Genomic DNA, 57,523 nt, shown 5'->3' on the forward strand with positions numbered 1-57,523 from the left:
GAACATCCAGTCGCGGTTGGCTTTCCACCACGCCGTGACCTCGGTCAGCACCTCGGCCTCTTCGTCCGTCAGCTCGCGCGGGTCCATCTCGAAGCCCATATGCCGCTGGGCTGCGACCCACGCTCGGAAACGGATATCCAGCACCCGCCCCGATGTGTGGCATTTGCGGGGGCCGACATGGCTGCCGGTAACCGCCAAAGGCAGGAAAATTGCCGCGTTGTGCTGCATCCTCAGCCGCTCCAGCGCGTCGTTGCTGTCGGAGAGCCAGACCCGATGCGTGCGCTTAAGGATGCCGAAGTCGATCCGCCCGCCGCCAGAAGCGCAGCTTTCGATTTCGACATGCGGGAAGTCCTGCCGCAACTGGTCGATCAACATGTAAGAACCGCGTGTCTGCGCGGCATCGGGCATGGGCAGAACGCGGTTGTGGTCCCATTTGATGTAGTCAATCGGGTTGTCGCGCAGCACTTTACTCATGCGGTCCAGCAGAAACGCGCGGACCTCGGGCAGGGCCATGTTGAGGGCTTTCTGGTTGCGGCCCAGAATTTGATCCTCGCCGCCGAACGCCCAGTCAGGATGCGCGCGGTAAATGTCGCTGTCGGGATTGATCATCTCAGGCTCGAACCAGATGCCGAAGGTCATGCCCAGATCGTGGACATGGTCGATCAGCGGCTTCAGCCCGTCGGGGTATTTGCGGGGGTCCACCTCCCAATCGCTAAGCGCACGAGTGTCGTCATCACGCCCGCCGAACCAGCCGTCATCGAGCACAAAGCGCTCGGCGCCAAGGGCGGCGGCGCGGGTGGCGATATCCTTGAGCTTGGGGATGTCGTGATCGAAATAGACCGCCTCCCAGCAATTGAAATGCACGGGACGGGGTCGGTCGGGGTCGGGGAATTGCACGATCTCGTCGCGCAGGTGCCGTTGGAACGCTACCGCGCATCCGTTGATCCCATCGTCCGAGAACATCGCATAGAGAGGCGCAGTCTGGAAGCGCGTCTGTGGCGTGCCCTCGACCCGTGCGGCGTGGCCGAACTGGATCTGGCGGCGACCATCGGGCAACTCTTCGGCCACCATGCGGTGCCCGCCGGACCAGCCGTAGTGAAACGCGTAGGCGTGGCCTTGCCCGTTGGTGGCTCCGCGGCAGGGGACGATCAAGCCGGGGAAATGCTCGTGGCCCGTGCGCCCTGTGCGGTTCTCGCGGTAGCGGATGCCAGCAGACCACGGCGTGCGGTTCAACTGGAATTCGCCACACCAGCGTCCCGCCACGTCGATCATCTCGTCCGACATTTGCGGCGCAGGGAAAACCGGCGCGCTGAGCCAGTGCAGGTGAACCGGGTCGGCCGCTTCCAGCGTTGCCTGCGCCTCGATCATGTGGGTTTGCCCGTTGATCAAGAAGCTGGCGATGTAGGTCAGCCCGTTGGCCTCGTCTTGATAGGTCAGGATCAGGCTGTCCGTATCGGTCTGGGCCTCCGACAGGCAGAACTTCGGCAGCAGCGGCGTGCCGTCCTTGGCGCGTAGGATCAGTCCCGGCTGGCCGGGGAAGGTGCGCGTCGCTTCGGGGCAGAGCGACAGCTCCGGATTGGCGTCGAGCATGCCGCCCGTCACGTCTATTGCGTAGGCGTGATAGAGTGTTGCGAGGTCTTCGTCATCAGGAAGCCTCGGCCCCCAATAGACCACCTCTGCGAGGCGGCCCTTGTGGGACGCGAGGACCAGCGATTGACGTCCGTCATCGAGCCGCCAGCTTTGGATCATTTCACGGCTCCGAGGGTCAGGCCTGCGATGAAGTGCTTTTGCATCAGGAAGAACATCGCCACCGGCGGCAGGGCCGCCACGATCGCGCCCGCGCTCATCAGGTGATATGCCGCGCGATACTGTGCGTTGAACGAGGTGATGCCCGCCGTGACCGGCTGCGATTCCGCGCCTTGGGTCAGCACCACGGCCCAAAAGTAGTCGTTCCAGATGAAGGTGAAGATCAACACCATCAGCGCCGCGATTGCGGGCTTCATCAGGGGCAGCACCACGTACACGAAAATCCGCCATTCGGCCACGCCTTCGACCCGCGCGGCCTCGATCAGCGCGAAGGGCAGGCCCTTGATGAAGTTGCGCATGAACAGCGTGCAGAAGCCCGTCTGGAACGCAATGTGGAACAGCACGAGGCCGGTCTTGGTGTTGTAGAGGCCGAGGTCCAGCGTCAGGTCGCGCACCGGCACCATCAGAATCTGGAACGGCACGAAGTTGCCCGCCACGAACATGAAGAACAGCCACAGGTTCGCCTTGAACTTGTAGATGCCAAGCGCAAAGCCCGCCATGCAGGACAGCGCGACCGCGCCAATGGCCGTGGGCACCGTGATCAGGATCGAGTTCAACAAATAGCGCGGCATATCGGACTCGAAGAACACCTTGCCGTAGTTTTCCCAACCGCCAAATTTTGACGGCAGGTTCCAGTAATCGCCGGTGGAAAAATCGGCCGCAGGCTTGACCGAGAACAGGGCGACCGCGATCAGAGGCAGTAGCCACAGGATCAGGGCGACAGGCAGAAGGGACTGGTAGCCGATCTGGACTGAGCGGGATGATTTCTCAATAGGTTTCGGAAACATCTCAGTGCCCCCTCTCTTCTTTGTACATCGAGTAGAGGAAATACGCGATAAAGCAGAGCATGATCAGGAACAGCACCACGGCGATGGCCGCGCCATAGCCCATGCGGAACCCGTATTCGGACAGCGCGACCTCGAACATATAGAAGCTGAGGACGCGGCTTTCCCCGAACGGCCCGCCATTGGTCATGATCGAAATCAAATCGAATGAACGCAGCGCACCCACAATGGTCACGACAAAGGCTATGAAGGTCGCCGGTTTCAGTTGTGGCACAATCACATACCACAGCATTTTCCAGCCCTTCGCGCCGTCAAGCCGCGCCGCCTCGACCTGCTCGGGGTCAACCGCGTTCAAGCCCGTCAGATACAGGATCATGCAGTAAGCTGTTTGCGGCCAGAGACCCGCAGCGATGATGCCGTAGGTCACGTAGGTCGGGTCGCCCAGCACGTTGACCGGCCCAAGGCCGACGACGCCGAGGATAGAGTTAAGCAGGCCGAAGGTCGGGTCATAGAACCACGTGAACACAAGGCCAACGACCACCTGACTAATCACGAACGGGAAGAAGAACAGCGACTTGTAGATGCGGATGCCGGTAACGGTCTGGTTGAGAAACAGCGCGATGAACAGACCCGCGGGGATTGCCAGCAGATATAGAACCAGCCAGATCAGGTTGTTCTTGAGAGAGGTGTAGAAGGCAGGATCGTCCCACAGCTCTTTGTAGTTGCTGAGGCCCACATATTCCTTCTCGCCCAGCCCGTCCCATTGATAGGCGGACAGATTGAAGCTCTGGAAGATGGGAAGGATTACGTAGACGAGGAAGAAAAGCATCGCCGGGATCAGGAACAACCATGGCGTCACGCTGATCTCGTTGCGCTTGTACCGCGATCTTCGTTGCGGTTCTGGCGTGATCGGAGGAACTTCTGTGGTCGTCATGAAAACCTCGTTTCAGTAGAGCGCCAAAATTGCGATGGGCGCTGCTCAATCAGGCAGAGAGGCAGGGGGCGGCGACTAAGCGACCGCCCCAAATTATTTATTTGTAGATACGACCGCGAGCCTTTTCCAAGCGTGCAAGGATCGCGTCCAGATTGTCGGGACGCACCATAAACTCCTGCAGGCCTTCCATGGCAACCTTGGCCATTTCAGCCGGGAAGTCGCGATCAAAGAATTGAGCCACACCACCCGGTGAGTTGGATGACAGCATCGTGAAGCCCTCGTTCAGGAACTTGTCATCATCCACAGCCGACTTGGCATTGATCGGAAGTTGACCCAACGCATCACCCGCATTGATCTGCGTTTGTATGTCAGGCGAGACCATGAAGCGCAGGAACGCCTTGGCGTTTTCTTTATTGCTTGCTCCCGATGGGATGTGGAAGGTGTCTGTCGGCGCGTCTTCTGCCAGTGCGACATCAGGGTTGATTGCCGGGAACTGGTAGAAGTCGAGCTGATCATCGCTCAAGCCTGCTTCACGCAATGGAGCCACAGCGAAATTGCCGATCAGATAGGACGCGGCATCACCTTGCACCATGAAGGGCAGTGCTTCCTGCCAGCTGTAGGACTGGTGGTTCTCGAGGAAGCCGCCCATGTCAATCAGCTCACGCCAGTTAGCAAACGTTGCACGGACGCGGTCATCTTCCCAGCTTACATCGCCATTCGCGAGGTCCATGTGGAAGTCGAAGCCGTTGGTTCGCAGGTTCAGGTAGTCAAACCAGCCACCAGCGGTCCACAGGAATTTGGAACCAATCGCATAGCAGGCACGACCAGACTCGACGATTTTGGCACAGTTGGCTTTTTCTTCCTCCCAGTTGGTGGGTTCAGACAAGCCAAGTTCATCGAAGATGTCTTTGCGGTAATATATTCCCCATTGGTAGTAAGTGTAGGGAACGCCCCATTGCTTGCCATCAATCGTCATCGCGCCCTTGGTGGATGCCAGGTTCTCGGCGATCTCCGGTTCGGCCCAAAGGTCCGATACATCTTCAAACAGGCCAGCCTCCACATAGGGCTTCATCCGGTTTGCCGCGTACCAGTTGGCAACATCCGGTGAGTTTGCAGTCAAAAAATTGCGGATCTGGGTCTTGTAGGCCTCACGATCGATGATCGTGGTCTCAATGTTGAGGTCGGGGTTCATTTCGCCAAATTTGGCGATTGCGCTTTCCATCGTCGCGCGCGGCGCGGGGTTCGATGTGTCGAGGAAGATTTTGAGATCGCCTGTCAGATCTTGAGCCGACGCGCTGAGCGATCCGCCTGCCACAACGGCAACCGTAGATAGCGCAGCAATCGACGCCCTGTAAGTGAAACGCATGGTGTCCTCCCTAATTGTTTCAAATAGTGAAATGATAGTTTATATATTGAAACGAGATCACGAATCGCCTAGTTTTGTCAAGTAGGGGCCGCAGCGGCAGAAGGCGTTGAGGTCGGGAGGAGAGATCAGAATGCAAAGCTCGCAAACGGCCAGTGGCACCGTCAAAAAGGCGTTGAGCGTTCTGGATCAAGTCGCCTCTTTCGAACGCCCTGTACGGCTCAATGAACTTGTCGAAGTTTCACCATACCCAAAAGGCACGCTCTACCGGATGCTGCAAACCCTACGCTCTGAAGGGATGCTGACATATGATGAAACTAAGCAGGCATACTCCTTGGGAATTCGTCTCGTCAGATTGGCTCACACCGCTTGGACACAATCGTCGCTCGCGCCGACTGCCCGCCCGATTCTGGACGCCCTAAGCAAGTCGATTGGTGAAACGATACATTTGGCCCAACTCGACAACGCGCAGGTTCTTTACGTGGACAAGCGAAACGCCCAGCGCCCTGTCGAAATGTTTTCGCAGGCTGGCAAGGTTGGTCCTGCGTACTGCACTGGCGTCGGCAAAGCGATGCTTGCCTTTTTGCCAGAAACCGAGCTTCAGCAAGTGCTTGAACAACAATCGTATCATCGCTTTACGCCTCACACCTTAGGAAGCGTGCAAGAACTGCGTGACGAGCTGTCAAACATTCGCACGCGCGGCTACGCCTATGATCGCGAAGAACACGAGCCGGGAATTATTTGCATCGCGATGCCAATTCTAACGCGAACCAAGCGCGTTATGGGGGCCATTTCGGTTACCAGTACGACCTCGCGCACATCACTTGATCAGCTCGAGGCCCTGGCGCCGAAAATGCATCAGGCCGCAGACGCGATTGCCGAAACAGCGGTGCATTGGCGCTTCCCTGTCGAACAGAAAACCAAAGAAAAAATGGAGGGCTGAACTCATGTCTGGTGTCACGCTACAAAACGTAATCAAACGCTACGGCGACGTTCAGGTCATCCATGGGATCGACCTTGAAATAGAAGACGGTGAATTCTGCGTATTTGTCGGCCCTTCGGGCTGCGGCAAGTCGACCTTGTTGCGTATGGTTGCCGGCCTCGAAGAAACAACCAGCGGTGCTATCGGCATCGGCACGCGCGATGTCACCAGCATGGACCCTGCCGAACGCGGCGTCGCAATGGTGTTCCAAACCTACGCGCTATATCCGCATATGACGGTTCGCGACAACATGGGTTTCGGCCTGAAAATGAACGGGCATCCAAAGGCGGAAATCGCAGAAAAAGTTGCCGAAGCGACCCGCATTCTGAAGTTGGAGGAATACCTGAACCGCAAGCCCTCCGCTTTGTCAGGCGGACAGCGGCAACGGGTTTCCATCGGACGCGCGATTGTTCGCGGCCCCGAAGTCTTTCTGTTCGACGAGCCGCTGTCCAACCTTGATGCTGAGTTGCGCGTGGAGATGCGTGTCGAGATTGCTCGGCTGCACAAAGAAATCGGTGCAACGATGATTTACGTGACCCATGACCAGGTGGAAGCGATGACTCTCGCCGATAAGATCGTCGTTTTGCGTGCGGGTCACATCGAGCAGGTTGGAGCGCCACTGGACCTGTATCGCAATCCCGACAATAAATTCGTGGCAGGCTTTATCGGCTCCCCTGCAATGAACTTCCTCGACGGAGTTGTCACGAGTGGAGAGGTCGACATTCCCGCGCTGAAAGGAAGATTCAAACTTCCACTTGGCACACCAGCCGACGGAACTGATGTTTCCTTCGGCATCCGCCCTGAACATCTTGAGATCAATGCCAAAGGCGACACGCACACGGTCGACATGACCGAAGCCCTTGGCGGCGTATCTTTTGCGCACCTGATCTCGGATAACGGTGAGAAGATCATCGTTGAAGAACGGGGTGACGAGCGTTCACAAGAAGGTGCCCGGGTAGGTGTTACATTCGCCCACGAACGCGCCATGTTATTCGACCGCAAAACCGAGGCACGCATCAGATAAGTTAGAGCCCCGCATCAAGTCACCGACTTGATGTTTCGCTCCGTTCGGAAGGTATGACTTCGGCTGTTCGTTCTCCCCAACCTAAGTCAATTTGGCCCAGCGGTTCATGCAGGCCAATGCTATCCACAGCCGCGCGTAAACAGGTTGATTGTTTGAAATCATGCTGCTTGAGTATTCAAACTGTATATCTGCACGAGGGGGCAAGCGATGGAAGGCTGGAACTTGCAGACATGTTTTGGCAGCCCGCATTGCAGGCATGAAAACGGTTTTGCAGAGCTTAAGCGGAACTTCTATCTTTTCGAGGGCAGAAGAATTCAGCCTGTCTTTTTACTTTAGAAAGAGCCGACATTCATGCGTCTATTCATTCTTGGTCTGATGACACTGATCCCAAGCTATATCGTCGCGGGCGAATTGCCCGCACCGGTGACAGATGCTGACTATCGCTCGATCGCGAAAGCCGAAGCCGAGCTTGGGCAGTTGCTATTTTACGACCCGATCCTGTCGGGCAATAAAGAAGTGGCTTGCGCCACCTGCCACCATCCCCGCCTTGGCACATCGGACGGGCTGTCGCTTGGGATTGGTGACGGGGGTATCGGCCTTGGGCCGGATCGCGTGGTCGATCCGAACAATCTGCCGGAGCAAAGGATACCGCGGAATGCGCCCGCTCTTTTCAACCTTGGCGCAAATGAATTTACGGTTCTTTTCCACGACGGCAGGATAGCCCTGGATCCATCAAGGCCGAGCGGGCTGCGCACCCCACTTGATGATGATATGGTTACAGGGTTTGCCAGCTTGCTGTCGGCACAAACCATGTTTCCGGTGCTAAGCGCGGATGAGATGGCTGGTCACTACAGCGAAAACGATGTGGCCAAAGCAGTGCGTCAAGGATTGTTAACTGGGCAAGGTGGTGCGTGGGATATTATCGCAAGACGCGTTGCCGCCCTGCCGGACTACGTTGAGCGTTTCACGACGGTCTATCCGCATATCAACTCCGCTGACCAAATCGGCTTCACCGACATTTCTAACGCCATCGCAACATTCATGGAGTTTGAATGGCGTTCGGACACGTCTCCATTTGATGCATTCCTGCGCGATCAACAGGAGTTATCAGAACTGGCATCCGAAGGTATGACGCTGTTTTACGGTGATGCCGGATGCTCAACCTGTCATAGCAGGGCCTTTCAGACAGACCACAAGTTCCACGCGATGGGGGCACCACAGATCGGGCCGGGCAAGGCCGCGCGATTTGAGTCACATGCGAAAGATGAAGGCCGGTTTCGCGTGACTGGCGATCCGTCAGACTTATACAAGTTCCGCACACCCTCCTTGCGCAACGTGGCCATCACCGCCCCTTACGGGCATGCGGGTTCACATGCGTCACTTCAAGCGTTTATTAAAGACCATCTCGATCCCGTTGCGGCCCTGAAGCTTTATGATCCGGCGCAACTGGTCTTGCCGCAGTTGCAGGTAGATGACCTGCGCGCTCTTGAGGATAGCGCGGAAATGTCAGCAATAGTCTCGGCAGTCGAGCAATCTCCTGTGCACCTAACCGATGCAGAAATTGCGTCGCTGACAGCCTTCCTGAACAGCCTTACCGATCCCGATGCGATGCTAGGGCGACTTGGTGTACCTGACACTGTTCCGAGTGGTCTAAGGGTGCCAAATTAACGATCTGGCTTTTCAATCAACAAGGATTGGTCACCGTGGACTTCAGTCTGTGTGATCGAACCGTCCGGCCAAACCACTTGTATTACCGCGATATTCTCATCACCAAGCCCGAAATGTAGCGGCAATGCGCTGCCACCGGCATGGCCACCACCGATACGCAAATGCTGAATCTGCCCGTTAACCGTCACCTTAGCCCCGATTGCATCGCGATTTCGACCGCGCTGGGACAACGACACTCCGAGCCAATGCGCTGTGTCGCCGACATTCCGGTAAATCCGCAACGGAGCCCGTCTGTTGACGACCACCAGATCAAGACGCCCGTCGCCGTCAAAATCCGCCAACGCCGCCCCGCGTGACCGCGCAAAATCTGCAACACCAGCGGCCTCGGCACTTTCGTGAAACGTGCCGTCAGCGTTCTGAACCAACAGGTTGTTGGGGTCATTCATCGCATTGCTTGGCATCTGATCAACGTTCCCCTTGGCAATGAATAAATCCAGCCGCGTGTCATTGTTAATGTCGCCAAACTGCGCGTGCCATCCGGTTGATGGGCGCCCGTCATCACCTGTGTGGGGCCGGTGTGCATAGGTGCCTATTCCGAACGGAGCAGCAATATAGGTGCCATCCGGCATCGCCAATTGCATCAACTGGTCACCCATAGATGTCAGCATCACCTCATCAACGCCATCACCAGTCAGGTCAGCACTGGCAATGCCCATGCCCCACAACATTACCTTGGGCCAGCCATCGGCCTCGGTCAGAAAGCGTTGCTCGTCGATATCCCAAAGCTGTTCCTGACCGTCGCGGACATAATATTGGCGGTCATTGGATATCCGAAGTGTCCTGCGCCCGCGCGCGTCCGGCCCGGCCAGCATCGACAATGCGCAAAACCCTGGCGACAGGTCATGCGCATCATAGCCACCGCGATGTGGACGAAGGATCGTGTTGCTGTCACAAGTACCAAACGGACCATCCTCGTTGGCGCGATCTACGTAGTGTCCCAAAGCAATCACTGGACGCGTATCATCTTCCCACCAAGCCGTGAGGGAGGTTGTCCAGCGATCAGTTTGTGGGATACCCCATTGGGAAGTGACATCGCTGAACTGACAGCCCGCCTGCCCCTTCAGCACGACATCAGGCCCCACGCGCATCACATACAGGTCCGTCCATCCGTCCGCGTCAATATCAATTGGATACGCACCAGTTGCTTTGGTTATCGGGTCAATACTGACCGGCTCAAAGCCAAAACCCCCGACATTTCGCAACAGCATCGCGGGATTTTCGCCGCCCGCCGCGAAAACATCCGCAAGCCCGTTTCGGTCACAATCAAAGACCGCCACGCCTCCGCCGACGAAGTGCTCCCAACCGCCATCATAGACATGCTCAGGAATTCCACTCGACATATCTTCAAATCGGATTTCGGCTACGGCTGTGCTGCCAATACAATTGCCAATCAAGGCAATCCAGGTGAGTGCACCAAATCCAGCCCGCTGCAGCCGTCTTCGAACGCCAGTAAATCTCATGGGGTGCTCACACCAACAAGACTGTCTGTGGCCGCGGTCAAAGCAAGAGCAGTTGCCCCTTTTGCCCACACCAAACCACCCCAAGCATGAGTCGCTATTTCACAAGGATTATTCCCGGGATGGAGCGTCAGCTTATGCACCTCGGACAACATGTCATCGGCATAAAGGTAGTCATATCGCATACGCTCCCCGGATAGAATAATCAGCCCGGGATCAAAGAGCTGAACGACATTTGCAAGGCCCAGCGACAGATATCGCGCTGCCCGATCAAAAATCGCTTTTGCTGCTCGATTGCCGGCCTTGGCTTCGGCGAAGAGAACCTCAAGCGATACATTCGCTCCTTGCGAAGTGGTCACCCCCAGCGCCGTCGCGGCTTCGCGGGTAAGAGCATAGTCAGCAAGATAGGCTTCCAAACATCCCCGCTGGCCGCAGCGACACAACGCGCCGTCGAGTTGAACCTTGGTGTGACCGAGCTCCAGCCCCATTCCACGTGCCCCGCGAAACAGCCTATTGTTCAGGACAAGCCCCATCCCGACGCCATGCTCTACGGTAACAACAGCAAAGTCAGATTTAGCCCGCCCGTCCCCAAACCAAAGCTCTGCAAGGGTGACGATGTTTGCGTCATTGTCCACAAAGACCGGGCAATTGGTTAGCGTAGCGAAAGCGGCTCCCAGCTCGGCATTTGTTTCGGTCAACAACGGAGACCATTCGACCACTCCGGTGTTGTTATCCACCATTCCGGAAATGCCGATACCGATGGCTGCTATATCGGATTCAGTCTTGCCTGCAACGTCGAGCAGTTGAGCAATCAACGGCTCAACTTCCGTTACTAGTTCTGCAACAGATCGGCGCTGTTGATCAGCGGGACGTGTCACTTCGGCAAGAATGCGTCCGACCGAGTCGGTCAAGACGGCCGAATGAACTCGGTCGGAAATGTTTACCCCGATGACGTGAAAACTGTCCGCAACAACCGCGAGGGCAACCGGTGGTCGCCCACGGCTGGTCCCTTGCCGCGCAACATCTTCAACTTCTTGTAAGAATCCATCGGTTATCAGTTCCGCTGCAATACCCGTGACCGAACCCGCGCTGATAGATAAGGCGCGCGCCGTGTCAGCCCGCGCAGCCGTTCCATGCGCACGTACATGCTCAAAAACTTGCTTTCGCAAGGATCTTGATTGATCGTTGTGATCAGGCAAAATAGGCCCGCAACCAGGTGCAGCGGCTTGGGCTTCTACTTCGTTCATGAGTGCCTTCGACATACTTCAAGACCTAAAATAAATCACTGCACAATCCGACCGTAACTCCGAATTTTCAGCATTCTTCAACCATGAAGCCTGATAATTTGCCAAATGACAATATTATTTACTTCAGTCTCTAAATTTAATTTGACTCATGCCTGAGAGTCGGCTTTTATTATTGGAACGGATGTAAGGGCCGTGCCCCCTGCTTGAAGGCAGGGGGAGTAATTGTCTGGGAGGACACCATGAAAAAACTTATTGCAGCCGCCGTCATTGCGACGGTCGGTTTTAGCTCCGCCGCCTTTGCCGAAGGTCTTCGCATCGGCGTATCTTGGGCCAGCTTTCAGGAAGAGCGCTGGAAAATCGACGAAGCCGCGATGGTTTCCGCCATCGAAGCCAACGGCAACACTTACGTATCCGCCGACGCGCAATCTTCTTCAGCCAAGCAGCTGACAGACATCGAAGCCCTGATGAGCCAAGGCGTTGATGCGCTGATTATCAATGCTTGGGACAAAGACGCGATCGGCCCTGCGATCGACGCCGCTGCCAACGAAGGCATCCCGGTTATCGGTTATGACCGCTTGATCGAAGACGACCGCACCTTCTACCTGACGTTCGACAACGTCGGTGTTGGCCGCATCATCGCAAAGTCGGTTGTAGCTGTTCAGCCAGAAGGCAACTATGCCATCATCAAAGGCGACCCGGGTGATCCGAACGCTGCATTCCTTCTGCAAGGCATGATGGAAGTGATCGGCGCAGACGTCGAAGCTGGCAAAATCAAGATTGTTGGCGAGGCTTTCTCCGATAGCTGGAAGCCTGAAAATGCTCAGAAGAACATGGAGCAAATCCTGACGGCCAACGACAATAACGTGGACGCTGTTCTGTCGGAAAATGACGGTATGGCCGGTGGTGTTGTCGCAGCGCTTAGCGCTCAAGGTCTGGTGATCCCTGTAGGCGGTCAAGACGGTGACTTGGCTGCGATCAACCGTGTCGCACGCGGCTCCCAAACTGTGTCGGTCTGGAAGGACGCGCGTGCTCTAGGCAAGGCCGCCGGCGAGATCGCCTCTGCACTAGCCTCTGGTACTGCAATGGCAGACATTGAAGGCGCCAGCATCTTCTCTGACGGTGAAAAAGGCACTCCGATCAACGCGATCCTATTGGAGCCGACACCTTTGACCCGCGACAACTTGAATGTTGCGATTGAAGCTGGCCACATCTCGAAAGAGCAGGCTTGCGAAGGTGCGATCGATGGTGTCGCAGGCTGCGAATAGTCACAAAATGATTGAACGGTGCCGAGGAATATCTCGGCACCGACGCCCTCTTGGCCAATAACTTGCGACCGCCCGGCCAGCCACTGCTCCCCACACATTCGAATTCGGATTGGCCTCCAAACCGATTTGCATCAAAGCCATTCTCACGCTGGGACATCGTATGACCGATTCAACCGAGACCCTGACCACATCCAAATCCGACAGCCCGAACTTGATCGCCAAGTTTCTTAAAGGCACCGAGCTCGACACCCGCCTGTTGGGGATGTTCGGCGCATTAGCCCTGATCTGGCTTGGCTTTCATTTCTATGGCGCGATTTTCAACGGCTATGGCGCGATGCTAACACCGCGCAATCTTTGGAACTTATCGGTGCAGACGTCCTCTATCGGGATCATGGCAACCGGTATGGTTCTTGTCATCGTCACGCGCAACATCGACCTTTCCGTTGGTGCATTGGTTGGCGTCACCGGCATGACGATGGGGCTGCTGCAGGTTGAGTTTTTGCCGCAATATCTGGGGCTTGGAAATCCGTTTATCTGGATCATCACTGCGGTAACCGGTATCCTTGTTGGCGCTATGATTGGGGGCTTCCACGGCTGGTTGATCGCCTATCGCGGCATCCCGGCCTTTATCGTTACACTGGGCGGTTTGCTCGTTTGGCGCGGTGCGGCCTTCTTGTCGAACAACGGCAAAACGATTTCTCCGGTAGACTCTACTTTTCAACTGCTTGGTGGCGGCCCTTATGGAACCATCGGCGCTACGGGAAGCTGGATTGTTGGTGCTTTGGCCTGTGTCGCTATCATCTGGATGCTCATCGCGGGTCGTCGAAGCCGCATGGCACACGGCTTTCCCCTACGACCGATCTGGGGCGAGGTAACCGTAGGAGGTTTGGCGTGCAGCTTGGTCGTTGGCGCGGTACTTTTGGTGAATGCCTACCCTTGGCCCAAAGGCATCATCAAACAGTATGCCGCCGCCAATAACATTACAGTCCCTAAAGAGGGGTTATTCATCAGCCACGGCTTCGCCATACCGGTTCTAATCCTTTTCACTGTCGGCATTCTGATGACTATTCTGGTTAATCGCACGCGGTTTGGACGCAATGTCTTTGCCATCGGCGGGAACCCTGAAGCCGCAGCCCTTGCCGGTATCAACGTCAAATGGATGACACTAAAAATCTTCGCCTTGATGGGCGCGCTTGCTGGTTTGGCAGCCGTTGTGGCGTCAGCCCGCCTAAATTCGGCCACGAACGCACTAGGATTGCTGGACGAGCTTTACGTTATCGCGGCTGCCGTCATCGGCGGCACATCTCTCGCGGGCGGTGTTGGCACGATCTACGGTGCTATTCTAGGCGCGTTGGTCATGCAATCGCTGCAGTCCGGAATGGTGCTGATCGGGTTCGATACTTCCGTCCAGCAAATCGTCGTGGGCTCCGTCCTCGTCTTCGCCGTCTATCTTGATAATCTTTATCGCAAAAAAGCCAAATAGGGGTCACGGGTATGAGCACTAAACGAACTGGAACCCCACTTGTCGAAATGCGCGACATCTCGATTGCCTTCGGCGGCATTCACGCGGTTGATGGTGTGTCGTTGGATTTGTATCCGGGCGAAGTCGTCGGTCTCTTGGGCCACAATGGGGCCGGCAAATCGACACTAATCAAATGCCTGTCCGGAGCCTATCAGGCGGACAGCGGCGAATTCTGGGTTGATGGAAAAAAGGCCACCATTGAAAGCCCCATCGACAGCCGCGATTTGAATATAGAAACGATCTACCAAACGCTGGCACTGGCCGACAATCTGGACGCGGCCAGCAACCTATTTCTAGGTCGTGAATTGACCACCCCGCTTGGCTTCTTGGATGATGCCCGGATGGAGGCTGAAACCCGCAAGATCATGGCGCGGCTCAACCCTAACTTCAAGAAATTCAAAGAGCCTGTAAGTGCCCTTTCGGGTGGGCAGAGGCAATCCGTAGCGATTGCCCGCGCAGTCTACTTCAACGCCCGCATCCTGATTATGGATGAACCGACCGCCGCATTGGGTGTGCATGAAACGGAAATGGTTGCCGATCTGATCAAAGAGCTAAAAAGTCAGGGGCTCGGCATATTCTTGATCAGCCATGACACCCGCGAAATGATGGACCTTTGCGACCGTGTCGCGGTGATGAAGAATGGGAAATTGATCGGAAATGAGCGTGTCGAAGACGTCACCGAAGATGACATCTTGTCGATGATCATTATGGGCAAAAACCCGAAGAAGGCTGCTTGAACCCCAAACCGAGCTTTCCAGTCAGCGCCGCTTGGTCAACGCTTTCGCTGTGGCTGCCGATCTCCGCTCTTAGCGAGTTGAATACAGCGTAGCCGGCGATCCGTGCGGTGGCCCTTTTTACAGGCTGGAATGTCCTTCAGTAACGCCTCAATTTCCGCAGCAGCGCGACGCGCGCAGCTGCAACCAATTTGGATATAGCATCGTCAACCGCTTGGAAGTCACCTTGGTGATCCCGGGCCTTGCAGACACCTTTGATCAAATGCTGGCTTTCCAGCATTCGAACGATGGAACCAGCACTCGCACGGCTGACCAAATTTACCGAAGCATGTCTCGTACAATCGCACCTTTAGGACCCCGTCCCAGAGCGCGTCGTCGTTTGACCCTTTCGCGTGCACTAGCCAACTGGCAATTAGGCCATCAGGTCATATACCTCAGAGCTTCCGCTGATTTGCAGATTGATCTCGTCCAAAGCCGCGCCGTCGATAATCGCCCATATGATCTGGCCAGTGGGTTTGTAGATCACGAAGGCCTCCGCGGTCCCTGCCTCGCCGGCGTTTTCGGTCTCGGCGAAGTTGATCTGGAAGTCGGCGGCATTGGCTCCTGACTGCCCAAAAACAAAGACGTCGCCATCAGTGTTGCTGTAGTCTTGGACCCAGTCCGATCCGTGGCCCTGCACGCCCAGATGATAGAAGTCGTCCGCGCCTGCACCCCCATTGAGGCGGTCGTGACCGAACCCGCCGTTGATGAAGTCATCACCCGCGCCGCCAAAAATCACGTCGCCCCATGCGCCACCGCTCAGAATATCGTTACCGTTTTGGCCAATCAGCCTATCCCCACCAAAACCACCAACAATAATATCGTTGCCATCTTGGCCGTAGATTTCATCGTTGCCGTCACCGCCGTCGACCTCGTCGTGGCCTGCTCCAGCAAAAATTCTATCATTGCCGCTGAACACGCCCTGCCCACCGTGGATGCTATCGTTGCCATCCCCTCCGATGAGAACATCCTCACCCGTACCACCATCGATAAAATCGTCACCTGCCCCGCCGTCGAGCCTGTCATTGCCTTTCCCACCTTCCAGGCGGTTGGCAGTCAAGTTCCCGAATACGGAATCGTCGAAAGAAGACCCGATCACGTTCACGACAGTAGAGACTAACGGTACACCCCCTGCAGCAGCGCCCCAAGTCGCACCCCCGTCGAGACGCACACCGACATAGCCCGAAGCACCAGCATAGCTGACGGTATCCACCGCCGGCTGTGGTTCAGGATCAGGCTGTGGTTCGGGATCCGGTTGTGGTTGAGGATCAGGCTGTGGTTCCGGATCAGGCTGTGGTTCAGGATCCGGTTGTGGTTCCGGATTAGGCTGTGGTTCCGGATCCGGTTGTGGTTCAGGATCAGGCTGCGGATTCTGACCACCATGATCGTTTGTTAAGGCCGCCCACAGATCGGAATTATCCCGCGCATCGGATTCATCACCAATGGTTCGCACCGTGTTCTGACCGGTCCCAGAACCTGCAGACGTAACATTGAGCGTGACCGTGTCAGTTTCATAGTCAATGACGATCTCTGTGTCGCGATTTCCGGCGAGGCCTGTGATAGTTGCCGAAGCAAACTCACCGATTACCTCATCTACGCGGATAAGCTCGGTGCTTAGACTACCGTTCCCAATTCCGTTTAGGTCAAGGATCAAGGTTCCATCACCCAAATTCACTCCGGTTTGGATATTGGGGTTGTCACCTTCAGCACCTGAACGGAATTCTTCTATAGTACCCAGCTGCCCACCTTCGGCAGTGAAGCGTAGCTCTGATCCCACTTCAAGCGAAAGGACACCCGTGCGACCTTCATCGCCATCAAAGCCCACTCGGGCCTCGTCACCGACAATATTAAGTTCACTACCTGATTGCAGGACGAAATTGGCACCATCAGTGGCCAAAATGGCCTGTCCATCAGTGATATCGACATCCACGTTACCGACGAACACGTCGGTATTCACAAAGCGACCGCCATCAATATCGATATCAAGCCGATCTTGGTCGGAGTATCCGTCCATCCAGATCTGGCCTGCGGCACTGATGTTCAAATGTGCACCAGCACCGCCTACGGCAGTGTGATCGGTGATGTCGAGGCGCCCATGAGATACATTCAGCGTGCCGCCTTCGCCAAAATCGAGATCCTCGATGATTGTGGTGCCACCATAGTTCACCCAGTTCCCGCCAAGATTGACGCTATCACCGGCAACAGCACCGGGTAGATCATCGGTCTCCCAATTCAACCGGTTGTCCCAGCGGATGCCATCTCCCAATGCGTCAGGGACAAAATCAATCGTCTCTGACGTGATCCGACCTTCGACCGAAAGGCCAAATCCGGTCTGGAAGTAGGAAACGATAAGATCGGCATCTACCACATCATCGAGGTCTTGCGCTGATTGGGCTCGCAAATAGTCAGCCAGATCAGAGATCGTGGCGTTAGGATTGCCCAAAAGTTGTTGGGTGAAATTTTGAATTGTAGTGGCGTTGAGAGTGCTCGTGTTTAGACCATCAGTGTTTACACCCGTTGTACCATATCCGGCCGATCCCAACCAATTGTGAATGATTGTATCATCGTAGAACGCTCCGTTCTCGATGTGCAGCGCAGTTTGACCGTTGTCCTTAGCCGCAGTCTCGTTTGGATTATTCGGATCAGCAAGATGAGTGATTATGTTGTCTAGCAATACTGATTCATTTCCGCGGGTATCTACGCCGAAGGACAACGCGCCTTGAGAGGATGAACTAGAAGCTTTGTGCCCTGCAGACGTGATAACATTGTCAGTGAACAACGAGAAGTTCCCAACGTTCCCGGCTCCAAAGCTGTCTCCGCCGTGGAAGTTTGCGGCGACGTTATTGTCGAGGAATAGGTTGTCCTCAATGAAGCCACCACTACGCACTTGCGCGCCCGTAGCCGAGCCTTGCATTGTGATGTTATCGCGGAATGTTACATCGGCGTTGTTTGCGTCAATGTAGACGTTATGGCTAAACATGTTTGGTGGCTTGCCACCGGCGGCTGAGAGATCATCGCGATAGTCGTCCGCCCATCCGTTGTGATCAAAGAGGGAGTCTTCGATTAAAATCCCATCCGTTCCAGCCACGTAGAGTCCAGAGGCAAATTCTGATCCGGTCCAGAAAGCACCTCCTTCAGGAGGTGTCAGATGATACGCGTCAACGATGGAACTATCACGGAAGGTAAAGTTCAACGAGTCCTGAACTATGAGTCCAAAACCATCATTGGTGATGTCCACATTGTTAAAGATAATGTTCTCGGCCTCAAGGATCGAGGCACCTTCTTGCAGTGATAGATTGCTAATCACTACATTTTCTGCGGATTGTGAAAACGCGAAGATTTCACTGTTGATGACTGGCTTGTTGCCATCGCCATACGACGTGATGTGCACTGGGTGCAGCTCATCCTCGCCAGTTGTACCGCGCAAATCAAAGGTGTTCCCGAGGTCATATTCGTAACCGCTTTCGAACAACAACCAGTTGGACGATGGCGCCGAGCCTTGGCCTGCCACTGTTTCCCACAGCATCATTGCAGCGTCGGCGTCGAGCGGTGCATCAGGGCTACCACCGTATTGCGGATGTGCCGCCAACCAGGCGCCGTTAATGGCTCCGGGGCTAACTCCTTCAATTGCCGCGATATCATCAATGCTTAGCGCAATGTCGCTGCCTGAAACATGGATATCGCGGTGATTGTCGCCGGTTTCCACGACAAGTTCGCCATTGGCCGCAGTCTCCAGCATGTAAATGTCGCCGTCGTTCCAACCAGCAGCCTGCGTCGTTGTCGCGACTGTAACATTGTCATTGAACGTCTGGGAGGAACCGTCGTTGTAGGTAACTTCATAGCTGATGCTCAACGAGCCGGAATACTCATGATCCATACTCATGACCAATGACAGCGTATTGTCTGGGTTCACCGTCAGGTTGCCGTGATCGGGCTGCTCGACGATGCGAATGCTTGCGACACTGCCTTGGTTTTCGACACTAAGCGTGGAAACGCGACCACCAGAAACGCTATAGTTCCCTGAGGAAGCATCTATAGCACTCACCGAACCGCCGTTAGCTGTATTTACTGGCATTGAAAGTCCTCACAAGAATGTTGCATTCCGCGTTTAAGATGCGGTTGATCCGAGCCGACGACTCGCGACGCCGACGCTATGGCGCGAATGTGTTATTGATTGGAATGAACAGCGGCGAAGTCGTGGCGAATCGGCAAAGTCCTGCCGTTAGTGTCGTGGGCGCAAGCGACAATGCGCGCAAATTTGACCGAGGGGAGATCGTTCCTGAACTCACGGAGCAACTTTCGGAATGCCTCACGTCTATTCCGGCGAGACAAAGCCATTCCAACACCGAGAATGGATCAAACGAAAGACACTCGAACTGCGCCGCTTGCACCACAGCCAACGCGCCGCAAATGCAACCAACCAGATGAGCCAAACGCTCTCCTGGCTTAAGCCGCCTTCGGTTTCGAAAGGTCTGACAACGGACACCGCTTTAGGCCGTGCCCGTAGATCAGACTCGTTCGGTCGGTCGGATTGCGGCGATGCGGCCAAGGGCAAGTTTGAGCCCAAACCTTCTCACATCCACCCAATTTGGCGCAAATTTGAGCCATAATTCAAATGTAGCTTGTATCCATCGAAGTGCTGGATAGGGGCCTGAACCGTGAATGTAATGCTAAACAACGTGCCCAATGTGCAAGGGACCGAATTGGTAAAAAACCCGATTCGGTTCGTTTTGGACAACGTGAAGGAAAAAGCGACATTCGAAAATGTGGCGGTAGTCGGGCTTGGCTATGTGGGTCTTCCCCTTGCTGTCTGTCTTGCGGAGAAGTTTCAAAAGGTCGCGGGCTTCGATATCTCCAAGCAACGCATTGCTGAAATCAACAATGGCTACGACGCGACGAACGAGCTGAGCAAAAATGTCGTGCAAGGCTCCGGTTTGGTCGCGAGTGCTGACGCTTCAAGCCTTGCAGATGCGTCCTTCTTTATCGTGACTGTTCCAACACCAATCAACGACGCCCATCAGCCTGATTTGTCGCCGCTGCAATCGGCATGTGACATGATCGGACCCTATCTGAAGGCCGGCGATGTCGTCGTCTTTGAATCGACAGTTTACCCCGGCGTTACGGAGGATTTCTGCGCGCCCATCCTCGAAAAGCTATCCGGGCTGAAAGCCTGTGAAGACTTTGGTTTGGGCTACAGCCCGGAGCGGATCAACCCGGGCGACAAGGTCAACACAGTTGAAAACACGATCAAGGTTGTATCGGGCGATAGCCCTGAGACCCTTGAGCGCGTCAAAGCAGTTTATAACACTGTGATCAAAGCCGGCCTGCATGTCGCGCCGACGATCAAAGTGGCCGAAGCATCAAAGGTTTTGGAGAATACACAGCGCGATATCAACATCGCCTTGATGAACGAAATGTCCCAGATTTGTGACAAGGTTGGCATCAACACGAATGAGGTGATCGAAGCCGCAGGCACGAAGTGGAACTTCTTGAAGTTTACGCCCGGTTTGGTTGGTGGGCACTGCATTGGCGTGGATCCCTACTATCTTGCCACATTGGCGGAAAAAGTCGGTCACCACCCGCAGGTTATTCTGGCTGGTCGTCGTACCAACGATGGTATGGTGCGTCACGTTGCCGACACGACTTTGCGGATGCTGATCAAAAAGGGCGGCGACATTCGCGACATGCGTGTTGGTGTTTGTGGCATTACTTTCAAAGAGAACGTACCTGATATTCGCAATTCCAAATCCTTGGAAATTGTCGACGCGTTGCGCGGGTTTGGCATCACACCTTTGGTGCACGATCCGAAATGCACGGCAGACTCGGCCGTCGCTGCTGGCTTCGAGCTGTGCACCGCAGACGAGATGTCGAACCTGGATGCAATGGTTCTGGCCACACCACATGACGCGTATTTGAGCGATCTGACGTTTCTTCAGAAAATCCGCGAAGACGGGATTCTTGTCGATGTACGTGGTGTCTACCGCAGCTCACCCGAAGCAAAGGCGCTGCGCTACTGGTCGCTATAAATTAACAAACTCGCGAAGGGGCTCGCGCTAATGTTTACAATCACACCAATCGGGTCGTGCCGTATCACGACACCCCTACGCCGGGGCCAATTCGTTCACGGTTTCAACCTGAACATGGAGCGGTGCTACGGCTACTGCCATTCGCCAGCGGAGGCCGTGCAGATGGCACGCTTTATGCAAGGTGCAGCAGACATTCCGCACGACGTCTGGCCGCTTGTATCTCGCGCGCAGGATTTGAGCGCCGTGTCTGCAAACACTCATGAAGCGTCCGACCTATATGTGGTTGAACTCGCCTCTGCCAAAGAAGTTACCGTCGACGGCGTGTCTATCCAGCTAAACTATCTGAATGCTACATTCTCCGAGTTTTTCGCGGACACCACCCGTGCGCAATCCTTCTGGGCGCTTGCTGAATCCGGCGACAGGGCCGAGCAGCTAGCTTTTCTGGATCAACACTGGGCGGCGACGCCACAACAGCAGGAAGACGCCCGGATGCTGGGCAAGATGCGCCTAAAATTTGTCACGCGCGACAGCCTGCAACGGGACATCAAAACCCTGACCGAGATTCTGCCCGACGTTCTGTTCGTGTCGCATGTCGACGCCCGCAAAGAGGACGGACGACCTATCGGGTCGCGGTCACGTTTCATTGAAATGGTGTCGGAAGAAGTGACATTGGCCGGGTGCAAGTTTTTCAACCCAACTGACCTGATGGACGTGTTCGGGCAGTCCGCGGCCATTGAAGACGAAAGCGCTGGCCTTGCGCATTTCACCGACGCATTCGCCAGTGGAATTATGGATCAGTGGATGGGCAAGGTGATTGCCCCCAAAACCGATGCTTCCATTCGCAACGGTGTTTCCAACGCTATGGAAATTCACTTCCCCACCCAGATTGCCGCTGCCTGTGACAATGGCCGGTTTGCTCAGACAATCATGCGGCTGCACGAGCTGTCGAACGATGGCGCAAAGGTCGACGGATTGCTGAGTGACGTGATGCAAGCGCAACAACGCGCGATCGAGGCTTTCAGGACCAAGATTGCGGGCGTCGCCCATGATGGCTTGACTGAAGAAGACCGCGAGGCATTGGTGTTGGAGGCGTGCGAAATCGGGGTGTTCAAGGAAGCTTTGACGCTGGCCGAATCCACTGCTCCTCAGCCTTTCGAGCTGCCCGTCCATGTCCTTGTGCGGGTTGCTGATATGGCGGCAACTTCTGGTGATTTGGGCACGGCGTTTGCGTTTTATTTGGCTCTGGCACGTAGAGGTCATCAGCCTGCATTTGATGTTCTTGCGAAGCTTGCGGTCACTCTTGATCTGGACCTGCTGACGAGGCTGGAGACTGGTCAACGGGCGTCTTTCTTGTCGCATGTGACACCTGCCACCCGCGTTCAGCTTTTGCAGCTCAACGATGCCGCCCTCACCGAAGCCGTTTCCCCTGAAACGACGCCGGAAGAGGCGGAAGAGATCGTGCGCGACCTAAGCGCGACGCATGGAATTGGATATGCCGCCGAGGTACTGGCCGCGTGGAGAGAGCATCAGGGCACGGACCGCGTCACGCATGCGGTTTTAGTGTCTGTTCTGGACAGCTGGGTCGCAACCGCGTTGAGTTTCGAAGAACGTCTGGACCGCATCCATGGATTGCATGCGGTCCTATTTGCCGCGCCCCGCCACCAACCTTCCCGTATTGCGATGCAAGATATTCGCAAGGAGCTGGCGTTGCTTATTCGTGCTGCTGGCAAGGCGGGCGACATCGATCTGTTGGACTCGCTTTCGAGCGAGGCTGCCGCACTTTCCCAAGACCTGCCAGAGCTTGATCTGTGGCGTGCACGGTTGCGGTTTGCGCGGGGCGAATACATGACCGCATTGCAGCTTGGAAAGTCCGCCGCCGCATTGTTGCCGGAGACGATCAACGTATGGGTCCTTTTGATGCGCGCTGCGACCAAGGCACAGCAAACATCTGAAGCTATCGAGTTTGCGCGCAATGTTATCGGGCTTGCCTGTCCGAAGACGGAAGCGTTGAAGTCCGAAGCCGAGACCATCGTGCAAACGCATTTGGTTGGGACCTAAGTCATGCAACCCCTGTCAGAAGTCCTGAATTTTGCCGCTGATGCTCCAGCCCTTCCGAAAGACTTTTCGGAAGAGGTCTATGAGATGAGCCGTGGCATTACGTGTCCGGAAAAGGCGAAGCTGGTCTTTGAAAAGTTGGCACCGATCCTCCAAGGGTTCCGTGCCGACCACGACATCGCCATCGCCTGCGGGCTGCTACTGGAAAAGCAGCGCAATGAAAAAGGGATGCGCGATATCTGGGGCGACCTGTGCAACCTGTACCCGGACGACTTGACCTCTTTGAGGATGCTCATGCGTTGGTATCGCCGCGAGCAGAATGTCGCGGCAGGCATTGAGTTGATTGCAGAGATGTTTCCTGAATGCTGGCACAGCCTGAAACAGGCAAACAAGGCAATTCCTGCATTGGCCGAGCTGAAGGCTTGGACCGAAATCGACGAAATCATGTCATGCCTTCTGGTGCTTCACTCGGGTGATCGCCCGATCCGAATGACCTATATCAAGCTGCTAAACGAGCAATCGCGCTTTGCCGAAGCCGCGAAACTCGCCGAACATGTGCAAGGGCAAAGCAGCATGGGCAAGGCCTCGCAGGATCTGCTTGTTTCGGTTAGCCGTCATGCGAAGACGCTGAGCAAGAACAATCTTGCCAATGCAAATGACGGGATCTTTGACCTTATTGCAAAGGCTGATGCGCCTCGCGCCTTCACCAAATGCAAGAACGTCGTCTTCTTCACCGGACAGCTTGGCACAGGTGGGGCAGAGCGGCAGATGACTCGCATCGCTTGCGCCTATCAAGACCGCTACGACGCTGGCCAACCGCTTGGCATCGCCCCCAAAGTCTGGGTGAAACACGCGACAGCATCCAGCGGTGCGGACTTCTACCGTCCGTTGCTGACCAAAACAGGCGTCGAAACTACCGTTTTGTCCGAAATGCCCGAAGTGCCTGTCGCGACATTGGAGGGCCTTTCTGATGATATGAAGGAGCTGCTTGAGCTGTTGGCCCCCGATGTTTTGCGCCACACCTGCCAGCTCTATTCGATGTTTCGTGAGGACCAGACCGACATTGCCTATCTGTGGCAGGATGGCGGTATCGTTCAGTCCGCCATTGCCGCCGTTCTGGCGGGTGTTCCGCGGATCGTCACATCCTTCCGCGGGCTTCCACCAAACCTGAGGCCGAACCTTTACCGCGACGAGTTGCCCGTACTTTACGCGGCCCTCGCGCGCCTGCCTCATGTCACGTTCACCGCGAACAGCCAAAAGGCCGCTACTGCATATGAACAGTGGCTCTCGCTGGATGCAGGCACGGTCATCGTTGTTCCAAATGCTACGCCGGCAGTTTTACCAGAGGGCGATGACACGGATCACGCATTTTGGTCGGAGGTTCTTGATGCCTCGGAAGGCTGTACCAAGACGGTGTTGGGCGTTTTCCGGTTTGACCAGAACAAGCGCCCACTGGAATGGATCAAGGCCGCTGCCCGCTCGATCGCTCACCGCGACGACACCCGCTTTGTCATGCTTGGCAGCGGCGCGCTGCATGGTGAGTGCGCGGCATTGATCGAAGAGTTCGGACTCTCAAACCGTGTTTTCCTTGCGGGCATTCGCAGCAAGGTCGGCTTCTATATGCACCGCGCCGACCTGCTGGTTCATCTGGCCGAGATGGAGGGCCTTCCGAACGTTCTGATCGAAGCCCAGCTTGCCGGAACACCCGTTTTGGCAACTCCGGCGGGCGGCACCGACGAAGTGGTCTTTGACGGCGTCACGGGGCATATCCTGTCAGCGGCAACGACCTTGCCGGAAGCAGAGCTTGACGAGACGCTTGAGCGCCTTCTGGCCGATGAAGATGAACTCGCCAAGCTTGGCGCCGCGGCGATGACGCAATCCGGCGACCGCTTTTCTGTCGAAACAATTCTCGGGCGCACGACCGAGCTATTCAATACACCAAGACTGGACACTGAATGAGAACCGTTTTCGTAACCGGCACCGCTGGATTTATTGGCTTTCACCTTGCCCGACATCTGTTGGACGAGGGCTTTGCCGTGGTGGGCTTTGACGGACTGACCGACTACTACGACGTGGAGCTGAAGAAATCTCGCCACAAGATGCTGGAGAAGAACCCGAACTTCCGCGCCCATATCGGCATGTTGGAAGACCACGAGTTTCTATCGAAGGTGGTGGCGGAGGCCAAGCCGGACGTCATCGTGCATCTCGCGGCGCAAGCAGGCGTCCGGTATAGCCTTGAGAACCCCCGCGCCTATATCGACACCAACCTGACGGGCACGTTCAACCTGATGGAAGCCGCACGCGAGACCGGCGTGGACCATTTGCTGATGGCCTCGACGTCCTCGGTTTACGGCGGCAACACGCAGATGCCGTTTGAGGAAACCCAAAAGACGGAGTTGCCGCTGACGCTTTATGCCGCGACCAAGAAAGCGAATGAGGGCATGGCGCATTCGTATTCGCACCTGTGGCACATCCCCACGACCATGTTCCGGTTCTTCACCGTCTACGGCCCCTATGGCCGCCCCGATCTGGCGCTATTCAAGTTTGTCCGTGCGGCGCTCGCTGACGAGGCCATTGACGTCTACAACCACGGCGAGATGGCACGGGATTTCACCTTTGTGGACGATCTGGTGCACTCCATCCGGTTGCTGATTGATGCGGTGCCACCGATGCCGAACTCTGGTGCCGAAGCTGTAGCAGGCGACAGCCTGAGCCCGGTCGCGCCGTTTCGCACTATGAATATCGGCAACGGCACCTGTGTGCCGCTGATGGAGTTTATCTCCGAGATCGAAGACGCGCTTGGCCAACCCATCAAGAAGAACATGATGGAAATGCAGAAAGGCGATGTGCCGGGCACCTGGGCCAACACCGATCTTCTGGAAAGCCTGACGGGTTACCGCCCCAACACCACGACGAAGGACGGCATTCGCCAGTTCGTCGCGTGGTATCGCGACTATTATCAAGTGTAGGTCATGATCGCAGCCCAACATATCACCCCTCCAAACGCCTTCACGCGGATCGCGGTTTTGGTGGAGCGGGAGCGCAAGACGCGCTTTTCCGGCGGCAAGCTGGGGTATCTGTGGGCCTATATCACGCCGGTGGTCTGGATTGGGCTGATCGTGGCGCTCTTCTGGTTTCTGCAACGCACACCGCCAATTCACGTCCGGGCCGAGATATTCATCGCGACGGGCATTCTGCCCTACCTGATCTTCCGGCAAACCGTGACCGCGCTAAGCCGGACGCTGACCGCAAACCGCTACATGCGATATCTGCGCCCTGTATCGAACAGTGACATCATGTCGGCAACGATGCTGTTGGAAGCTTTTAATATGCTGACCACGGCGGTCCTGATCTTCGGCGCGATAACTGTGCTGTTTGGCAGCGCGCTGCCAGCGTCAATGCCCGGCGTCCTCTTCAGCCTGACCTTGGCATGGGGCATCGGGTGCGGTGTCGGTCGGTTCGTTGCCGCCGCCGGTCTGTTGAGCGACGCGTTTGCACGGGCGGTACCGTTAATCCTGCGGCCTCTGTTCTGGTTGTCGGGCATTTTCTACACGGCAACCGACCTTTCGCAGGAACTCCAGAACCTGCTTTGGTATAGCCCGTTTCTTCACATCACCGAACTGGTGCGCCAATCCTATTTCCTCGGCTACACCTCACCGATTGCGTCGGTGTGGTACCCGATCGCAGTTGGCTCGGTCTTCTTTCTCGCCTCCGTTCCGCTGGAGATCTTTGCAACACGGAGGCGCATCATGCGTGGCCGGCTATGATCAAACTGGAAAACGTCAGCCTGCTGAAGCCGGGGTTTCGCGACCGTGAACCTATTGTTCAGAATGTGAATGCGGTCTTTGGCTCTGGTGAACGGGTTGGCATCCTCGCCTCACCCGGCTCGGGAAAGTCGTCTGTCGCACGGTTGCTTGCAGGCATTGACCAACCTGATCGCGGGAAGGTCACGCATGCAGGTCGCGTAAGCTGGCCTATCGGGTTTGCAGGCTTTCTGCACCCGAACCTTACCGTACTGGAAAACATCAATAATTTCGCGCGTCTGGTTGGCACCTCGCCTGTCGCTGTCACGACATTCTGCCGCGAGGTATTCGGGATTGACCATGGGGCCCGCAAGGTGATGCAGGACCTGTCCCCGACCCAACGCAGCCTGCTGGCCTATGCATGTTCCCTGTCCATCGAAGGTCCGGCAACATGGATCGCGGACGAGACCATTACCGTTGGCGAACCCGCGGATCGCATCGCGTGCGATAAGATTTTGGCCGAACGGCTGGAAACTGGCGGGTTGGTGTTTTTGTCACGCAACGCACGCCAACTGACGGCCTATTGCGACAGATTCCTTGTTCTGATCAACAAGCGGCTGGTAGCTTGCGACAATCTTGGCGTGGCGCAAGAGGCGCTTGAATTGTCAAAACTGACGTCCCTCGAACAGCAAGAAAGGTGTCAGCATGTCTAGTTCCAAACCGACCGACGCCTCCGAGGACGAGCGGATCAAGGCATGGCGCGCAGAGCGGGCCCGTATCGCCGAAGCTGACAAAGCCCAGCGCATTCAGCAAAAGCAGGCCGAGATGCAGCAATCTGCAAAAACCGTGGAAAAGGACCAAACGTCAGCGGCCCTTAAGTTGTTGTCATCCGTGACACCGCCGCCTGAGCCTGAAGCAGAGGCGAAACCGTCGCGCAAGCTGGCCCCCCTCGCAAATTGGGGAAATTGGCCGCTATTTTTCGCGGTCGTTGTTGCGCCTATTTTTATCACCGCATTCTATCTTCTGGCGGTCGCTACACCGCTTTATGAAGCACGTTCTGTAATTGCGATTACCAAGTCCGCGGAATCCGGAAACGCGTCGCGGTCCGGATTGCTTGGCGGCGTTCAGGGACCTTCCAATCTGTCGGAGGTTTTCCGCGCCCATTCCTACGTTCAAAGTCAGGCTTTGATGGACGCGTTGGAAGCCGAGTTGGGGCTGATCACCGAATTCAGCGGCCCTGCAATCGACCCGTTGAAACGATTGCGGACGGTTCCGATCCTGTCCTTAAGCAAGGGCTCTCAGTTTAGCCGCTACGTTGAGTCGTCGGTTGATATCCAAAGCGGGTTGCTGACCTTGTATGTCCGTGCACCAAATGATGCGCAGGCTATTGCGATATCTGATGCCGTTTTACGCAATACCGAGGCGCAGGTGCTTGCCTTGGGGCAGCAGGTTTTCGATCAACGTCAGGAACACGCGACCAACGTGCGTTTGGCCGCGGAACAACAGGTAGCAGAGGCTCAGGCAGCACTTATTGCCCTGCAAATCAAGTACCAAGAAGTCGATCCGAGAAACCGCGTTGAAGGCATCTATACAACGATCAAGGATCTGGAAGCCGAAGCCATGAAGCTGAACAGCGAAGTGCAAAAAGCGCAGATCGCCGGTATCGGTGACAGTCTGCAAACCCAGCAAACCGTCGCGCTTGAAGCCCGCCTGCGGCAGCAGATCGCGGACCAGCGGGCGCGTCTGGTCGCTCCTGATGGCGCGTCAGCCGGATCGTTGAATACCTTGTTGATGGAGTACGAGTTGGCCACCTTGGAGCTGACTCTGGCGCGCGAGGCCGCGCAAACAGCTTTGAAATCACAAGCGGCCGCGGGGCAGGAAGCAGCGTTGAATCGTAGCCTGTTCCAAGTCGTGGTGCCCCCAAGAACGGCACAGGTCGCGGTTTACCCTAGGATACCCGGCACGCTCGCTTTGGTTCTGGTAATTTGCTTGGCGGTTTTCTCGGGTTTGACGATGTTTCGGACTTCGCGAACTTAGCACGGTCAAGCCTTGCGAAGTGAAATAATAACTTAACATTTACAGGTTCTTATACATGATTTTGTCCATCCAAAGATGGTCAAATCTTCCGCCTTTATTTCCCAAAACCTGCTGACACAGTTCAATCACAATTCGGTCGCTTTCATACCCTGATCAAGCCCTTGATTGACCGCATTATTGGTTAAAAAACGTTTAACGAAATGAATCACTCGAAGGCTGCTGCTGGCCCGCGATTGCGCTTGAAAGAGACTGGGGGGTCTTCTGACATTCGCACTCACTTGGATTGGCTATGTCTCTCACAATTTTATCCAGGTGACCTGTCCATGAAAAAGAAATTCCGCTTCGGCAAAGACAAGCTCAAAGTCAAAAATATACCGACCGAACTAACAGTTGATGACGAAGAAGGGTCATTTGTTGACCTTTCTGCGATGAAGTTCCGTTTCAAAGGTGCTCGGAAAGAACTCATCACCATTACGTTGACAACTGACTCGGGAACTTTTGAAGCGAACAGCAACAAGCGCGTGGACGTCGAAGGTTCTGGCACCAATACGATTACGTTCACCGGAACCGCCAGACAAATCGACAGGTTCTTGAACAAGAGCGCTGCGCTGAAGTTCAATCCGGACCTCGAGACACCGAATGACGGAACCGCGACCTTCAGCATGACCGCACAGTACAAGAACAAGACTGTGACGATTGCGACTTTTGAAGCGGATATCCCTGACGTGGCCGAGCCTGATGCAGGCACCGAGGTCGTAGGCACAACCGGTGACGACGTTCTTGTCGGTGGTGAAGGTGATGACACGATATCCGGCCTTGCCGGCAATGATAACCTTGATGGCCAAGCTGGCGACGATACGGTTGATGGCGGCGCGGGCAATGACGTTGTGCGCGGGTGCGAAGGTGCCGACACTTTGACCGGTGGCGAAGGTGAAGACACCCTTCAGTATGTTGGCTCCACCTCGGGTGTCACCGTCGATCTGAACGCGGATGGCGCAGGGATGCAATCGGCATCCGGAGGCCACGCAGAAGGCGACGTAGTGTCAGGGTTTGAAAACGTATACGGCTCCGACTTTGATGATGTGCTGACCGGTAACACCGACGACAACGTGCTGTTCGGCTACGGTGGCGATGACGTCATTGATGGCGGCACTGGAAACGACGTGATCCGCGGTGGTGAAGGCGCTGACACGATGACCGGTGGCGCCGGAACCGACTGGCTGCGCTATTTGGGGTCCAATTCGGGTGTTACGGTAGATTTGACCTTGGATGCTGCGGGCTTCCACCAAACCTCTGGCGGTGACGCCGAGGGGGACATCGCTTCGGGGTTCGAGAATATCTATGGCTCGGATTTCGGTGACACACTTACCGGTGACGCGTCTGCGAACTATATCATAGGCTTTGGCGGCGACGACGTCATTGACGGCGGTGCGGGTGACGATGTGATCCGCGGTGGCGCGGGTGCAGACACCCTGATCGGCGGCGACGGGGTCGATGACCTGCAATATGAAGGCTCCGATGCAGGTGTAACGGTCGACCTGTCCCTTGACGGTGTCGCACAAACATCTTCTGGCGATGCGTCCGGCGACATCATTTCCGGCTTCGAGAACATCACAGGCACTGAATTCAATGACATGCTGACCGGCAATGACGACCGCAACTTCCTTTATGGTCTTGAAGGGGATGACACCATCAACGGCGGCGGCGGGAATGACGTGATCCGTGGCGGCACGGGTGCAGACACGCTTGTTGGCGGCGCCGGTGCTGACCTTTTGCAATATGCGGGCTCCACCGCAGGTGTGTCGATTGACTTGAACGCCGATTCTGCTGGTTTCCAGCAGGCTTCTGGCGGCGACGCGGAAGGCGATATCATTTCCGAATTCGAGAATGTTTATGCCACCAACTTTGACGATGTGCTGATTGGCAACGACGCACGCAATATTCTGTACAGCTATGATGGCAACGACACGTTGGACGGCGGTGCCGGCAATGATGTGCTGCGTGGCGGCGCTGGCGAAGACACGTTTGTTTTCAGCACGACGCTTGGCGCTGGCAACGTGGATCGCATCACTGACTTTGCCGCGGCTGATGACACGATCCAGCTTGATAGCAGCGTCTTCGCCGGGTTGGATGCCGGGGAATTGAGTGCCATTGAGTTCCTGTCGAACGACACGGGTCTCGCTGAAACTGCGGACCAACGCGTCATCTATGACAGCGTGACTGGCAACTTGTACTTTGACAGCGATGGGAGCGGAGTTGCCGAGGGTGTTCAATTTGCGACGCTCTCTGCTGGCCTCGTCCTCGACGCGAGCGATTTCATAATCGCTTAAGGTTGGGTCGAAGCCACACCTAACGAATGACTAAAAGCAGATATCCTCTTCCGGCACCTAGATCGCTGGGAGGGGATTTCAGGTGTCATCGGATAAGAACCAAATTTGGATTTTGGTCTTTTGAATGCCCCTATTCAAGACGGCGAGTGAGTGACCGCGAACACGTTGGAAGCCCATATGTGGCAAGGTAAAGAGTTGGCATTTCCGCAATGGACCCTTGGTTTGACATCTGACACTTGCTCTCAGGCTAAGCAGGCTTTGGTGAGCCTGCAGCGAAAGTCAGAGACGTCCCGCATTGCAACCATCGAGAATTAGAAATGAAGCGCGCTCGAAGCTGTAGTGGTTGGCATTGTGTGCGGGGTTTCAACGATTTGTTCACCTTCAACGAACTGGTCAACCATCATCATGGTGATTGGTGAGGTCCAAACCGACTATTCGCGCCAATCATTGAGAGGCCAAGCGTCGTTGAAGATAGGTACCAATTTCTATCTTGATCAAATCGATGCGTTCGGACTTCTTACCTGTTGCGCGCCTCACACCTGATTGAGAAAGGCTTCGATGCCTGCCTGCGCGACGACCATGTCTTGATCCGGAGTACCTGAACTGACCCCGATACCTCCGACAACATTGCCATCCACAAGAACGGGGTAGCCGCCGCCGACAACCATCAATCGCCCGCCAATGGCAGACGCGATCCCGTATGCGGGTGCGCCCGGTTGGCTGGCGATCCCGTATTCATGCGTCGCCTTCTTCGCGCCTGCTGCAGTAAACGCCTTGTCGATTGCAATGGTCGTTGACGTTACCTTGCCACCATCCATTCTGCGAAACGCAATCAGCTGGCCTGCCTCATCGGTGATGGCAATACACATTGGTACGCCTATGGCCTCTGCCTTTGCGACCGCTCCGTCGATGAGAATGTCGGCATCCGAGATATCTAGTCGGGTCACTGAGATCATGTGGTTTCCTTTTTTTGCGGCACACCTGAGACGTAGGTTTGCGCGATTGCGCGGTCATCGCCCATCATCTGGACGACGAACAATTCATCCGACAGGCTTTTGGCGCGATCCATGCGCACATCCATAGCTGTTGTAGCACGCGCGTTGATCACGACAATGTCCGCCTCGGTTCCGGCATCAAGGGTGCCGATCTTGTCGGCCATTCCCAAGACTTCTGCATTGCCGCGGGTGATCCAGTGATAGGCGCGCAACGTGTGCAATTTTTGGCCCTGGAGTTGGAGGATTTTGTATCCTTCGTTCAGGGTTTGCAGCATCGAATAGCTGGTCCCTGCGCCAATATCCGTGGCAATTCCGTTCTGGATGCCGCGCGCGCGCAGGCCTGCATCATCAAACAACCCGCTGCCAAGGAACAGGTTGGACGTGGGGCAGAAAACCGGATGGGCACCGGTATCCGCCATTGCGCCAATCTCGCGATCCTTGAGGTGAATGGCATGTCCCAACAACGTGTTTGGGCTAAGCAGTCCGTATCCCTCGTAGACGTCAAGGTAATCACGGGCATCAGAATACAGCTCTGCCGTAAATGCGATCTCGTCGTGGTTCTCGGACAGGTGCGTCTGGATGTAACAATCGGGATTTTCGCCAGCTAAAGCACCTGTTAGCTCAAGCTGCTCGGGCGTTGAAGTAATCGCGAAGCGCGGCGTGATCGCATAAGAGGCGCGGCCCGTGCCGTGCCACCGTTCAATTAGCGCCTTGCTGTCATCATAGCCCGACTGTGCGGTGTCCAACACGGCGTCGGGGGCATTGCGGTCCATCATGGTTTTGCCGGCAATCATCCGCATATTGCGATCATCGGCTTCCGAGAACAGCGCCTCGGCGGATGCGGCATGAACAGAACAGAATGCCACAGCCGTCGTTGTGCCATGATCCGTTAAAAGATCGCAAAACCGCCCCGCCATGGCGCGTGCGTGCTGGGCATTGGCGTATTCCGCCTCAGCCGGAAAAGTGTAGCCGTTAAGCCAGTCCAGCAATTGGCTGCCCCAGCTGGCCACGATCTGGACTTGCGGGAAGTGGATGTGCAGGTCGATAAAACCTGCCATCAACAAATAGGGGCGATGATCAATAAGCTCTGCATCGCCTGCGTCGGCTGCAACGCTTTCATAGTCGCCCGAGGCCACGATCAGACCATCACGCATCAACACACCACCGTCTTCGATGTAGCTATAGGCGTCGGTGTCCTCAGGGCCAGCGGGTTCGTAGTGGAACGTCAAAACGCGACCACGCAGAAGGGTGTCAGTCATTGGAAAACTACTTTTTGAGTGGGGAGATAAGCGAGGCAGTCCTGTGACCGCCTCGCTAAATCGTTTTGTTAGCGTACGTCGAGCGCAGGGGAATCGTCGTCCAAGAGGTCAGGCTCGTCTGGAACGATGATGCGATGCTCAAGGTCTTCCTTGGGTGCAATCATCGGATAGATCAGCATGAACGCGCCGATGATCAGGTAACCAATGGTGATCCCGTCAAGCTGTGGCATCTGCAAGGTGTAACTGTGGATGATACCGATCGAAGACATCACTGCCGCCGCAATTGCGAACCCGCCAGCCTGCTTGAACCGCCCGTCGATCACATCTGCCGCAATGGCACCCCAGACAAGGCCGGTGATGATCGCGCCTTGCGACAGGGCAAGGTGGCCTTCGTAATGTGCGCCCTCCATCAACAGCGCCGCCGTCAGATCGCCATCGCCCAAGCCGGGCAAGCCTTCGACGCCGGTGTTGCGCAGCGCGTTCATCAGCGAGCCCCATTTGGTGATAAGGAAATTCGAGATATGCGGCAGGATCGCGAAAGAAACAGCCGCCATATGCGCAGGTTTCACTGCGTAGCCGGTGTTGGTGATCAAGCTCACGGCCACGAACACCAGCACGGGTGCGGCGGCGGCAATCGGGATCAATCCGGCGAGGAACGACAGGAAACCAAGAAAGGCTGCCGCCGCGATCACCAGCGCCACGCCGATTATGTAACCCGCGCGCGCATCCATCCGCTTGTAGGCCGGGTGGCCGATGTAGACGGTCGTCGGGAAAGGCGAGCCGAACAGCGCACCGATCATCGTACCCGCACCATCGGTCACCTGACAGACGGCAACCGGATAGCTGTCACCTGCCGCTTCGGCGGATTCCACGTTGTTCATCGTTTCGATGAAATTGTAGATTTGCACCGGGATCAGAACGAGGAACAATTCGGGATTGGCAAAGAGGTATTGAATACCGATGAGCATGTCACCGAAGTAGGGAATGGGCGCGTAGAAGCCGATGCCATCGGTGTTGAAAGAAGACTGACCCAAGAAGATAGCGATGACCGTACCGACGGCAATCGCCACCAGACCGGCAGGCAGGTTGCCCGGCAACCGGAAGCGACCGATCAGCCCCCACAGGATGAACAACAGCGACGTGAAGCCGATGAGCGGATGCTCAAACACGGTGGCCAGCGGAACCGATCCGATGAACACCAGCGCGATGCCGCAAAGGGTGCCCAGCATCCCCGCACGCGGGGTGATCCGCTTGAGGAACGGGCCAACGATTGCGCCGAATGCCGCGACAATGCCACCCATAAAACCTGCGCCAATGCCGACCTGCCAAGCCAACAGCGAGTCGCCAGTCGCCCAGAAGATCGGGCCGATCACGCCGAACAGGTAAACGAACATTACGGGGGTGGAGATGCCGTAAGGCAGCGCAGTGACGTCTTTACCCTGTTTGTTGGCGACCCATTTGGCCATCAGGGTGTAGACCACAACACCTGCAAGGATCGCGACCGCTGCGCCCGGCACAATACGGCCAAAGACGATTTCGGCTGGCATCTGGAAGACGAACTGGCAGACCCCGGACAGGATCAGAAGATTGACAAGGTTGTCGGTGAACAAGGCCCAGAAAGCGTTGAAATCGCTCCTGTTGTATAACTTGTAGCTGTAGGCTGTATCAGACATTTCGGGTTTCCTCCCATTGGTATTGCTCCGCGCCGCCTTTCTGGAGCGATCTTTTCGGAGTTTGATTTTGTTGCTGTGTTGGTGATGTTGCGGCCTTTGTCAGGCGTGTCATGACCTCGGCCACAACAAAGGCCGCGATGACCTCGGGGCGCTTATCGGTGCTTTGAGTGGACCCGATCGGGCAGGTCAGGCCTGAGGTCACTGAACCGGCGGATTGCGAGGCATGAAACCGCGAGAACTTCACTCTTTTCGTCGCGGACCCGATAAGGCCGACATAGGCCGCATCGCGCCGGTCCAGCGCCTCGGATGTGAGCAGGAAATCCAGCGCGTGATCATGGGTCAGCACAATGAAGGCGCTGTTTGGCGGGGCATTGCGAATATCGGCTTCCGGCAGGGCGGAAAGCCGTGTTTCGACCTTTGCGTCACTCAGCGACAATTCCTCGTGCCGCCCGTCGATCAGAACACATTGCACCGGCAGGAACTGAAAGAAGCGCGCCAGAGCGCGGCCCACATGACCTGCCCCGAAGATGTAGACATGCGGGCGCTGCCCGATGTCGTCGGCCTCGGCTCGGCTTGCTTCGCGCCGGTCGGCACCTGACATCTGCACCAATGTGATCGCGACACGGCCGCCGCAACACTGGCCGATTTCCGGCCCCAGCGGCACGTCCATATCGTCGGTCGCGCACCCGGTGCGCAACATCGCGCGGGCCTTGTCGATCGCCATATATTCCAGTTGCCCGCCTCCGATTGTCCCGTGCAGGCCATCGGCGCTGACAAACATCTGGGCGCCTGCGTCACGCGGCGATGACCCACGCACACGGGTCAGGCGAACGTGGATGATAGACGCGTCTGTGGACAGAAAGGCAGCGAGCGTCATCGGTCAGCCCCGCAACCGCTCGACCGCCATCAACACGCGCTCCGGCGTGGCGGGTGCATCCAGACGCGGGCATTCGCGGTAATCGGCGACACTTGCAACCGCGTGCGACAAGGCTTCGAACACCGAAATGCCAAGCATGAACGGCGGCTCACCCACGGCCTTGGACCGTTTGATGGTGTGTTCCTTATTCTCGGACCACGTCGCGAGGTTGGTATTGAAAATACGCGGGCGATCAGACGCCAGCGGGATCTTGTAGGTCGACGGCGCATGGGTGCGCAGCTGACCTTGGTCGTCCCACCACAACTCTTCGGTGGTCAGCCAGCCCATGCCCTGAATGAACGCCCCCTCAACCTGACCGACATCAAGGATCGGGTTCAGGGATTTGCCGACATCGTGCAGAATATCCGTGCGCTCGACGCGGTATTCACCGGTCAGCGTGTCGACGGACACTTCGGAACAGGCCGCGCCATAGGCGTAGTAATAAAACGGGCGACCTTGGCCCGTTTCGCGGTTCCAGTGGATTTTCGGGGTTTTGTAAAAGCCTGCTGCGGACAGGTGGACACGGGCCATATAGGCCTGCTTGATGAAATCACAGAAGGAGATGATCTCATCGCCCACCTGTACCGCATTGGGGAGAAAACGCACGGCTGAGGCATCGGTTTTCCAATGCTCGGCCGCAAATACCATCAGTCGTTCCTTGATCTGCCGTGCCGCGTCCTGCGCAGCCATCCCGTTCAGGTCAGACCCCGATGAGGCCGCCGTCGCGGACGTATTCGGCACTTTTTCCGTTGTCGTCTTGGTTATCTTGATCGTGTCAAAATCTACCTGAAGCTCATCGGCCACGATCTGCGCAATCTTAGTGTTCAGACCCTGACCCATTTCCGTGCCGCCATGGTTCAGATGGACTGATCCGTCTGAATAGATGTGCAACAAAGCTCCCGCCTGATTGTACCAGGTGGCCGTAAACGAGATGCCGAACTTCACCGGAGTCAGCGCAATTCCTTTACGGATCGCGCCACCCCTGGCGTTCCAATCAAGAATGGCCTGACGACGGGCGCGATAGTCGGCGCTGTCTTCCAGTTCCTGACAGATGCGAGGAGCGATATTGTCTTCGACGGTCTGGTGATAGGGCGTCACATCGCGCCCATTGTCGCCGTAGAAATTGCGCTTGCGGACCTCAAGGCTGTCCAGCCCGCGATGGTAGGCGATCTCTTCCATGATCCGTTCAGCAGCAATCACGCCCTGCGGTCCGCCAAAGCCGCGAAAGGCGGTGTTGGACACTGTGTTGGTCTTCATCGGGTGCGAATTCAGAAGGACATTGGGATAGTAATAGGCGTTGTCGGCATGAAACAGCGCGCGGTCGGTCACCGGGCCTGACAGGTCGGACGAAAACCCGCAGCGCGCGGCGAAATCACCGGTCACAGCTTCGATCAAACCGTCGTCGTCAAAGCCCACTTCGTAGTCGATCACGAAGTCATGACGCTTACCGGTCGCTGACATATCATCGTCGCGATCCGGGCGGATCTTCACGGCGCGGTTCCATTTCTTCGCAGCGACCGCCGCAACCGAACAGAACAGGTTCATCTGGGTTTCCTTGCCCCCGAACCCGCCTCCCATGCGGCGCACGTTGATCACGACGGCATTGGACGGCACGCCCAGAACATGGGCGACCATATGCTGCGCCTCAGATGGGTGCTGGGTGGAGGAATGCACGATGACGTCGTCATCCTCGCCGGGAATGGCAAAGGCTATATGGCCCTCAAGATACATGTGATCCTGCCCGCCGACGCGCAGCTTGCCCTTGATCCGGTGGGCCGCGTTGTCCATCGCGCTTTCGGCCTCGCCCCGTTTGAGCGTCAACGGCGGGGTCACGTACCCCATGCCGGCCTCAAGTGCTGCTTCAGGATCGAGCGCATGTGGCAGGTCTTCGTAGGTGATCTGCGCAAGCTTAGCCGCACGGCGAGCCGCATCGCGTGTCTCGGCCACGACCGCAAAGATCGGCTGGCCCCAGAACTCGACCTTCTCCGTCGCAAAGATCGGCTCATCGTTGCGCCCTGTGGGAGACACATCGTTGACGCCCGGAATATCTTCCGCCGTCAGCACGCCGATAACGCCGGGGGCTGCGCGCACCGCGCTCAGGTCAACATCCCGCAGCAGGGCATGTGCCTTTGTGGAAAGACCCAAATATGCGTGGAGCGTCCCGATGGGCTCAGCGATATCATCGCAATATTCCGCGCGGCCAGTGACGTGTTTGATGGCGCTGTCATGGCGCAGATCGGTGTTCACCGCGCCTTTGAGCGGGGCATTTGCAGGTTTTTGAACATTCATGGCAAATCTCTCCCTTACGCACTGAGGCGGTTGGTTGTGGCGTCGCCTTGCTGGTCCAGCCAAAATTTGCGGAACAGGTTCTTCGACACTTGCAGGCGGTAATCGGACGACGCGCGCCAATCGCTCAACGGGGTGAAATCCTCACCCAATTGCGCGGCGGCTGCGATCAGCGCCGCCTCGCTCCATGCTGCGCCCACAAGTGCTGCTTCGGCATGTGCGGCCCGCTTCGGTGTCGCGGCCATGCCGCCGAATGCTATCCGAGCGGCGGTGATCGTGCCGTCCTCAACGGTGACATTGAACGCGGCACACACGGACGAGATATCTTCGTCGCGACGTTTGGAGATCTTGTAGGCCGCGTGAATGGTGTTCTTGGCAGGGCGCGGGACGCTGATGCTTTCCAGAAACTCGCCCTTTGAGATGTCCTGCTTGCCGTAGTCAATGAAGAAATCCTCAATCGGGATGGCCCGGCGGGCAGTCCCTTTGCGCAGGGTGATCGAAGCACCAAGGGCGATCAGCACCGGTGGCGTGTCGCCGATGGGCGATCCGTTGGCGATATTGCCGCCGATCGATCCCATGCTGCGGATCTGCCAGCCGGCGATCCGGTCCCAGAATGCGGCAAGATGCGGGTAATCGTCAGACATCGCGGCACGGCTGTCGGTATAACTCACACCCGCGCCGAAATTGATCGCGTCTTCGGTGACGTCGAGTTGGCGCAGCTCGTCCAGATGACTCAAGAACACGACCGGAGATATATCGCGCAGGAACTTCGTCACCCAAAGGCCCACATCCGTGGCCCCCGCGACGATCGTCGCATCAGGGGTCTCCAGCAGGACCTCGGCCAGATCATCAACCGATGCTGGCAGGATGCAGCGGCTGCTGCCGCTCGACACATCGACCCGTCGGCCGTCGCGCAACTGCGTCAACTTAGCAGTCATGGTCGCCCGTTCCCGTGTCAACGCGTCATCGGCCGGACCGCCGTGGGTTGTCACCGCTTTCGCGGCCTTGATTATCGGCTCGTATCCGGTGCAGCGGCACAAGTTGCCCTGAAGCGCGGTTTCGATCTCGGTCTCGGTCGGTTCGGGGTTCCCCATCCAGAGCGCATAAAGCGACATCACAAAACCCGGTGTGCAGAACCCGCACTGACTGCCGTGGTGGTCAACCATCGCCTGCTGCACCGGATGCAACTTCCCGTTCGTGCCGGACAGGTACTCAATGGAAACGACGTGACAGGCGTCGAGTGATGCCGTTAGGCGGATGCAAGCGTTCACGGGCTCGTAGCGCAAGACGCCATCTTGCAGCCGTCCCACAAGAACCGTGCACGCGCCGCAGTCGCCCTCGGCGCAGCCTTCCTTGGTCCCTGTCAAACGGCGATCAATCCGCAGGAAATCCAGCAAAGTGTCACTGGCGCCCACCGCATCCAGTGTCACGTCACGATCGTTCAGCACGAAGCGTATTTCGGATCTGCTTGTCATATTTCCTCCCTTGCCGCAGTCGGGATTCTGCGATCTCATTCTTTATGGCGCAGATATCTATCCCGAAATACGGCGCATTCAGGTACGCTCTTTCAACGATTCGTAGATAATCGGAGATCCTATGCCTTACCTAGAAAGCCTGAGAGTGTTCGTGAGGGTGGTCGAACTCGGCAGCATCACTGCCGGTGGACGCGACCTGCGCTTAACACCAGCGGTGGCGAGCAAGCGCATCAAAGAACTTGAGCGACGGTTGGATGTGCGCCTGTTCAACCGCACGACACGCAAACTGTCGCCAACGGACGTCGGCCAGACCTTCTACGACCACGCCCGCCAAGTCGTGCAATCTCTGGAGGACGCCGAGGCCGCGATCTCTGGCTATTCCGAGCAACCGCACGGCACTATACAAGTGACAGCGCCGCTTGGCGTCGGCAAGCGTTTGGTCGCCCCGCTCATTCCCGAGTTCGTCGACATGTATCCGGATGTGTCGGTGCGACTGCGTCTGTCAGACCGCAAGGTGGATTTGTTGGAAGACGGGCTTGATGTGGCGTTATTTATCGGCCAGCCACCGGATTCAAATCTGAAATTGCGCAAAATTATGGACACTCCGAGAATCCTCTGCGCCGCGCCCTCCTATCTTGAAAAACACGGCGTTCCCCAGACCCCCGATGATCTGAAGCGCCACAACTGCCTACTTCTGCGCTACCCTCGATCGCCCGAATGGTTCTGGACGTTGTCAACGTCGGAGGGACCCATGCGGATGGACGTCTCTGGCAGCTACGATTCCGATGACGGAGACGTTTTGACTGGGTGGGCTTGCGCAAACCGTGGCATCATCAACAAGCCGCGTTTCGATGTCGTCGAACACCTCAAAAGTGGTGCGCTTGTCGAGGTGCTGCCCGAAACACCGCCCGAACCCGCGATGTTTGGATGCCTCTATCCGCACCGGCGCCTTCAAGACAATAAAGTCCGTCTTTTCATAGATTTCGTACTTGGGCGCTGCCGTGAGAAGCTGTCCCTGACATAAATGCAGCGAGGCCTCTCTTGGGCTCTGAACGGTCATACGCCGTGCAATCGTAGTACGACTTCCTTGGATACGATGTGGAATACGAATTCGGCGACCTACCCTGCTGCAAACGGCCTATTGCCGACATTGGCCACGAGTTTCACATGCTGCGGCGCGGCCCGTCATTGCGGACTTTCGCCGAACTTGCACGATCTACTTGTTGTCGAAACATCAAGTCGTAAGACCTAGCGTGAATTCGCTGCAAACGCCCTAAGGTCTGTTTTTTGGTTGGCCGCTAGGATGATCCGCCTTCCTGCAGCGCCGTTATTGTCCTGCTCATGCAATCCAAGAAACTTTGTCGTTCGCCGTCCGTGAGCCCGGATAAAGCCTCTTCATTTGTCTCCTTCGCCGCCTCGTAAGCCGAGTCTCGAATAGCACGTGCCTTCTCACTTAAATGGATCGTACGGGCTCTGGCGTCAGCCGGATGTTCTCTACGAACAATAAGGCCGTCCCGTTCCATTCTCGTCAGCGTATTGGCAAGCGTCGCCTGTTCGATATCGAGAAGCGCCAGGAGTTCCTTCTGCGTGAGGCCATCCTTTTCCCACAACACCAAAAGCGCGGGGAACTGGCCAGGAACAATCCCTAACGGAGCGATACGCTTGCGAAGCTCGTCGGCAAAAAGCCGGGCCATGTGGTTAACGAGATAGCCAGCGGAGGTCATGCGATCAAATTCCATGGGTGGCTTTTAGCATTGCATCGCATGCTATGTAATATTATATAGCATGCTATGCAATTCGAATCAGAAGGAATATCGAAATGAAATCGCTAACAACAACCTGTGCCCTGCTTCTCGCCCTATCTGGTCCGGCACTGGCACAATCAAAAGTGAACACACCCGGGCGCGATCTTGCAGAGCTTGTCTTTGGCTCCATCGAAGAACATCCAAAGGGTGCAATCGATATGGGTGAGTTCGTAAATTTCGGTCGAGACATCTTTGTGTCGATGGATTCCGATGAAAGTGGATCAGTTAGCCGAGAGGAGTTCACAGCTTGGGACTTTGGCTTCAACTTTATCGCCGCTGATAGTGGACAGGAACGCGCGTATGAAACAGCCCAGAGCATAATCTTCGCCATTTGGGATCATGATGCGGATGGCGAGATCGAACGCCGGGAATATCATAAATCGATGGTCTGGGATTTCCGCCGCGCTGACGTCGATGATGATGCCTTCCTGACCCAGGACGAGTTTCTGAGCGGTTACATCATCAACGTCGCCTATCGCGCCGCGATCACTAGCCAGTAAGTCCAATTCTCTCACATATGAGGTCGGTTCCATGAAGAGCACACCAACCAAATACGGATCGGTTGCCGTCACCATTCACTGGGTGAGCGCCATCCTCATCCTTGTTTTGCTCGGTTCGGGGTTTCGGGCGACATCACTCACGGATAGCGCCGCAAAGGAAGCGATCCTGATGATCCATGCACCATTGGGCGCGACCATCCTTTTGCTGACGCTGTTGCGCTTGTTCTGGTGGTGGCGCGTGGATCAAAAGCCAGAACCGTCTGGGGATGATCCGGCATGGCAGACTTTTTTGGCTAAAGCGGTCCACGTCCTTTTTTACATCGTCATCCTAGGAATGGGGGCCAGCGGCATCGGGCTCTTCGTTTTATCAGGCGCTGGCGATATTGTCTTCGGCGCCGGTCCGGGCCCCCTCCCTAACTTCGCGGATTACCCACCCCGCATTCCGCATGGCCTTGGAGCACGACTGATGGTGGCCCTCTTTGTGCTTCATGCTGGCGCGGCTCTCTATCACCAGTTCATCAAGAAAGACGGGCTGATCTGGCGCATGTGGTTTGGATCGACCGACACAGGAACTGAGAAATGATGAAAGCAGTCTTCAATATCCTCGCGATCTGTGGAGCCGCCGGGTTCTCGGGTGTTATGCTCTCAATTGGTGTCACGCTCGGCGGCTATTGGCGCAGCCTGCCGTCTGGAGATTTCCTGGACTGGTTTGCGGCAAACAATCAGTTCGCCTCCAAAACCATCCCGCTGTTAGTTCTGCCAACACTTATCGGCCTGATTGGCTCGATTTGGCTTTCCTGGGGCACTGCCGAGCTCAAGTACTGGCTGGCGAGCGGCTTGTGTGTGTTGGTCGTCGCTGTGCTGACTTTTGCATATTTTGTGCCATCCAATACTGCGTTCGCAAGTGGCGCAATGGACGGGGCGAACGTCGCCGTCAAATTGAATCAATGGCTTACGATCCACAACCTTCGGATCGGTCTTGCCATGGCAGCTGCCATACTCGGGTGCGTCGCGATCAAGGTCTGACGTCCTCGCGCCAGGTGCATAGGCTTGAACCACATGTCGACCCCGGCCTCACAATTTGATCATGAAAGGATCACCCCATGAAGACGCGTATCCATGCCATCGCAGGCGGTATTGGCCTGCTTATGATCCTTTCCTTCTGGACGTCGACGATCCTCTCCGAACTGTTCGGATCCCACGAAACTATCGCGATGGTGAAGGGCCTTATCCTTAAGGGCATGTTCATTCTAGTTCCGGCCATGGCCATTGTCGGTGCGTCCGGCGCTTCGCTGGGGGCTGGCCGAACGGATCAACGCATCTCCGCCAAGAAGAAACGCATGCCAATCATCGCGGCCAACGGGTTGCTTGTTCTGCTCCCGATGGCCTTCGTTCTTGAATCCAGGGCCTCTGCAGGCACTTTCGACACATGGTTCTATGTCTTGCAGAGCATCGAGCTCATTGCCGGGGCAACCAACATCACATTGATGGCGTTGAATGCCCGAGACGGCATTCGACTGACGGGTCGCAACCAACACACAAATCAGTCGCAGCTCATTGGCCGAGAAGTGGTTGCGAAGGATACCATCGCTGTGCGCATCGCGAAGCCTACGGGGTTCACCTACAAGCCCGGCCAGGCAATCCGACTGACACTCCCGTCTGGCATCGAGAATGATGCCGGTGGTGTCTCCCGCATCCTCTCCATTGCCAGCGCGCCCCATGAGGTTGACTTAATGGTGATCACCCGTGTGCGTGACAGCGCGTTCAAGCAAGCGTTGAACACCATGCCGGTAGGGTCGGACTTGCAATTGGCCGGACCGATGGGGACCTTCACTCTCGATGAAGATTCAACCCGCCCCGCCGTATTGCTCGCGGGCGGCATCGGTATCACGCCCTTCCTGTCGATGATCCGCCACGCCATGTATGCCAACCTGCCGAACAAGATAACACTGTTCTATTCCAATCGGACTTTTGCAGATGCCGCAATGCTGAACGAGTTGCAGGAGATTGCAGCCTCCAACCCAAACTTCAACTTGGTTGCAACAATGACTGACACCATGAACAGCGACGATTGGTCCGGTGAGGCCGGTCGTATCGATGCGGCAATGCTGGCCCGGCACCTAACGAACCTTAACGGACCAATCTACTACAGTGTGGGACCCAGCACATTTGTCAAAGCCATGGGTGAATTGCTCGGCGCAGCGGAGATTGACAGGAGCGACATGAGGTTCGAGCAGTTCTCCGGGTACTAGCGGTGAAAGTCCGGTCTCCCAGCCACTCTGGTTGTGAGGCCGGTCCATCAAGATCGTCGAATGCATAGCCGCAGTTCGAACGTGCCACAGCTGGGATTTGATCAGCACTCGCGCCGTCCTTTCCGCATGTTTTCCCAAATGCTGGTTCGGACCATATCGACATCGGTTTCCCGGTGTCGGGGCTTTGACAGCCTTGACTTGCGCACCCAAAATTTGGGCTCGAGACCCCCCGTCCTTTGGCCTTGGTAATGCCGACTGGAGTTGATGCAGGCACGGCCCGGAGCATGGCGCGTTCTGCCAATGGATTGGCATGTCCTGCCAATTCTTTCCGCTCTGATACACGCTAGTTACCCCTCATAGAAAAGGCGGAGAACGACGCTCCGCATAAGCGTAAAGACAAACGCTGTTCAGGAGGATGTACTATTAAAGCCAAGGAAGCCATCGACCAGCTTGATCCGAAAAAGTGGGCGAACACCGACCCGATAGACCGCTTGCATTTGCTGGAGGTGGTACGCGAAAACATGAAGCGCTTCGGCGACGATCTGGCCGCCGCCGATAGCAAGATGAAGAACGGTATTCTGGACGACGTTTTGTATTCAGATCCTGTGTCCAAAGTGGTAACCGTTGTGCCTATGGCGAACACGTTGACCGCTGCTATCGACCTCTACAAGTCAATTATCGACGGCAAGATGCTTCAGCCAATTAAGGTCGAAAAGATCGGCGACGATCTCTACGACATCTATGTCTTCCCTCAAGCCCGTTAAGACAAGCTGATGTATGCCGACCGCTCGGGCCGCATCCGCGTGAAGGGAGAGCCGAAACAGGTCAATCCGATGGACAAGCCCGCCGGGATCATTGCTGTCCTGGGTGCCGGAAACTATTCTTCATCTCTTGAAATGATGAAGGCGATGTTCTTTGAGAACTGCGCCGTGGTTCACAAACCGCATCACCTAAATGAAGAGACGGACGCCGTTTGGGCCAAGATCATGCAGCCATTGATCGATCACGGCGTGCTGAGCTTCTGCGCCTCGGACCAAAGTCTTGACCTGACAGTTGATCCGCGCCTGTCCGAAATCTACTTCACCGGCGGCACCGGCACTGCTCAAGCAATCATGTCTGCTACAGGTACACCGTTAATTTCCGAATCAAACGACTGATGAGTACACCGTGCAATCTGACTTGGCGCGAAGCAGGGGAGCGTGAATGGCTGTGGGTGACGCCCCGACGGCACCCGATTGCGCGCTGGTTGCCCGATCATTTCGAGCTGGAGCAAGAGGAAATGTATGGCGAGCCGTTTGGTGTTCCCGAACCCCTCGAAACAGTATTCATAAGCTGGTTTCAGAGCGGAGAGGTCTTCCTCTCCGGCCTGACCTATAAGCGCGGTGCAGGAAACGTATTTTACTTCCGCCCAGGCCATGAAATCTATCCGACATATTACGACAGCAACGTGAAGACTGTGCTTCGCAATGCCGTCAAATGGGCCCACAATCCAGAAGCCCGCATCAAAGATGTCCATGACGCCCCAAACGTGCCAGTTGAATCTGCGCTTGAACCACTTACGGCACGTGGCCCAAAACTGCATGCTGACGGCGAAGAAGGGTTTCGTTGATGAACCGTCTGAAACTTGGAATGCTAGGTGGCAGACAGGGTGCATTTATCGGCGGTGTTCATCGGATCGCATCACGCATTGATGATCGGTTTGAACTGGTCGCGGGTGCGCTGGCGTCCGATCTAGAACGTGCCGCAGTGTCTGCGGATGAACTGGGCATTGCCGCCGATCGTAGCTATGCAAATTTTGACGAAATGGCCACGGCAGAGGCTGCGCAAGATGATGGCATCGACGCAGTGTCCATTGTGGCGCCAAACCACGTCCACTCTGGACCGATCATCGCGTTTCTTGAGGCAGGCATCAATGTCATTTGTGATAAACCGTTGTGTGCCTCTGCCGAAGAAGCAAACGCAATTGAGGCGGCTGTATCCGTGTCAAAGGCGCGTTTCATTCTGACCCACAATTACAACGGCTATCCGCTGATCCGCCACGCCCGTGAGATGATTGCGCGTGGTGATCTGGGCGCCATTCGCGCCGTGCAGGCCGAATATGTGCAAGACTGGTTGACCGAAACCATTGAGGACAGCGGGCAAAAACAAGCGAGCTGGCGTACAGATCCTGTACGGTCCGGTGAGGGAGGCGCGATTGGCGACATTGGGACGCATGCCTTCAATCTTCTCACGTTCGTGACAGGGCTCGGCGCAGAATCTCTTAGCGCCGATCTTCATTCATTTGGAACGGGTCGTCAGGTCGATGACAATGCTCATATTATGCTGCGCCTGGAAAACGGCGCGCGCGGCATGCTTTGGGCATCGCAAGTTGCGGTGGGGCGTGAAAACGGTCTTAGGTTGCGCATTTACGGTGAAAAGGGCGGCCTCGAATGGGATCAAGAAAACCCCAACAGATTAACCTTTACAGCCTTTGGAGAGCCAACCCAAACATTCACCCGTGGCGGAGCCGGCGTAGGGGATCGCGCTGGCGATTGGACCCGTATTCCACCGGGCCATCCCGAGGGCTACCTTGAGGGGTTCGCGAACCTCTATTCGGACGCGGCGGATGTCATCAGCGGAGTGTCCGATGGCGTTTTGCTGCCGGGGATTAAGGCAGGTCTGGATGGGATGTGGTTCATACAAGCCTGTATTTCGAGCTCCCAATCCAATGGAACCTGGATCAAGCGAAATTCCAAATCGTAACAAGCGCGTCTTTGCGGAACCTTCAGTTGTTATGAATAGCTGCAATTGGAAAGAAGCGGACCTCGTGCACATTGATCCGAGTAGCGGCATTGTCCCGCGACTCGATCTTTGAGCGTTTCGTTCTCGCTGCACTTTGTATGAATGGCCGGTCTTCACGCCGCGTTGCGACAACGAGTTCTTAGCCCTTGCAGCATAATCCGTGCTGCGAGCGCACGCAGCGAAGATTTTTGTTGGTCTCCTGTGGGCTCTCCAATCACCTTCGCCGCGCGAGCCACGAATGTCCGGATCCGGAAGTGACGCCGCTTGCTGCGTAACGTTTGAAGAGAAAAATGCGGGACAAAGCCGACTCTTGCAGATGTGGCTATTGCTAACGCGGCATTTCTTCGAACTCGTGGCAACTAGCAGTCCGCAGCTCAGAGAATTCACCAAAGCAGCCATTCGGAACCCTTCAATATGGCAATCAACAAACACCATATTGCTCCACGCCGGCTCTTAGATCCCGTCGCCATGAGTTAGGTCTTCCGGTATTTCTGACCAACACCCACTTTGGCGCATCACTCACTAAAAAATTTGCCCCTCAATCCCGCCACACAAGACTACCGCGTCGAATTATTCAGCTATGCATTGTCCGTTTACGGTCCCGCGTGCTGCGGGTCGCTTCTTCGGATCCATCATGAAAGGTTCCGAACCACTTGTCCCAAGGCATTTCCGCGTTGCCGTAGTTGCATTCATAATAGCGGTGATGCAGTTGATGGAAAAAAGCCCCCAACAGCAGCGCCTGACGGTCCTTGGCCCAGATGGCTTCGTAGCCCGAATGGGACGAAGCCGCGCCGAGCATAAGCCAATAGCCCAAAAATAACATATGGACGGGGTGGCTGGGTAGGATCAGCACGGTCAGGATTGCGCTGAGATAGGCCATGACTTCAATCGGGTGCATCGACATCCCCGACCATGGTCCCGTGTTGACGTTGCGATGATGCACCGCGTGCACGTGTCTGTAGATGAAGGGCTGATGCAGGACGAGGTGTACAACATAGAAGTGCAAGCTTTGCCAAAGTGCCAGCAGCGCAAACATCAGAACAAACCAGATCGGGTGCGCGCTAAAGCTAAGCGTGGTTATCAGCCCGCTGGCATAGGACCACCTTAAGAAACATTCGAACAGCGACAGGATTGTCGCGCCAAACACCATTGAATGGTAGACATTGTCCCACGTCTGGTAGTCAAATTTGAACAACGCGTTCTTGCGTTTAGAATAGGGACGTGGGTCGTATTTGAGCAACTTGCCTTGACCGTCAATACCGTAGAACCAGTGGTGCAGACCGCCAGCGACGATCAAAAGCAAAAGCCAGTTGCGCAGGAACACCCACGCGACCCAGCCCAAGGAAAAGCTGGTTTGTTCTTGCCCCACTGGCTGCACCCAAAAGGCGACCAGAAACGCCAACGCGAGAAAGATCGAGCGGTCCGAGAACTGTAGCCAATTCTGCCAAACCCATTTTGCTAGGCGACGGGGCTGCGCGGGCCAGAGCCAATAGGGCGCATATTTGACCGGCAGTTCGGGATGCCAATGCCATTCGCGGCTCATCGGGCCCACGTTTTTGCTGTCAGGCTCAGCTTCCTTGGTAGGTGTGTCTGTAGATGCCATACTGACGCCTCAACAATGGAACGGGCACCGCCGATGGAGCGCCTCAGAAATATTTCTAGCCCACAGCAAGTTTCCACGCAGTACCGATTGCGACATTCGCCACGCGAAATTATGCAGGTTAGAAATTGAGGCTCCGGTCTAGCAGTCGTCCAGCCGAAGACCGTTTGAGCAATTCTGGTGTGCAGTGCAGCCCTGATTTTGTGGATTCTGGTGTGATAATGGCTGAGGCAAGCGTGCGGCCCGTTTCACGACCAATGCGCTTTGCGGGGATGCGGACCGTCGTGAGAGAAGGTTCGATTTCACTGGCACCTTTGAAATCACCGATCCCCGTGACCGACACGTCATCTGGCACAGACAGGCCCGCCGCGGTTGCGCCATAGATGGCCCCCGTCGCCAGAATGTCGTTACCGCAGATGATGGCCGTCGGGCGAATGTCTTTGCTTAAAAGGTCAATCGTGTCCCTCTTGGACGCAGAAATACTGTACACAGTGGTCAACTGCCATTCTGGGCACACTGAAATACCTGCTGCATTCAATGTTCGCATCACGCCTGTATGCCGCGCATTTGCCCGATCATTCCCGATCACAGGTGGCAACATGCATGCGATGTCACGATGTCCGAGGTCCAAAACATGTTTCGCGATCAGCTCCCCTGCCAGTTCATTGTCTGTCCCAACACAAGGATAGCGCGCGGTCTGTGAATAATTCCACATGAGGACCGTCGGGATCTCCTGCTCATCGATCAATTGAAACACCGCTTCATCGTGATCCAGCCCTGTCAGAACGATCCCGTCAACGCGATGTTCTAGCATTTTGCGCAGAATCGCGTATTCGCGCTGCGGGTCATACCCGTGGGACGCCAATAAAATCGTAAAGCCCTGTTTGGCGACCTCGTCCGAGAACGCCTGCACGACCTCTGCAAAGATCGCATGGTCCAGCGTTGGGACAAGCACACCGATTGTCCCACTGCGGATGCCATGGATCGTTTGGGCAGCACGGTTGCGAATATATCCCGTCCGCCGCACAGCAGAATCGATCCTTTTGCGGGTGTCCGACTTCAAAAGTTCCGGGTGATTGAAATAGCGCGACACTGTGGAAGCCGAGACCTTTGCAGCTTTCGCCACACTCACAATATCAGCTTTTCGTTGTTTTTTCTCAGTCACTTAAATACCCAGAATGACCAAATTATGAAAACATTTGCAAAACTATTTTCATTACTTAACTTGGTTAGTCAATATTCAAGTTTGGAGATCTTGGCGCTTGGAATTTCTGTTCTACATGGGCGACGTATTCACGCCGATCAATTTCGGACTGCTCTTGCTTGGCACCATCGGGGGGCTGATCCTTGGGGCCACGCCTGGTCTGTCACCCACCATGACGGTCGCATTGATGATCCCCTTTACGTTCAAGCTTGAACCGCAACAGGGGCTTATTTTGCTTGGTGCCGCCTATACGTCCACTGTGGCAGGCGGCGCGGTCAGTGCCATTCTGTTAAAAATTCCTGGCGCACCGGCCAATATCGCCACCACGCTGGATGGTCATACGATGGCGCAGAAGGGCGAAGGGGCGAAAGCGTTGCAACTGTCGTTCATCGCGTCGGCTATTGGCGGGCTTTTTGGCGTCTTTCTCCTGATATTTTTGACACCTGTTCTGGCGCAATGGGCGCTCGCGTTTGGTCCGTCAGAGCTGTTTTGGCTGGCGATCCTCGGTGTTACTGTCATCGGAACACTGGATTCAAGTTCAGTCGTCAAGGGCCTGCTGTCAGGCTGCATTGGTTTGTGGCTTGCGACAATCGGGTTTGACGACATCATGGGTGCGCAGCGGTTTATCTTCCATTCGTCTGTCAGTGGCGGGATCAATGTGATCCCCGCGCTAATCGGGTTGTTTGCGATCCCGCAGGTTATCACGATGTTTGCCAAGGGACCTAAAGGAACGGATGCCGAAATCATCGTCGTTCAACACCACCCGATTGGCAAAGCGTTCAACGAAATTTTCAGCCGCAAACGCGCGCTGGCTATCGGTACGGCCATCGGGTCGGTCATTGGCTTGATCCCTGGTGTGGGCGGCCAGATCGCGGGTCTTGTGGCCTATGATCAATCCAAAAAGATGAGCTCTGAAAGCGCGAAGTTCGGCACCGGCCACCCCGAAGGCGTGATCGCCGCAGAAAGTGCGAACAACGCGATGGTCGGCCCGTCCTTGGTGCCGTTGTTGACGCTCTCCATTCCTGGTTCTCCCACTGCGGCGGTTCTCCTTGGCGGCCTCCTGATCCACGGCATTTTCCCCGGTCCGACCCTGTTCACGCAATACCCGCAAGTCGTCTGGCCGTTCATCAATTCCATGCTGATCGGGCAAATTCTGATGTGCGTGTTTGGCCTGTTGATTGCGGGATGGGCTGCAAACGTTGCCCGGGTCCCGCCGGCTGTGATGGCCGCTGTGGTTCTGGGGCTTGCTGTATTTGGCAGCTATTCGGTCCAGCATTCCATGGGGGATGTTTATGTTATGGCGTCCCTCGGGCTTGGCATGTTCTTCCTTGAACGGTTCGGCTTTTCGGCAGCCCCGCTTGTCCTTGGTCTGATCCTTGGACCCATCGCAGAAGCCAACTTTATGCAAGGCGCGATGATCGCCAATGCCACCGTTGGGCAGATGGCCTATTTCTTCACCGGATGGCTGAACTGGTTGCTGATCCTGATCGTCGTGGCCTCAATCGGCTATTCGATCTGGATGGAGTTGCGCCAACGTCGCTATACCACAAAAGAGGATGCCCAAGCATGAGCACCGATCTTCCGCGAAACCAGCACATTATTGCATCCGGCCTGATCTCAGCTGTGGGTATCACGGTGGCCTACACCAGTTTTACCCAGGAACCGGCAGGCGCATTCGTTTTTCCGCGCCTCATCTCATCGGTGTTTGCGGTGCTCGCGATCTGGACATTTGTCAAAGCCGTTCTGGGGTGTAGCAAAGTCGGCGCAGGGATCAGCGGTGTCGAGATGCGCAACATGCTGCCCGGCCTGATCGTCACGCTCATCTATGCTTTTTGGGCGGCCAAGGAACTGGGGTTCTACACGGCGACAACAATCGCCTTTTTCATTCTACTGACGATCTATGATCCCGCGCCCCACAACGCGCCCATGACATGGATCAAACGGGTTCTAATCACCGCTGGCTTCATAGCGGTCATGTACGGTCTCTTCGCGGTCTTGCTGAATGTATTCACACCGAGAGAGATTTTTTCCTGAATCAGCGGGAGGCAGCTTCAGGGTCTAACCAAGGGAGAGAAACTATGAGAAATTGGATTGCAGGCGCGGTTATCGCGCTCACGGCGATGGCAGGCACGGCGATGGCAGACGGCCACGGCGATTACCCCGAACGCCCGATCATGCTGATGGTCAGCTACGGTGCTGGCGGTGCGACCGACTTTCAGGCGCGTATCGTGACAATGACAGCAGGCAACGAAGACGCCTTGAACATGCCAGTCGCTATTCTGAACAAATCCGGCGCGGGTGGCCGTGTGGGTTGGAACTGGCTTGCGACCCAGGCCGAAGCAGACGGTTACACACTGGGCGCTTATAATGTGCCGCACTTTATCGCGCAGTCCATCGAGGGCGGTGTCGATTATTCCACCGACAGTTTCGAGCCGATTGCAAACTGGGGCGCTGATCCTGCAGTTTTCGTTGTTGCCGCAGACAGCAAATTCAACTCCATGTCTGACGTCATTGCCTACGCAACAGATAACCCCGGCGGGTTGACGTTCTCTGGCGCTGGTCTGTTTGTGGGCCACCACATTGCAGCACTTCAGCTTGAAAAGGCCGCCGGTGTTGAACTGGCCTATATCCCCAACAACGCTGGTGGCGCTGGTGCGATGCGCGCCGTGATCGCGGGCGAAGTTTTGGGCGGTGTGAACAACTTGTCCGACGCATTCCGTGCGCGCGAAGCTGGCACTGTCAAAATCCTCGGCGTGTTCGACCTTGAGCGCAACGCGTTCATCGACGATGTGCCAACGATGATGGAGCAAGGCTACGAGATCGACAACGCATCCGTGAACTATCGCGGTGTGATGGTGCCTGCCGGTACGCCGCAGCCAATCATTGACCACCTCGCCGCTGTCGTTCCGACAATGTTCGAAAACGGCCGCGTTGCCAGCCGCATGGAAGCAGGCGGTTCCCCCATGCACATCATGAACCGTGAAGAAGTTCTTGAAATGTGGGCACAGCGTCAGGTGACGCTTGAGGCGCTTTTGGCCGACCTCTAAGGCACTGACAGGCATAAAGGCGGGGCGGCATTTTCGCCCCGCCACACTCAAAGGATGTCCCATGAACACTCAAGATCCCATCGCCGAAGTCGAAACTATCGTCGCCCGCGCCCGCGCCGCACAGGCCGCGTTTGAGGCGAACGGGTCACAGGAAAAATATGACCGCGCAGCACAAGCCGCTGCATGGGCTATCATGGAACCGGACCGAAATCGCATTCTTGCTAAAATGGCCGTTGAAACAACGGGCCTTGGCAACGTTCCTGACAAGATTACAAAAAACCATCGAAAGACACTGGGCCTGATGCGCGACATTGCAGACGCCAAGACGTTCGGCGTGATCCGCGATGACAAAGACACAGGTATCACCGAGATCGCGCGCGCCATAGGGGTCATCGGTGCTGTGGTTCCTTCCACCAACCCAGGTGCCACACCCGCGAACAACATCATTAATGCTCTGAAATGCGGCAACGCGATTGTCGTATCGCCCTCGCCCAAAGGCGTGCCAACATGCGAAACCCTTATCGGGTATATCCATGCCGAATTTGACAAACTCGGGCTGGACCGTGACCTCGTACAGATGGTTCCGGGCCGTGGGTCAAAGGAAAAAACGCAACGATTGCTTGAAATTTCCGATCTGATCGTCGTCACGGGCAGCCAGAACAACGTCAAACGTGCCTATACGTCCGGCACGCCTGCATTGGCTGTGGGGGCTGGCAATGTCTGTGTCATCGTGGATGAAACGGCCGACCTGACGGCTGCGGCCCAAAAGATAGCAGCGTCTAAGACGTTTGATAATGCCACCTCCTGTAGCTCGGAAAATTCTATCGTTGTGGTCAATGACATCTATGATGCCTTTACCGCTGAGCTGGCAAAGGCCGGCGGTGCATTGATCACGGATGACAGCAAGGTGACTGGCACGCTTTGGGTCAAAGGTCATTTGAATCCACGCGCCATTGCACAAGATGCGGACGCCATGATCGACGCCCTTGGGTTAAGTGACGAAGTCCCACAGGGAACGCAGTTCGTCGCCGTGGAAACCAAAGGCATCGGTTCTGATTTCCCTCTGTCTGGCGAAAAACTAAGCCGTGTCCTGACAGTTTACCGCGCCCGTGATTTTGACGCCGCGGTTGGCATCACTCGAGAGGTACAGCTGCATCAGGGTGCAGGGCATTCCGTTGGCATTCACACCAATGATGACACCCGTCCACTAACGCTCGCCAAGGCGACCCCGACCAGCCGCGTGATAGTCAATCAGGCCCATACGTTTGCCACCGGCGGATCTTTCACCAATGGAATGCCGTTTTCATTGTCCATGGGCTGCGGGTCGTGGGGTGGTAATTCGATCGATGACAACCTGCATTGGAAACACTTCATCCAATCCACGAAAATCGTGCGCGAAATTCCGGCCCGTGAGCCAGCCGTCGAGGATATCTTTGACGATTATTGGAAACAGGTCGGCAAGTGATTTTCGATCCAGCATCTCCACCCGTAGGAACCGTGCGCGACTGGTTGGATGCCCGCGCAGAAGGCGATGGGATCGCTATCGTATTTCCTGAAACCGGTGAGACGCTCGGTTGGCGCAGCCTGCGCAATGAGGCGCGCCAAATCGCCGAATTTCTGACGGCTTTGGGGGTCGCAAAGGGCGAAAGCGTTGCGATTGTCCAGCCAAATGGCCGCGAAGGTGTGATCGCAACCTACGCGACCCTCTACGGTGGATTTCGCGCCACAATGATTAACCTTGCTGCGGGTCCCGCAGCGATTTCCTACGCGTTGGACCATTCAGGCGCGCGGTTTGCGTTCGTACACGCATCCCAAGCCGATACATTTTCAAAAGTTGCGCCAGATGGCGTCACAGCCCTCAAAGCCGAAAATATTCAGACACCCGCTATTTTGCATGATATCAATTCCGATGATCATGCCCTCCTGATGTACACATCCGGCACCACCGGCAAACCCAAGGGCGTCGTGCACAGTCACGCAAGCCTTCTGGCAGGCGGTTGGACAACAGCTGTTGCCCATGCGCTGACGCCGCAGGATCGCGGTTTTTGTGTTCTGCCGATTTATCACATCAACGGGCTGTGCGTGACAGTGATCGGGGCGCTGGTGTCGGGCGGGTCGCTTGCCATGGTGTCGCGTTTTTCAGCAAGCAAGTTTTGGGATCAGGTCGAGGCTGGTGAGGCCACCTGGTTCTCGGTGGTGCCCACCATCATCAGCCATTTGTTACACGGCTCGTCAAACCCAGATGGAAAGACACGCGCGCGTTTGCGTTTCGGACGGTCTGCGTCCTCGGCTTTGGCAATTGAAACCCAATCCGCATTCGAGGGCCGTTTCGAAGTGCCAATCATTGAAACTATGGGTCTCACAGAAACTGCGGCGCAAATTCTGTCAAACCCCTTGCCTCCCGGTGTGCGCAAAATCGGATCGCCCGGCGTTGGCTATGGCAATTCAGTGCAGATCATGACTCCGCAACTGACCGAAGCCGCTCGCGACACCGAAGGGGAAATCGCTGTACGTGGACCAAATGTCATGCGTGAGTATCTTCATAACCCGCAGGCGACAGCGGGCACCTTTGCGGGCGACTGGCTGCGCACCGGCGATCTTGGCCGGATGGACGCAGATGGATATGTCTTTGTGACAGGTCGCCTGAAGGAGTTGATTATCAAAGGTGGTGAAAATATCGCCCCACGCGAAATCGACGAGGTTCTTTATGGTCTTAACGATGTCGTAGAGGCAGCTGCATTCGCGCGTCCTTGCCCGCAATATGGCGAACGTGTCGAGGCCGCCGTTGCGCTGATCGACGGGTCAACTTTGAGCGAAGCAGAGCTTATTTCAAGGTGTATCGAACGGCTTGGTGCATTTAAATCACCTGAAAAGGTCCATATTCTAAACGAGCTGCCAAAGGGTCCTTCGGGGAAAATCCAACGACTGAAATTGGCTGAACTGCTTTGACTAGGGGTTAGAGTTGGCAGCGTTGATTGGCATCCATTGCACGCGAAACCTCGACATTTCACTAGGTTCGAAGCCTGAGCGCTTGATGCGCACGTTGATTACGTAAATGATTGGTTTCTCCGCCCTGTGCCGGCGTCAGGATTTCAGTAGTCGAGGGTAATTCTGTGCTGCATGAGCTCGCGGCACAAGAACCAAACTCAAAGAATGAGTTTCGCGGCCCACGAGGTATCACAGCATCTTAACCACTTCGAACCGACGAACGGCATCAGCCGTTCGCTAACTTTACTAAATGTCGATCCGTTCAGCAAAATTCCGTGCGTCCTCCAGTTCGACCCCCAAAGACCGAACTGTGCTATCAACCTTCGTGTGGCCGAGCAAAAGCTGAACTGCACGCAAATTCCCTGTCTTGCGATAGATTTCGACCACCTTGGTGCGGCGTATAGAATGGGTGCCAGAACCATTGGGTTCTAGGCCGATCGAAACCACCCCACCCCGAATTAAACGCCATTATTGGCAAGTTGATATATGTGGGCGATCGTGAAAACGGCTGGGAAACAAAAACTGGCATCCGATCATTTCGGGCGACATGATCCAGATTGTAACAGTTTCTCGCGTGTTTTCCGACAGTTCGAACTGCACAGTCTTGTTGGTTTTGCATTGAACAACGGACACCCGATCGCGAACGCTATTTTCGCTGAAAAGATCACCGACCGTTAGCCTAACCAAGTCGCAGCCGCGCAACTTGCTATCAATAGCGACGTTGAACAATGCGAGATCGCGCTGCCATAGTTTGATAAACTAACTTCAGTATCTGAATCGCGGTTCAAGTAAATTCAAGCAAACGATTGCTTCTTTCGCCGCATTGCGACATCAAGCCTAGCTCCAGTCCAGCATAGGTAGTGCGGTTTGCGCACGCAGCGAATATTTGTGTCTGAAGTCAGGGCGTATGGGTCCAAATAGGGTCATTTGCTAAGAGAGGGTTTGTTGCTCATCGTAGCCACTGAGGATTGGACGATAAGAAAGACAACTAAGAGTCCCGGCGAGAAGATCGTCAACGATATCAAACGCGCTACGCGCAAGCAGTATTCATCTGAAGAGAAGATCAGGATTGTGCTGGACGGGCTGCGCGGGGAAGATAGTATCGCTGAGCTGTGTCGCCGTGAAGGCATCTCGCAGGGCATTTACTACAAGTGGTCGAAGGACTTCATGGAAGCCGGTAAGAAGCGGCTGGCCGGCGATACGGCGCGTGCTGCAAACACCGATGAGGTGAAAGAACTGCGGCGGGAGGCAAAGGATCTCAAAGAGGTGGTTGCAGAGCAGACGCTTGAACTCCGTCTTCTCAAAAAAAGCGTGACAGGCGATGGGGGCGACCACGAATGAGGTATCCCGCATCGGAGAAGTTGGAAATCATTCGGCTGGTTGAAGAAAGCCATCTGTCAGCATGGCGGACTTTGGGTAAGCTCGGCATTCCACGGACCACGTTCTATCGTTGGTACGACCGGTATCTTCAACGCGGTGAGGCTGGCCTGCAGGATCAATCTCCCAAGCCAAAGCATGTCTGGAACCGCATTCCCGACACTGTACGGCGCAAGATCGTTAAGCTGGCGCCAAAGGAAACAGAGTTGTCACCGAGAGAGCTGGCCGTGATGTTCACTGACAAAGAGAGCTACTTTGTATCAGAGGCTTCAACCTATCGGATCCTGA

Annotated in this window: 44 protein-coding genes and 2 pseudogenes (1 of these 46 cut by a window edge); 29 read left to right on the forward strand and 17 right to left on the reverse strand. The window is 55.9% G+C overall.

From position 1 onward, the window contains the following. From BDE40_RS11530 to BDE40_RS11545, 4 genes are all read right to left on the reverse strand, one after another. A protein-coding gene (locus BDE40_RS11530; protein ID WP_134014662.1) for an alpha-galactosidase crosses the window boundary here: on the reverse strand, positions 1–1,749 show its 5' portion. 336 nt of this gene lie to the left of the window's left edge; 1,749 of the gene's 2,085 nt are visible here — the first part of the coding sequence; its start codon is at positions 1,747–1,749; its stop codon lies off the left edge, out of view. Next, on the reverse strand, positions 1,746–2,594 hold the full coding sequence (locus tag BDE40_RS11535; protein ID WP_134014663.1) for a carbohydrate ABC transporter permease: 849 nt from the start codon (positions 2,592–2,594) through the stop codon (positions 1,746–1,748). Before BDE40_RS11535 ends, BDE40_RS11530 begins: the two co-directional genes overlap by 4 nt. Before the next feature lies 1 nt (position 2,595). Next, a complete protein-coding gene (locus tag BDE40_RS11540) occupies positions 2,596–3,525 on the reverse strand; it encodes a carbohydrate ABC transporter permease (RefSeq protein ID WP_134014664.1) in 930 nt (309 codons plus the stop codon). Positions 3,526–3,622: 97 nt separating this feature from the next. Next, positions 3,623–4,891 carry an ABC transporter substrate-binding protein gene (locus BDE40_RS11545; RefSeq protein ID WP_134014665.1) on the reverse strand — a complete coding sequence of 423 codons (1,269 nt, stop codon included), beginning with the start codon at positions 4,889–4,891 and terminating at the stop codon, positions 3,623–3,625. Between the two features lie 130 nt (positions 4,892–5,021). On the opposite strand from BDE40_RS11545, the gene BDE40_RS11550 reads away from it, so the two are divergent. The 3 genes from BDE40_RS11550 (at position 5,022) to BDE40_RS11560 (ending at position 8,562) form a co-directional block, all read left to right on the forward strand. Then, entirely contained in the window at positions 5,022–5,831 is an 810-nt protein-coding gene (locus BDE40_RS11550) for an IclR family transcriptional regulator (protein WP_134014666.1), read from the forward strand. A gap of 4 nt (positions 5,832–5,835) precedes the next feature. Beyond that, positions 5,836–6,894 carry an ABC transporter ATP-binding protein gene (locus BDE40_RS11555; protein WP_134014667.1) on the forward strand — a complete coding sequence of 353 codons (1,059 nt, stop codon included), beginning with the start codon at positions 5,836–5,838 and terminating at the stop codon, positions 6,892–6,894. A gap of 351 nt (positions 6,895–7,245) precedes the next feature. Then, a complete protein-coding gene (locus BDE40_RS11560; protein WP_134014668.1) occupies positions 7,246–8,562 on the forward strand; it encodes a cytochrome-c peroxidase in 1,317 nt (438 codons plus the stop codon). Here BDE40_RS11560 and BDE40_RS11565 read toward each other — a convergent pair. Together BDE40_RS11565 and BDE40_RS11570 are read right to left on the reverse strand one after the other, a co-directional pair. After that, entirely contained in the window at positions 8,559–9,962 is a 1,404-nt protein-coding gene (locus BDE40_RS11565) for a CRTAC1 family protein (protein WP_246030427.1), read from the reverse strand. The two genes, BDE40_RS11560 and BDE40_RS11565, sit on opposite strands and share 4 nt — an antisense overlap. A gap of 116 nt (positions 9,963–10,078) precedes the next feature. Continuing rightward, entirely contained in the window at positions 10,079–11,341 is a 1,263-nt protein-coding gene (locus tag BDE40_RS11570; protein ID WP_246030428.1) for an ROK family protein, read from the reverse strand. 224 nt (positions 11,342–11,565) lie between these two features. On the opposite strand from BDE40_RS11570, the gene BDE40_RS11575 reads away from it, so the two are divergent. The 3 genes from BDE40_RS11575 to BDE40_RS11585 all read left to right on the forward strand — a co-directional run bounded on the left by BDE40_RS11575 (position 11,566) and on the right by BDE40_RS11585 (position 14,850). After that, positions 11,566–12,591: a substrate-binding domain-containing protein gene (locus tag BDE40_RS11575; RefSeq protein WP_134014671.1), complete on the forward strand. Its 1,026-nt coding sequence runs from the start codon at positions 11,566–11,568 to the stop codon at positions 12,589–12,591. A 160-nt stretch (positions 12,592–12,751) separates the two neighbouring features. Next, the gene (locus tag BDE40_RS11580) at positions 12,752–14,074 is read left to right on the forward strand and encodes a sugar ABC transporter permease (protein WP_134014672.1); all 1,323 of its coding nucleotides are present in this window, start codon (positions 12,752–12,754) and stop codon (positions 14,072–14,074) included. A gap of 11 nt (positions 14,075–14,085) precedes the next feature. Continuing rightward, positions 14,086–14,850, forward strand: a complete 765-nt coding sequence (locus tag BDE40_RS11585; protein ID WP_134014673.1) for an ATP-binding cassette domain-containing protein — start codon at positions 14,086–14,088, stop codon at positions 14,848–14,850. A gap of 409 nt (positions 14,851–15,259) precedes the next feature. On the opposite strand, the gene BDE40_RS18390 is transcribed toward BDE40_RS11585, so the two are convergent. After that, positions 15,260–18,961 (reverse strand): calcium-binding protein, encoded by a 3,702-nt coding sequence (locus tag BDE40_RS18390; protein ID WP_246030429.1) that lies wholly within the window; start codon positions 18,959–18,961, stop codon positions 15,260–15,262. Positions 18,962–19,553: 592 nt separating this feature from the next. Between BDE40_RS18390 and BDE40_RS11600 the strand changes: the two genes are divergently transcribed. The 8 genes from BDE40_RS11600 to BDE40_RS18500 all read left to right on the forward strand — a co-directional run bounded on the left by BDE40_RS11600 (position 19,554) and on the right by BDE40_RS18500 (position 31,077). Continuing rightward, positions 19,554–20,912 (forward strand): nucleotide sugar dehydrogenase, encoded by a 1,359-nt coding sequence (locus BDE40_RS11600; protein WP_134014752.1) that lies wholly within the window; start codon positions 19,554–19,556, stop codon positions 20,910–20,912. A gap of 30 nt (positions 20,913–20,942) precedes the next feature. Beyond that, positions 20,943–22,970: a hypothetical protein gene (locus BDE40_RS11605; RefSeq protein WP_134014674.1), complete on the forward strand. Its 2,028-nt coding sequence runs from the start codon at positions 20,943–20,945 to the stop codon at positions 22,968–22,970. A gap of 3 nt (positions 22,971–22,973) precedes the next feature. Next, positions 22,974–24,926 carry a glycosyltransferase gene (locus BDE40_RS11610; protein ID WP_134014675.1) on the forward strand — a complete coding sequence of 651 codons (1,953 nt, stop codon included), beginning with the start codon at positions 22,974–22,976 and terminating at the stop codon, positions 24,924–24,926. Further along, positions 24,923–25,936, forward strand: a complete 1,014-nt coding sequence (locus BDE40_RS11615; RefSeq protein WP_134014676.1) for an SDR family NAD(P)-dependent oxidoreductase — start codon at positions 24,923–24,925, stop codon at positions 25,934–25,936. The genes BDE40_RS11610 and BDE40_RS11615 overlap by 4 nt, the downstream gene beginning before the upstream one ends. Positions 25,937–25,939: 3 nt before the next feature. Beyond that, on the forward strand, positions 25,940–26,734 hold the full coding sequence (locus BDE40_RS11620; protein WP_134014677.1) for an ABC transporter permease: 795 nt from the start codon (positions 25,940–25,942) through the stop codon (positions 26,732–26,734). Beyond that, positions 26,731–27,423 (forward strand): ATP-binding cassette domain-containing protein, encoded by a 693-nt coding sequence (locus BDE40_RS11625; RefSeq protein WP_134014678.1) that lies wholly within the window; start codon positions 26,731–26,733, stop codon positions 27,421–27,423. Before BDE40_RS11620 ends, BDE40_RS11625 begins: the two co-directional genes overlap by 4 nt. Continuing rightward, positions 27,416–28,747 (forward strand): KpsE/RkpR family capsule polysaccharide export protein, encoded by a 1,332-nt coding sequence (locus tag BDE40_RS11630; protein ID WP_134014679.1) that lies wholly within the window; start codon positions 27,416–27,418, stop codon positions 28,745–28,747. The genes BDE40_RS11625 and BDE40_RS11630 overlap by 8 nt, the downstream gene beginning before the upstream one ends. A gap of 323 nt (positions 28,748–29,070) precedes the next feature. Beyond that, on the forward strand, positions 29,071–31,077 hold the full coding sequence (locus BDE40_RS18500) for a calcium-binding protein (protein ID WP_162848077.1): 2,007 nt from the start codon (positions 29,071–29,073) through the stop codon (positions 31,075–31,077). 533 nt (positions 31,078–31,610) lie between these two features. Here the strand turns inward: BDE40_RS18500 and BDE40_RS11640 are convergent. The 6 genes from BDE40_RS11640 to xdhA form a co-directional block, all read right to left on the reverse strand. After that, positions 31,611–32,033, reverse strand: a complete 423-nt coding sequence (locus BDE40_RS11640) for a GlcG/HbpS family heme-binding protein (RefSeq protein WP_134014681.1) — start codon at positions 32,031–32,033, stop codon at positions 31,611–31,613. Beyond that, entirely contained in the window at positions 32,030–33,331 is a 1,302-nt protein-coding gene (gene guaD, locus BDE40_RS11645) for a guanine deaminase (RefSeq protein ID WP_134014682.1), read from the reverse strand. Before guaD ends, BDE40_RS11640 begins: the two co-directional genes overlap by 4 nt. 68 nt (positions 33,332–33,399) lie before the next feature. After that, positions 33,400–35,004 carry a xanthine/uracil/vitamin C permease gene (locus BDE40_RS11650; protein ID WP_134014683.1) on the reverse strand — a complete coding sequence of 535 codons (1,605 nt, stop codon included), beginning with the start codon at positions 35,002–35,004 and terminating at the stop codon, positions 33,400–33,402. Beyond that, a complete protein-coding gene (xdhC, locus tag BDE40_RS11655) occupies positions 34,997–35,881 on the reverse strand; it encodes a xanthine dehydrogenase accessory protein XdhC (RefSeq protein WP_134014684.1) in 885 nt (294 codons plus the stop codon). Before xdhC ends, BDE40_RS11650 begins: the two co-directional genes overlap by 8 nt. Before the next feature lie 3 nt (positions 35,882–35,884). After that, positions 35,885–38,209 carry a xanthine dehydrogenase molybdopterin binding subunit gene (gene xdhB, locus BDE40_RS11660; protein ID WP_134014685.1) on the reverse strand — a complete coding sequence of 775 codons (2,325 nt, stop codon included), beginning with the start codon at positions 38,207–38,209 and terminating at the stop codon, positions 35,885–35,887. Between the two features lie 14 nt (positions 38,210–38,223). Next, on the reverse strand, positions 38,224–39,681 hold the full coding sequence (gene xdhA, locus BDE40_RS11665; RefSeq protein WP_134014686.1) for a xanthine dehydrogenase small subunit: 1,458 nt from the start codon (positions 39,679–39,681) through the stop codon (positions 38,224–38,226). Between the two features lie 121 nt (positions 39,682–39,802). Here xdhA and BDE40_RS11670 point away from each other — a divergent pair, with 121 nt between their 5' ends. Continuing rightward, a complete protein-coding gene (locus tag BDE40_RS11670) occupies positions 39,803–40,705 on the forward strand; it encodes a LysR family transcriptional regulator (protein ID WP_134014687.1) in 903 nt (300 codons plus the stop codon). Positions 40,706–40,979: 274 nt separating this feature from the next. Here the strand turns inward: BDE40_RS11670 and BDE40_RS11675 are convergent, their stop codons facing one another. Next, entirely contained in the window at positions 40,980–41,420 is a 441-nt protein-coding gene (locus tag BDE40_RS11675) for a MarR family winged helix-turn-helix transcriptional regulator (protein WP_134014688.1), read from the reverse strand. Positions 41,421–41,500: 80 nt separating this feature from the next. Here BDE40_RS11675 and BDE40_RS11680 point away from each other — a divergent pair, with 80 nt between their 5' ends. The 8 genes from BDE40_RS11680 to BDE40_RS11710 all read left to right on the forward strand — a co-directional run bounded on the left by BDE40_RS11680 (position 41,501) and on the right by BDE40_RS11710 (position 46,980). After that, the gene (locus BDE40_RS11680) at positions 41,501–41,986 is read left to right on the forward strand and encodes an EF-hand domain-containing protein (protein WP_134014689.1); all 486 of its coding nucleotides are present in this window, start codon (positions 41,501–41,503) and stop codon (positions 41,984–41,986) included. Positions 41,987–42,017: 31 nt separating this feature from the next. Further along, positions 42,018–42,569: a cytochrome b gene (locus tag BDE40_RS11685; RefSeq protein ID WP_134014690.1), complete on the forward strand. Its 552-nt coding sequence runs from the start codon at positions 42,018–42,020 to the stop codon at positions 42,567–42,569. Then, positions 42,566–43,012 carry an anthrone oxygenase family protein gene (locus BDE40_RS11690; protein ID WP_134014691.1) on the forward strand — a complete coding sequence of 149 codons (447 nt, stop codon included), beginning with the start codon at positions 42,566–42,568 and terminating at the stop codon, positions 43,010–43,012. Before BDE40_RS11685 ends, BDE40_RS11690 begins: the two co-directional genes overlap by 4 nt. Positions 43,013–43,089: 77 nt before the next feature. Further along, complete coding sequence (locus BDE40_RS11695) at positions 43,090–44,238, forward strand: FAD-dependent oxidoreductase (RefSeq protein ID WP_134014692.1); 1,149 nt, start codon at positions 43,090–43,092, stop codon at positions 44,236–44,238. Between the two features lie 521 nt (positions 44,239–44,759). Then, entirely contained in the window at positions 44,760–45,002 is a 243-nt protein-coding gene (locus tag BDE40_RS18290) for a hypothetical protein (RefSeq protein ID WP_211342424.1), read from the forward strand. Between the two features lie 9 nt (positions 45,003–45,011). Next, complete coding sequence (locus tag BDE40_RS18295; protein ID WP_211342425.1) at positions 45,012–45,395, forward strand: aldehyde dehydrogenase family protein; 384 nt, start codon at positions 45,012–45,014, stop codon at positions 45,393–45,395. Further along, positions 45,395–45,847, forward strand: a complete 453-nt coding sequence (locus tag BDE40_RS11705; protein WP_134014693.1) for a ThuA domain-containing protein — start codon at positions 45,395–45,397, stop codon at positions 45,845–45,847. The genes BDE40_RS18295 and BDE40_RS11705 overlap by 1 nt, the downstream gene beginning before the upstream one ends. Beyond that, positions 45,847–46,980 (forward strand): Gfo/Idh/MocA family protein, encoded by a 1,134-nt coding sequence (locus BDE40_RS11710; protein ID WP_246030430.1) that lies wholly within the window; start codon positions 45,847–45,849, stop codon positions 46,978–46,980. Before BDE40_RS11705 ends, BDE40_RS11710 begins: the two co-directional genes overlap by 1 nt. A gap of 613 nt (positions 46,981–47,593) precedes the next feature. Here BDE40_RS11710 and BDE40_RS11715 read toward each other — a convergent pair. Both BDE40_RS11715 and BDE40_RS11720 read right to left on the reverse strand, forming a co-directional pair. Further along, on the reverse strand, positions 47,594–48,622 hold the full coding sequence (locus BDE40_RS11715; protein WP_134014694.1) for a sterol desaturase family protein: 1,029 nt from the start codon (positions 48,620–48,622) through the stop codon (positions 47,594–47,596). Positions 48,623–48,740: 118 nt separating this feature from the next. Beyond that, positions 48,741–49,745, reverse strand: a complete 1,005-nt coding sequence (locus BDE40_RS11720; RefSeq protein WP_246030431.1) for a LacI family DNA-binding transcriptional regulator — start codon at positions 49,743–49,745, stop codon at positions 48,741–48,743. A 136-nt stretch (positions 49,746–49,881) separates the two neighbouring features. Between BDE40_RS11720 and BDE40_RS11725 the strand changes: the two genes are divergently transcribed. The 5 genes from BDE40_RS11725 (at position 49,882) to BDE40_RS11745 (ending at position 55,819) form a co-directional block, all read left to right on the forward strand. Then, positions 49,882–51,393 carry a tripartite tricarboxylate transporter permease gene (locus tag BDE40_RS11725; protein WP_134014696.1) on the forward strand — a complete coding sequence of 504 codons (1,512 nt, stop codon included), beginning with the start codon at positions 49,882–49,884 and terminating at the stop codon, positions 51,391–51,393. Beyond that, positions 51,390–51,857, forward strand: a complete 468-nt coding sequence (locus BDE40_RS11730; protein WP_134014697.1) for a tripartite tricarboxylate transporter TctB family protein — start codon at positions 51,390–51,392, stop codon at positions 51,855–51,857. The genes BDE40_RS11725 and BDE40_RS11730 overlap by 4 nt, the downstream gene beginning before the upstream one ends. 44 nt (positions 51,858–51,901) lie before the next feature. Beyond that, complete coding sequence (locus BDE40_RS11735; protein ID WP_134014698.1) at positions 51,902–52,870, forward strand: tripartite tricarboxylate transporter substrate binding protein; 969 nt, start codon at positions 51,902–51,904, stop codon at positions 52,868–52,870. Positions 52,871–52,931: 61 nt separating this feature from the next. Further along, positions 52,932–54,335 (forward strand): acylating sulfoacetaldehyde dehydrogenase, encoded by a 1,404-nt coding sequence (gene sauS / locus BDE40_RS11740; protein ID WP_134014699.1) that lies wholly within the window; start codon positions 52,932–52,934, stop codon positions 54,333–54,335. Next, positions 54,332–55,819 (forward strand): AMP-binding protein, encoded by a 1,488-nt coding sequence (locus BDE40_RS11745; RefSeq protein WP_134014700.1) that lies wholly within the window; start codon positions 54,332–54,334, stop codon positions 55,817–55,819. Before sauS ends, BDE40_RS11745 begins: the two co-directional genes overlap by 4 nt. 285 nt (positions 55,820–56,104) lie before the next feature. Here the strand turns inward: BDE40_RS11745 and BDE40_RS18410 are convergent. Then, a pseudogene (locus tag BDE40_RS18410) lies at positions 56,105–56,614 on the reverse strand (tyrosine-type recombinase/integrase). Positions 56,615–56,833: 219 nt separating this feature from the next. Here BDE40_RS18410 and BDE40_RS18415 point away from each other — a divergent pair. After that, a pseudogene (locus BDE40_RS18415) lies at positions 56,834–57,523 on the forward strand (transposase); the annotation flags it as partial.

Origin of the sequence: Litoreibacter halocynthiae (genome assembly GCF_004365635.1) — a bacterium.
In the GTDB taxonomy this organism is placed as follows: Bacteria; Pseudomonadota; Alphaproteobacteria; order Rhodobacterales; family Rhodobacteraceae; genus Litoreibacter; species Litoreibacter halocynthiae.

What these genes read in the sequence shown, in the direction of transcription:
- BDE40_RS11535 (WP_134014663.1), bottom strand. Translation starts at nt 2,594, where the DNA reads ATGTTTCCGAAACCTATTGAGAAATCATCCCGCTCAGTCCAGATCGGC.
- BDE40_RS11540 (WP_134014664.1), bottom strand. Translation starts at nt 3,525, where the DNA reads ATGACGACCACAGAAGTTCCTCCGATCACGCCAGAACCGCAACGAAGA.
- BDE40_RS11545 (WP_134014665.1), bottom strand. Translation starts at nt 4,891, where the DNA reads ATGCGTTTCACTTACAGGGCGTCGATTGCTGCGCTATCTACGGTTGCC.
- BDE40_RS11550 (WP_134014666.1), top strand. Translation starts at nt 5,022, where the DNA reads ATGCAAAGCTCGCAAACGGCCAGTGGCACCGTCAAAAAGGCGTTGAGC.
- BDE40_RS11555 (WP_134014667.1), top strand. Translation starts at nt 5,836, where the DNA reads ATGTCTGGTGTCACGCTACAAAACGTAATCAAACGCTACGGCGACGTT.
- BDE40_RS11560 (WP_134014668.1), top strand. Translation starts at nt 7,246, where the DNA reads ATGCGTCTATTCATTCTTGGTCTGATGACACTGATCCCAAGCTATATC.
- BDE40_RS11565 (WP_246030427.1), bottom strand. Translation starts at nt 9,962, where the DNA reads ATGTCGAGTGGAATTCCTGAGCATGTCTATGATGGCGGTTGGGAGCAC.
- BDE40_RS11570 (WP_246030428.1), bottom strand. Translation starts at nt 11,341, where the DNA reads ATGTCGAAGGCACTCATGAACGAAGTAGAAGCCCAAGCCGCTGCACCT.
- BDE40_RS11575 (WP_134014671.1), top strand. Translation starts at nt 11,566, where the DNA reads ATGAAAAAACTTATTGCAGCCGCCGTCATTGCGACGGTCGGTTTTAGC.
- BDE40_RS11580 (WP_134014672.1), top strand. Translation starts at nt 12,752, where the DNA reads ATGACCGATTCAACCGAGACCCTGACCACATCCAAATCCGACAGCCCG.
- BDE40_RS11585 (WP_134014673.1), top strand. Translation starts at nt 14,086, where the DNA reads ATGAGCACTAAACGAACTGGAACCCCACTTGTCGAAATGCGCGACATC.
- BDE40_RS18390 (WP_246030429.1), bottom strand. Translation starts at nt 18,961, where the DNA reads ATGCCAGTAAATACAGCTAACGGCGGTTCGGTGAGTGCTATAGATGCT.
- BDE40_RS11600 (WP_134014752.1), top strand. Translation starts at nt 19,554, where the DNA reads ATGCTAAACAACGTGCCCAATGTGCAAGGGACCGAATTGGTAAAAAAC.
- BDE40_RS11605 (WP_134014674.1), top strand. Translation starts at nt 20,943, where the DNA reads ATGTTTACAATCACACCAATCGGGTCGTGCCGTATCACGACACCCCTA.
- BDE40_RS11610 (WP_134014675.1), top strand. Translation starts at nt 22,974, where the DNA reads ATGCAACCCCTGTCAGAAGTCCTGAATTTTGCCGCTGATGCTCCAGCC.
- BDE40_RS11615 (WP_134014676.1), top strand. Translation starts at nt 24,923, where the DNA reads ATGAGAACCGTTTTCGTAACCGGCACCGCTGGATTTATTGGCTTTCAC.
- BDE40_RS11620 (WP_134014677.1), top strand. Translation starts at nt 25,940, where the DNA reads ATGATCGCAGCCCAACATATCACCCCTCCAAACGCCTTCACGCGGATC.
- BDE40_RS11625 (WP_134014678.1), top strand. Translation starts at nt 26,731, where the DNA reads ATGATCAAACTGGAAAACGTCAGCCTGCTGAAGCCGGGGTTTCGCGAC.
- BDE40_RS11630 (WP_134014679.1), top strand. Translation starts at nt 27,416, where the DNA reads ATGTCTAGTTCCAAACCGACCGACGCCTCCGAGGACGAGCGGATCAAG.
- BDE40_RS18500 (WP_162848077.1), top strand. Translation starts at nt 29,071, where the DNA reads ATGAAAAAGAAATTCCGCTTCGGCAAAGACAAGCTCAAAGTCAAAAAT.
- BDE40_RS11640 (WP_134014681.1), bottom strand. Translation starts at nt 32,033, where the DNA reads ATGATCTCAGTGACCCGACTAGATATCTCGGATGCCGACATTCTCATC.
- guaD (WP_134014682.1), bottom strand. Translation starts at nt 33,331, where the DNA reads ATGACTGACACCCTTCTGCGTGGTCGCGTTTTGACGTTCCACTACGAA.
- BDE40_RS11650 (WP_134014683.1), bottom strand. Translation starts at nt 35,004, where the DNA reads ATGTCTGATACAGCCTACAGCTACAAGTTATACAACAGGAGCGATTTC.
- xdhC (WP_134014684.1), bottom strand. Translation starts at nt 35,881, where the DNA reads ATGACGCTCGCTGCCTTTCTGTCCACAGACGCGTCTATCATCCACGTT.
- xdhB (WP_134014685.1), bottom strand. Translation starts at nt 38,209, where the DNA reads ATGAATGTTCAAAAACCTGCAAATGCCCCGCTCAAAGGCGCGGTGAAC.
- xdhA (WP_134014686.1), bottom strand. Translation starts at nt 39,681, where the DNA reads ATGACAAGCAGATCCGAAATACGCTTCGTGCTGAACGATCGTGACGTG.
- BDE40_RS11670 (WP_134014687.1), top strand. Translation starts at nt 39,803, where the DNA reads ATGCCTTACCTAGAAAGCCTGAGAGTGTTCGTGAGGGTGGTCGAACTC.
- BDE40_RS11675 (WP_134014688.1), bottom strand. Translation starts at nt 41,420, where the DNA reads ATGGAATTTGATCGCATGACCTCCGCTGGCTATCTCGTTAACCACATG.
- BDE40_RS11680 (WP_134014689.1), top strand. Translation starts at nt 41,501, where the DNA reads ATGAAATCGCTAACAACAACCTGTGCCCTGCTTCTCGCCCTATCTGGT.
- BDE40_RS11685 (WP_134014690.1), top strand. Translation starts at nt 42,018, where the DNA reads ATGAAGAGCACACCAACCAAATACGGATCGGTTGCCGTCACCATTCAC.
- BDE40_RS11690 (WP_134014691.1), top strand. Translation starts at nt 42,566, where the DNA reads ATGATGAAAGCAGTCTTCAATATCCTCGCGATCTGTGGAGCCGCCGGG.
- BDE40_RS11695 (WP_134014692.1), top strand. Translation starts at nt 43,090, where the DNA reads ATGAAGACGCGTATCCATGCCATCGCAGGCGGTATTGGCCTGCTTATG.
- BDE40_RS18290 (WP_211342424.1), top strand. Translation starts at nt 44,760, where the DNA reads ATGAAGCGCTTCGGCGACGATCTGGCCGCCGCCGATAGCAAGATGAAG.
- BDE40_RS18295 (WP_211342425.1), top strand. Translation starts at nt 45,012, where the DNA reads ATGTATGCCGACCGCTCGGGCCGCATCCGCGTGAAGGGAGAGCCGAAA.
- BDE40_RS11705 (WP_134014693.1), top strand. Translation starts at nt 45,395, where the DNA reads ATGAGTACACCGTGCAATCTGACTTGGCGCGAAGCAGGGGAGCGTGAA.
- BDE40_RS11710 (WP_246030430.1), top strand. Translation starts at nt 45,847, where the DNA reads ATGAACCGTCTGAAACTTGGAATGCTAGGTGGCAGACAGGGTGCATTT.
- BDE40_RS11715 (WP_134014694.1), bottom strand. Translation starts at nt 48,622, where the DNA reads ATGGCATCTACAGACACACCTACCAAGGAAGCTGAGCCTGACAGCAAA.
- BDE40_RS11730 (WP_134014697.1), top strand. Translation starts at nt 51,390, where the DNA reads ATGAGCACCGATCTTCCGCGAAACCAGCACATTATTGCATCCGGCCTG.
- BDE40_RS11735 (WP_134014698.1), top strand. Translation starts at nt 51,902, where the DNA reads ATGAGAAATTGGATTGCAGGCGCGGTTATCGCGCTCACGGCGATGGCA.
- sauS (WP_134014699.1), top strand. Translation starts at nt 52,932, where the DNA reads ATGAACACTCAAGATCCCATCGCCGAAGTCGAAACTATCGTCGCCCGC.